The sequence below is a fragment of the Flavobacteriales bacterium genome (assembly GCA_025210295.1).
In the GTDB taxonomy this organism is placed as follows: Bacteria; Bacteroidota; Bacteroidia; order Flavobacteriales_D; family Parvicellaceae; genus S010-51.
The window spans coordinates 115,344-173,014 of record JAOASC010000046.1 but is presented as its reverse complement, the minus strand read 5'-3'; the positions used below and the strand labels follow the sequence as shown (position 1 = coordinate 173,014).

The window sequence follows — 57,671 nt, the reverse complement described above, 5'->3', positions numbered from 1 at the left end:
AAACGGGGTTGAAGAGTTGCTGTTTTGATCATTAATAGGAAGGATAGATTCCTGAGTTGATCCAGGTTTAACTTGAAAAAGATGTAGGAGGTTTTCTCCATTTTCTGAAATGTTATATTTAGCAATGTCTTTTTCTTTGTAGAGGCTATATTCACTAATGTTACCAGAGAAAATAATGTTATTGTTGGTGAAAAGAGTTGGGGTTCCTCTGTAAAAAACCTTTTTTTTGTCATCGATTATTTTTCTGTTTTCAGCTGTGTTAAAGAGGGTGTCTTCTTTACGTTTGGTAGTAAATAAGTCGTAGAATACTGTTTTTTGCTTTTCGTTGGAAATGGGAAGCGCAATAGCTATGCTATCATTGTTGATTATACTTAGTCCTAAGAAGGAGTATCCATGATCAATGTTAATACTTTTGATGTTAAAAAAAGAATCTTTGGCCGAGGTTTGGTAATGAATAGGGAAGTCTATAAAGTGTTCTTTATAGTAGGGGTCTTCAAGGTCTTGTTTGAGGTATGTTTGGGCTAGTTTGTATTCTTTAAAAAGTCTAAGGCAATCAAAATAAGCTTGTTTGGTTTCACTATTGAAGCTTTTTACTTTGGTCTCAATGTTTTGAAAATGGTAATGGGCTTCACTGTAGTTTTTTAAGTAGTAATTAGCTAATGCCAACTGTTGGCTGAGGTACGAAAAATCATCTTCATTTTCAGGAGCTTTAATTAACTTTTCATACAGTTCAATAGCTTCTTCCCAGTATCCTCTTTCGAATTCTAGGTCAGCATATTTTATTTGCTTTTGAGCTTTTCCAGTCAAAGGAAATATTAAGCAGCATAAAAGAATAAATACAATTTTCTTCGCTTCAAAAAGCATAATGAATATCGGTTATTGATTAGAAAGCTTGTTAATTATTTCTTCAAGTTGTTGAACCCTTTGCGTTAAGTTGGTTTGTTTATTTAAAGCAGCTTTGAGTTGTTCTATTTCTTGTTGTTGCTGTTCGATTAAGGCCTGTTGTTCTTGTGTAGCTTTTACAAGAGGAACAACAAATTCAGCATATCTTAATCCATAATGGTCTTTTTCGCTTTGTGGTTTAACTAATCCACTAAAATCGTAATTGGTTTGAAGCATTATCGCTTCAACATCTTGTGCTAAGAACCCACTTTGTTTTTCTTGCTCCTTTAGTTGGATAGCTATCGTTTCTTGTTTGCTTTCTTCATCAAGTTCTTCTAGGTTTAAGTGTTTGTTGAGTTTGTTGATGTCGAGGTTATAGGTAACAGGTTTTAGTTGGAGAATGAAATCAAGTCCAATAACATCTTCAGAAATATTTTTCTTGAATCGTTTATCAGAAACATTCGCCCAGTTACTATATCCTCCTATACTTGTAACAGATGCATTTCCTATTCTAACTTGGTTAGAGGCTGTAATAGCACTGTTGTTCCCGATTGCAGTTGAGTTAGAAAACCCTGTCCCTGTATAAAAAGCTCTTCTACCAATTGCGGTATTATTGTTTCCAGTGGCGCTACTGTTTAAAGCTTGGTATCCTACAGCTGTATTGTTACTCCCTGTGGTGTTTAATGGAAGAGCGAACTTTCCAGAAGCAGTATTGTTATTTCCAGTGGTGTTAGCTTCCAGTGCTTCTTTTCCTATAGCTGTATTGCTTGTCCCGACAGTTGTTCTTTGGAGTGCTAGTGCTCCTACGGCAGTGTTGTCATCTGCAGTTGTAGCTGTAAACAATGCGTTTCGTCCAAAAGCAGTGTTACTACTTCCGGTAGTGTTATTTTGAGAGCTACCAATACCAACAGCAGAATTGTGTTGACCTGTTGTTGTAAAAATTAATGAAGCATATCCTACGGCAGTATTGTTTATTCCTGTAGTGTTTGAGAATAAAGCGCCTCTACCAAGGCCAGTGTTGGCGGTTCCAACAGTGTTGCTTTGAAGAGCAGCTGTCCCAAATGCAGAGTTGTTGTTTCCAGTAGTATTGAACAATAGTGCGGCAAATCCCACAGCTGTGTTTTCGTCGGCAGTAGTATTAGAAAAAAGTGCACCTCTTCCCAAGGCTGTATTAGAGCTTCCTGTAGTATTGTTTTGTAAACTGGCAGTTCCAAAAGCAGCATTTCTTTGTCCTGTGGTGTTGGCGTTTAGTGCAGCGTATCCAGTTCCTGTATTTTCAATCCCCGTAGAATTACTATACAAAGCAGAATGTCCGTTAGCAGTATTTAGTCCTCCAGTTGTATTGGAGTATAAAGAATTGTATCCAATAGCTGTATTTTGTGTACCAGAAGTGTTGAGTACCATAGATGCTCTACCTAAACTAGTATTTTGATTTCCTATGGTGTTAAATAATAATGCGCCATGCCCTACAGCCGTGTTGTCACTTCCTGTTGAGTTGTATAATAAAGCAGAAGTTCCTAAACCTGTGTTGCTAGCTCCAGAAGTGTTTAATAATAGTGCAGTTTGTCCAATGGCAGTATTATAGTTTCCTGTTATGTTTTCGCTTAAGGCTAAAGATCCTATTCCTGTATTGTTAATCCCTGTAGTGTTGTCTTCTAGCGCTTTTGCTCCTACAGCAACATTTTGAGCTCCTGTTGTATTTGCGAATAATGTGTAATGTCCAACAGCAACATTAAAGTCACTAGCGGTACTATTAAAGAATGCACTATCACCTATTGCGGTATTGTGATACCCGGTAGTGTTTTGTTCTCCAGCTCCAGAACCAATAAAGACATTTCTGTTGTCAGATTGGTCGTCGTTTGTACCAGCTCCATCTCCAATGAAAACAGAACCACCAGTATTTAATGTGGAAATTGTTCCATTGGTTTCTATTCTAATTTTCTCAGTACTATTTAACTGTATACTTAATGGTTGGTTATCAGTAGTTCCTATAAAATCAGTTCCAGCTGTGGTTCCAGCGTTACCATTTTTATGCCAGTCACCAGTGTTGAGGTCATTCAGTGTTACAGATAATGTCCCCGAAGCATCTGTAAGGTCTAGGCTTCCGGCATTGATGGTAAACCCTGTATTGGTTTCATTAGTGGTAGACCCGTCTACTTCTGCTGTAAGGTATCCATTGTTGTTGGCATAAGCATCCACTTGAGTTTCTGTGAGTTGAGTGTCGTCGTCGGTAAACGTTCCTCCTCCATTACTTAATGTTACGGTACTACCAGTTTTAGAAATCGTTTGTATTTCATTATTAGGATCAATATCTGCTAATGTTACACTGTTTCCATTGGCAATAGATAACGTGGAACCTGTAAGCGATAGTGTTTGACTGTCGGTTCCTAAGGTTGACCCAACAACAAATGGAACCCAGTTTGTACCATTCCAGAAATAAAACCCTTCTGTAACATCGTTTGCCCCAGTAGATGTTGTTGCTGTGTTGTATACAATTAAGCTTGTTTCAGGAGATGTAATTGGTAGAGGAGAATTGGTGGCTGTCAATGCAATTCTAGGAATTAAAATACCTTTATCGTTGGATTCTATGTCTAACATCGCCGATTGGTTAGGATCACTTCCTGTGGTATTGATAGCTACTCCTTCTTGACTAAATAAGTTGATTTGAAGTAGAAAAATAATAATTATTGTATAGCTCAATTTATTAATCATAATCTAATCGTTTAAAATCGGGGTGTTCTTATTCTAATTAATTTCTTTTTGGGTTTTACTTGATAAACCAATAGTAATTCATGACTACCATTTTGGTAGTTACTCAATTCCGATAAGGAGTATTGATAAGCATAAGAAAGCTTAAATTGTTTGTGAATTTGGAAATTGGTTATGAAAACAAGACTATTGGTACTTCTGTAGGAAGCCCCTATTCCTAGTTTTTCAGAAAGAGTGCTCCAAAGAACGTTAAGGTTATAGTGTAGGTTGGCTCCCTCTGCAATTTGGATGAGTCCAGAGGTTATAATGCTATTGTTTCTATTTAAGTGGTACTGATATCCACTATGTAAAATATAGTTGATTTTTTTAGGGTCAAAACCTGTCTCTACAGCGTAGGAAGAATTGTCTTGGTAGATGTTATTGTAGAGTAGATTGGCAGTTGTAAACCCCACATAAAAGTCATTTTTAAATAAATAGGAACCAAATTTGAAGTTAGGAGCAGTTTTACTAACAGCTGTTTGGTTTAAAAAAGGGTCAACATCATTGAGTATTGTTAAGCCGAAATTATCATTTAAAAAGCGAAGTGTAGGAGATAGGGAGAAACTTACAAAAGTAGATCTGTTTAGTTGAAATCTATATCCATAATCAATACTTAAAGCATCATTTCGATGGATGCCAATTTCTTCTCTTCTCAAAGATAATCCAATGGTGCTGTTAGAATGTTTAATGCTGTTTTTTTTAGGGATTGGAATGGCTACACCAAGTCCGTAAGTAACAGGTGCTCCTTCAAAGCCAGTCCATTGATTCCTGTAAAAAAGAGCAGCGTTAACTGTTTCATAGCTAGATGCAGCAGCAAAGTTAAGGTAAGGTTGATAAACCATATACTGGTTTACTTGCGCATTTAACTGAGCATTCGTTTTTATAGAACAGCAAATTGTCAATACTATAAGAAGAGACTTCAATGCATAATGTGATATGTTTAGGTTTGGGAAGTGCATTTCAATTAATCTCGTATTAGTTCTATATATTTTTTAATTATTGGACTGTTGGGACCAAGGGTTAAGGTATAAAAATAAGTGTCCTCAGGAAGTGTGTTCCCCATTAGTTTTAGTCCTTTACTTGTAGATGTGCCGTCCCAGTCGTTGAGGTATGGTGCAGCTTTATAAACAATTTCTCCCCATCTATTGTAAATCGTAATTTCGTTCTCTGGATATTCTTCAGATAAATATTCTATTTCGAAGAGGTCATTAAACCCATCACTATTTGGAGTAAAAGAATTAGGGAATATAAGGTTGATACCATTTAAGGCGTAGATGTCATCAATATTATTGATAGGTGTATTACTGATAGCAATAGCAGTAGGAATATTATATGGTGTAATAATAGAATCTGTTGTAGAAATGGTGAAGTCGTTATTCTGCCATTCATTATCAGTGGAGTTCCAGTTGGCTAGACTTCTGTATGTAATTTCATTGTGGTCGTCTGATTGTTGGAAGTAGATTTTGGTGTTTACTTGATTGTTCCCAAAGAATTGGTGGATTCTATGGTAAAAAGAAGTGTTAATGGCTTTTACGTCAATAGCTTTATTTTCCACGGGGAATGGAGCGGTTGAACCAGCAGCAGATATTCCTGTTTCATTAGAGGGAGAGGTGATGGATAAAGCAACTCCAAATGAGCTGGAGTCAGAAGAAGTAGGGGTTAACTCTACGACTCTCATTTGATTTTCCAACATATTATTTCCAACAGGAAATGGGTAAGTATTAGTGGAATTCGTAGAACGAATAAAATAACCTTCTATACTGGATGAGGTAATAAAACTGTTTTCCCAAATTAAAGCTTCATTGTTGGGGTTAGATAAAATAATTTGATTGTCATTGGTTTCCAATATTGTATTCATCAAATTAAAAGAGTCCTTTATTTTGATTGTTTGTAAGGCCGTTTTGGTGTCATTTTCAAGTTTTAACCGGTAAAAGGATGTTGAAGAAGAGCCATCAATTGATTGGTTGAGGCCATTAAATGTAACTTTTCCATTGCTGTTGGTTGTGAAACCTTCAGTACCAGAGTTGTTGATCCAGTCATTGGTCAGTTCTATATTTCCATTGTTTTTTATAGGACTGTTAGTGTTGATTAGAAGAGTGCCTTTTACAATAAGAAAGGAGCTGTCAAGATTGATAAGAGAAGTGTTTCCTGCTATTACTGCATGTGTCTGACCTATAGCATATATAGGTAATAACATTGATGTCAAAAGTATTGTAAAGTAAATTTGCATTGTTGGTAATAGTAAAAGGCCTGAAAAGTACAAAATATGAATTTTTCTTCAAGATTTTTTGTTCTTTTTTTTTATTTATGTTATTTAATGTTTATTGGTGGATGAAATTAGTATTTTGATTGAAGAATGTTTTTTTAATTTTTCTTACAAATACTTTAATTCATTCAGTATATTTGTGGGGTGTGTTTTCTAAAAATCTAGAAACAAAATATTTAGTAATAAAATATTAGATGAGAAATATCCAAATGGTTGACTTAAAGAGTCAATATTTAAAAATAAAAGAAGAGGTAGATTCGTCAATTCAGGAGGTCATAAATTCTACGGCTTTTATAAAAGGGCCTGAGGTGGCCAAATTCCAAGAGGAACTAGAGGAGTATTTAAATGTTAATCATGTCATTGCGTGTGGAAACGGAACCGATGCATTGCAAATTGCGCTCATGGCCTTGGGGCTTGAGCCGGGAGATGAGGTTATTACAGCCGATTTTACTTTTGCAGCAACCGTAGAAGTTATTGGCTTGTTAAAGCTAAAGCCCGTTTTAGTGGATGTTGATAGCGCAACTTTTTCGATTAATTTAGAAGAGATAGAAAAAGCAATTACACCGAAAACTAAGGCAATAATACCAGTCCATTTGTTTGGTCAATGTGTAGATATGGAAGGGGTGTTGGCTATTGCTAAAAGGCACAATTTATATGTCGTAGAAGATACAGCCCAAGCAATAGGCGCTGAATATAAATTTAAAGATGGGACGGTAAAGAAAGCAGGAACTATTGGAGATATTGGTACAACCTCATTTTTTCCCTCTAAAAATTTAGGATGCTATGGTGATGGAGGTGCTTTGTTTACTAATGATGCAGCGTTAGCTAAGCGATTAAAAGCTATTGTTAATCATGGAATGTATGAGCGCTATTATCATGAAGAAGTGGGAGTGAACTCAAGGTTAGACTCCATTCAGGCAGCAATTTTAAGAAAGAAATTACCACATCTCGATACATATAATCAAGCAAGGTATAAGGCTGCGATGTATTACAATGCTGCATTTAAAGATGAAGCGAATATTGAAATACCTTTTGTAGCAGATTATTCAACCCATGTGTTTCATCAGTATACGTTAAAGTTAAAAGGAGTGAATAGGGCCGAATTACAAGCGCATCTAAAAGAAAAGGGAATCCCGTCTATGGTGTATTATCCACTAGCGCTTCACAATCAGAAAGCCTATTTACAAGAAGGAGTTACTGATGAAAAATTTCCTGTAACAATGGAGTTGTGTAGTTCTGTTATATCTCTTCCTATGCATACAGAATTGAAAACGGAAGAATTGAACTATATTATAGAATCAGTTAAAGAATTCATAAGAAAATAAAATTCAAGAGAAAATTATTCCTAAATACTTATTTTAGGAAAATTAAAATAAAAATTAAAGAATGAAAATAGCAGTTGTAGGAACAGGTTATGTGGGGTTAGTGACAGGAACATGTTTTGCAGAAACAGGAAACGATGTTGTTTGTGTAGATATTGATGAGGCAAAAGTTGCGAAAATGAGAAATGGAGAAGTTCCGATTTATGAACCGCACTTAGATGTACTTTTTGAAAGAAACATTAAGGCTAACCGCTTAAGGTTTACAACAGAATTGGCAGAAGCGATTAAAGATGCAGAGATCATCTTTTTAGCACTACCAACACCTCCTGGAGAAGATGGATCAGCTGATTTGTCCTATATTTTAGGAGTTGCTGAGCAACTGGGAGAAATGATTACAGACTATAAAGTTATTGTTGATAAAAGTACAGTTCCTGTAGGTACTGCAGAAAAAGTAACAGCTGCAATTGCTCAAAAAACAACGGTAGAGTTTGATGTTGTTTCAAACCCAGAGTTTTTAAGAGAAGGGTTTGCTGTAGATGATTTCTTAAAGCCAGATAGAGTGGTGATTGGAACTACTTCAGAAAAGGCTAGAGAAGTAATGAATCGTTTGTATAAACCGTTCGTAAGACAAGGAAATCCAATCATCTTTATGGATGAAAAATCTGCAGAATTAACAAAATATGCAGCCAATTCATTTTTAGCTACAAAAATTACATTTATGAATGAAATAGCTAATTATTGTGAATTGATAGGTGCTGATGTTGATGCTGTTAGAAGAGGGATGGGAACAGATACACGTATCGGAAACCGTTTCTTATTCCCAGGTATTGGTTATGGAGGAAGTTGTTTCCCTAAAGATGTTCAAGCATTAGTTAAGTCAGGTAAAGAAGTTAACTTTAATTTTGAAATTATTGATTCAGTAATGGATGTTAACCATCGACAAAAATTAACACTTGCTGAGAAAGTAAAAAAATATTTTGGAAACGACTTAAAAGGTAAAAAGTTAGCGTTGTGGGGATTAGCTTTTAAACCAGATACAGATGATATTAGAGAGGCTCCTGCGTTATATATGATAGATGAACTGACTAAGTCAGGAGCAGAAATTTGTGCTTTTGATCCTGAGGCAATGGATAATGTAAAAGGTGTTAAAGGCGATTTAATTACTTATGCTAGCAATTTATACGAAGCTTTAGAAGGGGCAGATGCTTTGTTGATCGCAACAGAATGGTCAGTGTTTAGAACACCTGATTTTGAGAGAATAGATAAAGCACTAAAAAATAAAGTAATATTTGATGGACGTAACCTTTATGATTTAAAGGATATGGAAAAAAGAGGATATTACTATGAAAGTATTGGACGTTTAACAGTCAAATAAAAAGGACAAGATTTTTAAATGAAAAGAGTTTTAATAACTGGAGCAGCGGGGTTTTTAGGATCCCATTTATGTGACCGTTTTATAAAAGAAGGCTATTATGTAATAGGAATGGATAACCTTATTACTGGAAGAATGGAAAATATTGAGCACCTTTTTGGGTTGAAAAATTTTGAATTTGCTCACCATGATGTTTCCAATTATGTACATGTAGCTGGTGACTTGGATTATATTTTACATTTTGCTTCTCCAGCAAGCCCGATTGATTATTTAAAGATTCCGATTCAAACCTTGAAAGTTGGGTCTTTAGGAACCCATAATTTATTAGGCTTAGCTAAAGCAAAAGGAGCGAGAATGATTATTGCCTCAACTTCTGAAGTTTATGGAGATCCTGAAGTACATCCTCAAACAGAAGAGTATTGGGGGAATGTAAACCCAATAGGGCCTAGAGGGGTATATGATGAAGCAAAACGTTTTCAAGAGGCAATTACTATGGCATACCATAGGTATCATGGAGTGGAAACAAGAATCGTTCGTATTTTTAATACTTATGGGCCGAGAATGCGATTAAATGATGGAAGAGTTTTACCAGCTTTTATAGGACAGGCTCTTAGGGGAGAGGATTTAACGGTGTTTGGAGATGGAAAACAAACAAGGTCTTTTTGTTATGTTGATGACTTAGTAGAGGGGATCTATCGTTTATTACTTTCAGATTATGCTGAGCCCGTTAATATTGGAAATCCAGATGAAATTACAATAGGTGAGTTTGCCGAAGAAATCATTAAGTTAACAGGTACAACTCAAAAAGTAATTTATAAACCATTGCCAACAGACGATCCAATGCAAAGACAGCCGAATATCGATAAGGCCAAAGCAATCTTAAATTGGGAACCAAAAGTTAGTCGATCAGAGGGGCTGAAAATAACGTATGAATATTTTAAATCCCTTTCGGAAGAGGAGCTATACAAAAAAGATCATAATAACTTTGAGGGATATATAAAAAAGTAAACTTATGGAGAAAGCATATTTTGCTCACGAATCGGCTTTTATTGATGAAGGTTGTGAAATAGGAAAAGGAACAAAAATATGGCACTTTAGCCATATTATGCCCAACTGTAAGTTAGGAGAGGGGTGCAATATTGGACAAAATGTTGTGGTTTCTCCTGATGTTACCTTAGGTAAAAATGTAAAAGTTCAAAACAATGTTTCGATCTATACAGGAGTTGTATGTGAGGATGATGTTTTTCTAGGTCCATCTATGGTTTTTACCAATGTGATTAATCCCAGAAGTGCAGTAAATCGTAGGGATTCTTATTTAAAAACAGTGGTAAAAAAAGGAGCGTCTATTGGAGCTAATGCAACTATTGTATGTGGACACGATATCGGTGAATATGCTTTTATAGGAGCAGGCGCGGTAGTTACCAAAGATATTCCTAACTTTGCACTTGTGGTAGGTAATCCATCTAAGCAAATAGGTTGGGTAAGTGAATATGGAATTCGTTTGAATTTTGATGAAGACGGGAAAGCTGTTTGTGATGAAAGTGGGCAAGAATATTTATTGGAAAATAATACTGTAACAAGAATAAAATAATGGCGGAGTATAAAGAAAATGACAAAATAAGATTTGTAGTAGTTGGTTGTGGACATATTGGTAAACGCCATGCTACAATGATAATGAATAATGCTGAATCAGAACTCGTAGGACTTTGTGATGTAAGTCCCAAAGAGAGTTTAGCATTAGAGCCATTTGGAGCAACACCTTTTTTCTCTTCTATTGAAGAGTTGTTAGCTAGTGGAATTGATTTTGATGTCGCAAATATTTGTACGCCCAATGGTTTACATTCTGACCAAGCAGTGTTGGCATTGGATAAACACAAACATATTGTAGTAGAAAAGCCAATTGGTTTATCTAAAGCAAAGTGTGAAAGTGTTATTTATAAAGCTTTGAGAAATCATAAGCATGTTTTTGCTGTAATGCAAAATAGATATTCTCCACCTTCGGTTTGGTTAAAAGAAATCGTAGAAAATAAAATTATTGGAGACACTTTTATGGTGCAGGTAAACTGTTACTGGAATCGTGATGATCGCTATTATAAAAAAGGTGGCTGGAAAGGAGTTCAAGAATTAGATGGAGGGACATTGTTTACGCAGTTTTCTCATTTCATTGATATTATGTATTGGTTGTTTGGTGATATCACAAACATCAAAGGTAAGTTTGGTGATTTCACACATAAAGAAACAACTGATTTCGAAGATTCAGGTTTTGTCTCTTTTGATTTTGTTGATGGAGGGATGGGAAGTTTGAATTATTCTACTGCGGTTTGGAATAAAAATTTAGAAAGTAGCATTACCATTATAGGAAGTAAAGGAAGCGTAAAAGTTGGGGGACAGTATATGAATGAAGTAGAGTATTGTCATATCGAGGATTATGATATGCCAGAATTGCCTCCTTCAAATCCACCAAATGATTATGGACAATATAAAGGGTCAGCTGCGAACCATCATTATGTGATAGAAAATGTAGTTGATACATTAAAAGGTAGAACAACTGCCACCACAAATGCATTGGAAGGACTGAAAGTAGTCGATATTATTGAAAGAATTTACGAAGTAAGAGATCAACAAGGGTATTAAAAAAAAGAAACGAGACTTAAAGATAAAAGACATCAAGACTTTTTTTTACTTTAAGTATTTTTTAAATTAATTTAGAAGTCTTGAATTAAAGCAATGTCTTAAAGTTTCAATCTTTAGGCGAAGTGATCTTTAAATCTAAAAAAAGATATGTATAATAAATTAGTAGATAAAGAAGCAAAATTAGCTGTAGTAGGATTAGGTTACGTAGGTTTACCTATTGCACTAGAATTTGCAAAAAAAATAAAGGTAATTGGTTTTGATATTAATGAAAAACGTGTTGAAATGATGCGTAATAATGTTGATCCAAGTAATGAATTAGAAGCTTCAGATTTTGAGGGGTGTGATATTCAGTTTACAGCAAATATAGATGATTTAAAAGAAGCTAACTTTTTTGTTGTAGCTGTGCCAACGCCAATTGATGCGAGTAAAGAACCAAACATTAGACCTTTGATTTCTGCATCTACAACAGTTGGTAAAGCGTTAAAGAAAGGGGATTATGTTGTTTATGAATCAACAGTGTATCCAGGGTGTACTGAAGAAGATTGTATTCCTGTTTTAGAAGAAGTTTCTGGATTAAAATGGAAAGAAGATTTTAATGTGGGATATTCTCCCGAGAGAATTAATCCAGGAGATAAGGTACACACTTTGGCTAGTATAGTAAAAGTGGCTTCAGGAGATACTCCAGAGTCGTTAGAAAATATAGCAAAAACCTACGAGTTAGTTGTTGATGCAGGGGTACATAGAGCGTCTTCATTAAAAGTAGCCGAAGCAGCTAAGATTATAGAAAATACACAAAGAGATGTAAACATTGCATTGATGAATGAGCTATCTATCATCTTTGGAAGAATGGGGATAAATACCTATGAAGTATTAGAGGCAGCTGGAACAAAATGGAATTTCTTAAAGTTCTTCCCTGGTTTAGTAGGAGGACACTGTATTGGGGTAGATCCTTACTATTTAACACATAAAGCAAAATCATTAGGTTATCATGCCAAAATTATTAATTCTGGTAGGTATGTAAATGATTCAATGGGCTTCTATGTTGCTAAACAATGTGTAAAACGAATTTTAGCAAAAGGTAAAAGTATTATTGATTCTCGTATCTTAATTATGGGAGCAACTTTTAAGGAAGATGTAAGTGATATTAGAAATTCTAAGGTAATTGATGTTATTAAAGAGTTTGAGTCGTTTTCTTGTGAAGTCGAGATTGTAGATCCGCACGCAGATTCTGAAGAGTTTATGGAAGAGTATGGGTATGAGCTAACAGCAGCTCCTTCAGGGAAATATGATGCCGTTGTTTTAGCTGTAAATCACAAAGAATACACACAATTAAATGAAGAATACTTTAAATCTATTCTTACGGATATAGGTGAATTTGTAGACATTAAAGGCGTGTATAAAAACCAGTTTCAAGACTTGTCTTACTGGAGTTTATAAAAATTAGTAGAAGATTAGAATAGAAAAGAGCATCGATAAGATGCTCTTTTTTTGTTATATTTGAGACAGTTTATTAGAAATAACCACAATTATGAAAAATATTTTAGTAACTGGTGGATGTGGCTTTATTGGCTCCCATGTTGTACGTTTATTTGTTACCCAATACCCTAATTATCATATTGTTAATTTAGATAAGTTGACCTATGCCGGGAATCCTGAGAATTTGTCAGATATAGAAGAGCATTCAAATTACACTTTTGTGAAAGGAGACATTAATGATGCCCCTTTCTTGTTTGAACTCTTTAAAGAGTATCAATTTGATGCTGTCATACATCTTGCTGCAGAAAGTCATGTAGACCGCTCAATAGCCAATCCAAATGAGTTTATTATGACCAATATTGTAGGGACATTAAATTTATTAAATGCAGCAAGAGCAATTTGGCAAGAGCAATTAGAGGGAAAAATATTTTATCATATCTCGACTGATGAAGTTTATGGATCATTAGGAGATACAGGATATTTCTATGAAACTACACCTTATGATCCACGCAGTCCTTACTCTGCTTCAAAAGCTAGTTCAGATCATATTGTAAGGGCTTATTATCATACTTTTAATATTCCTGTTAAACTGTCAAACTGTAGTAATAATTACGGTTCTCATCAGTTTCCTGAAAAATTGTTACCCTTAATGATTAATAACATTAAAAATAATAAGCCTCTACCTGTATATGGAGAAGGATTAAATGTTAGAGATTGGCTTTGGGTAGTCGACCATGCAAGAGCAATAGATGATATTTTTCATAAAGGAAAGTTGGGAGAGACCTATAATATTGGAGGGCATAATGAATGGAAGAACATAGATATTGTTCATTTGCTATGTGATACTATGGATGAAAAATTAGGAAGACCAAAAGGAACATCTAGAAACTTAATTACGTTTGTTAAAGATAGAGCAGGGCATGATATGCGTTATGCTATTGATGCGACAAAAATTAAGGAAGACCTAGGCTGGGAACCATCTGTGACTTTTGAACAAGGGATGAATATTACAATAGATTGGTACCTAGCTAATCAGCAATGGATGGATAATATTACTTCTGGCGATTATCAAAAGTATTACGAAGAGCAGTATAAAGAGAGATGATCAGGCTTTATTGTCTTTTTCTTTTTTTACTATTAGCATTTTATGGGTGTAAAAATGAGAATTTAGGTATTGCTCATGAAGCTTATGTGTTTGGAATTGATGTCTCCCACTACCAAGGAAATATTAATTGGAGAAAAGTTAAAACCTCACATCATCCTATTGAATTTGTCTTTATCAGAGCAACAATGGGACAGGATGGAAAAGATCAGCAGTTTGAGGTTAATTGGAAAGGAGCTAAAGCAGCGGATTTGGTTAGAGGAGTTTACCATTACTATAGACCCAATGAAAATTCTTCAAAACAATTTCAAAACTTTATCCAACATGTTAAGCTATCTAAAGGAGACTTCTTTCCTGTGTTAGACGTGGAGGAAATGAGTAAGTATGGGGTGAAAAATCTTCAAAAAGGGGTGGCCAATTGGTTAGCATTGGCTGAAGAAAAGTATGGTGTAAAGCCAATTCTTTATACAAGTAGGTCTTTTTATAACAGCTATCTAAAAAATGAGTTTAAAGCCTATCCGCTTTGGGTAGCTTCGTATTCAAGTAAAAATAAATTAAGAGGGCTAACCTGGAATTTTCATCAGTTTACAGAAAAAGTTAGGGTAAATGGTATCGTTGGTACAGTAGATGGGAATGACTTTAATGGAACAAAGGAAGAGCTATCTAGTTTTTGTTTTTAGTCCTTACAAACATTTAAAATAGTCAAAGGGTTCCTTACAATCATTACATTGGTATAAAGCTTTACATGCTGTCGAACCAAATTGACTAACCAATTTGGTATGTGTAGATTTACATTGAGGGCAGCGAACAGTAGGCTGTTCACCTAAAAGGAAGCTCTTGTCAGTAGTTTTTTCTTGAGGCGGGGCAATTCCATATTTTTCTAATTTATGTTTTGCTTCTTCAGATAACCAGTCGGTTGTCCAGGCTGGATTATAAGATGTTTTGATGATGATGTTTTGATAGCCATGTTTAGTCAAGTGCGTAGTGATATCGTCTTCAAATTGATTCATTGCAGGACAACCAGAATAGGTTGGGGTTATGGTAATCAGTGTTTGGTCGTTCTGTAGATCAATTTTTCGAATTACCCCTAGATCTATAACAGATAACACAGGTATTTCAGGATCAGGAACCGCCTCCAATAACTTCCAAATTATAGCTTCTTCAGACATCATAAAATAGCATAAATTCTATACTATAAAGTTAAAAATAAAAGTGTAAAAAAGAATTCCTATTAAGAGAAAATAGTTTAGAAAAGGCTGTAACCAGCCCATAGAGCAATTAGCCAAAGAATTCCTTTAATTAAAAAGAAAAGAAAACCAACAACTCCAATTCGCTTTAGCCAAGTCGAATGTTCTTTTTTCATAGTGTCTGCTGTAGTTTTCATACCAATACAAAGATAGTTTATATTTGATATGAAAGTTGCTAATGTCAAAAATATGACAAAACTGTTACAATTACATAAGTTAGATGCCGTTAATTAAGCTTCTTTCTGCTTGTAGTTCATTTAAGAACTGTTGCAGTACCCCTTTTTTTACATGTTGCATGACAACAATTTTCCACCATTGCGGTTGTTCATCAGAAGTGTTGGGAATTAAGTTATATTTCCGAGCAAGTTGAGTAGAAATGTATGGAGCTTTAATCGTGATCAGGTTTACTTTGGGTTCTCTAAAGTATTCAATGCCTAATTTATCTAGTTTGCTACAAACACTAGCTGTTTTATCAAGTAAATGCTCCATTTTTACGGTCCATCCCATACTTCCGTGTGTCATTAAAGTCATCCAAATACTAATGGCATTGGCTCCAGACCGACTACCACATATCGTATAGTCTTTTCCAGAAACATATTTAGCTTCATCCGTAAGTCCATATTGCATGTAGCCTTTTCTAATCAAAAAGATACCTGTTCCATAGGGGGTTTGCAACATCTTATGACCATCTAAAGTAAACGATGAAATATGTTTGTTGGTAAAATTTAAGGGGTTTTTAGGGTTGGTAAAAGGGTAAATAAACCCACCAAAAGCTCCATCAATATGAAGTTTGAAGTTGATGTTCTCTTCGACTAAATAGTTGGTTACTCGATCTATTTGATCAACTGATCCAAACATGGTCGTTGCCATATTCTGAATCACGATAAAGTATTTAACTCCTTTTGTTTGAGCGGCTTTTATCTGTTGGTCAAGGTCTGCGAGATCTATTTGTCTAGATTCAAAATCTACGGCAATCACATATTGGTTTAATCCTAGCACATTAGCTGCTTTGGGCATAGAATAGTGACTGTCTTCAGAGTAGACTAAGGCTATTTCATCAATTGTAGCATTGTATTCTTTTTGAAAGTAATTTCTATAAAGCCAAATCGCTTGAAGGTTTGCTTCCGTACCACCTGGGGCTATATAACCATCTTGTTGATCCTCTTCTCCTTTTAAGATTTCTTCAGCACAAATTTTAATGACTTCTAATTCTAATTTTTGAGTTCCCCTAAAAAAAGGTTCAGACTTCTCTTTGGTAACCGTATGACAACCAATATGGTTGGGGTTGTTTACAAAAGTGGCCAAAAATGGTGAGTCTTCAAGAAAAGGAGCTTCAGGGTAGAATTCTTCTTCATCAAGAAAAGATCCTGGAATTCCTAATAATGGAGTATCTCTATAATTAATATTTTCGCCAATAGCTTGTTGAATTCTATTGTTGATTTCGTCGTGTGTCAATTTGTCCCAATGCATATTTTATCCCTTCTTAGCGTAAATTAAAGCGTAGGTCTTAATTTGTTTGATCATTCCCAGCAAACCATTTGCTCTTGTTGGAGATAGATGGTCTTGTAGGCCAATTTCTTTTACAAAATTTAGTTTAGCATTAAGGATTTCATTAGGAGTTTGGTTACTTAAAACCCTTATCAATAAAGCAATGATACCTTTGGTGATAATAGCGTCACTGTCTGCAGTAAAACTCACATTCGTCCCATCATAGTCGGCATTTACCCATACTCTGGATTGACAGCCTTTGATTAAGTAATCGTCAGTTTTATAAGTAGTATTTATTAATGGTAGGTCCTTTCCTAATTCAATGATGTGCTCATACTTGTCCATCCAGTCATCAAAAAATGAAAACTCTTCAATGACTTCTTTTTCTCTTTCTTCGATACTCATAACAACTAAATTTAGCCACAAAAATAATTATAATATTTTTCAATTATATGAGTTATGGCAGTATTTAATGAATTATGAGTTTCTGATTGATGATCGTTTGAGTGTTAACACCTCTTGCCGAGATAATATAAGTTCCAGGGATTAATCGATTAGAAAAGATGAATTCATAAATAGCTCCATCTATAGCAGTGTTGATTTGCTGCTTAACAAGAGTTAGTCCAGAAATATCATAAACAGAAAGTTCAATTAATTCATCATCAAAACTGTTGAATTGGATTGTTGTTTTTGTTTCAGCTGGGTTAGGATAAATAATCAAAGATGGAGCAGCTTTCTTATGTTTAAAATTGACAGCAATAATTTTACTGTATACAAAACTACCATCTAAATCAACTTGTTTTAAGCGATAATAGGAAAGCCCTTTAATTGGATTGAAATCTGTTAAAGAATAATGGAGTTCTTCGCTACTATTCCCAGCGGCAGAAGTCTCCTCTAAAAAGTCGAAGACTAAATCATTACCAGCTCTTTCTATCTCAAAATGAGAAGAATTAATTTCAGAAGAAGTTGTCCAATTTAACAGAACTTCTTTTTTAGTCTTAGTAGCATAGAAATCTAAAATTTCAACAGGCAAAGGTACAATCAAGTAGTCTAACTGTTGGAAACACCTTAAGTTTATTGATGTTCCTGCCCCTCCTTTAAACATTCCAATAACATTGGCGTTGTTTTGAGTAAAACAATTAACGCTGTAACCATCAGCATTACCACCCTGAAAAAGAAATCTTCCTAAGGCTTGATCTTGAATCCTGCAATTAACATCAAAGCCATCTCCTGATCCTCCTTTGTAAAAAGAGTTGTTGACAATATCTGTTTCTTCATAACACAATACATTGCTGTTGTAGCTATCTCCACCTGTATACATACTATAAAAAGGAGTGATTCCTTCTTCATAACAATTAACATATATGTTAGAGCCATTCGCTCCCATAAACATGGTGTTACTGATTGTGTTATTTTGTTCATAGCAGTAAAAAGCTATGGCAGAGCTCGATCCTCCGTAGAACATTGTAGCGGCGTTTTGTCCAGGTTGATGATAACAAGATAAGTTCGAAAAGTTTCCATCCCCACCATAAAAAAGATCGTTATGAGTAGCTGCGTTTTCTAGAAAACAATAGCTTGGTTGAGCAGCTCCAGCACCACCATAGTATATCCTATTACCTTCGGCAGAAGTTTGTTCATGACAAGCTAAATTTGAAGTGTAGTTTCCCCAGCCTCCTGAGTACATGTTGTAAGTAGTACTGGTGTTTTCCTCATAGCAATTACTAGGATAAAAGCTGCCACCTCCTCCATAAAACATAGGAGATTGACTCCACAAAGTAGAAGCACTTATTACAATGAATAAGCTAATGAATAAGAAATGGTATAGAAGTCTAATCACAGAGCTTATTATGGCGCAGTTCTTACTAATCGAATACCTGTATAATATGAATTGGTATTAGAATATGAGGTATTCATATATCCTCTATAAGATATAGGCATTGCAGTATTCGCAACGTTAAATGATCCTCCTCTTAATCCAAAACCATAACTAGCAGTGGTATGACTTACAACACCTGAGTTTAATCCTGGCCAAGTCGTTTCATTAGCAAAACCGTTTGAACTCAATACACCATCTCCATGATTTCCAGTGTAACTTCTTCCTCCAACGCGTCCTAATGTAACACAGTATTCCATTACGTTTCCTGATAATTCCATGACTCCATAATAGCTACTTCCTGTTTCTATTCTTGTGTGGTTAGGGCTACTTGCAGCAAAAATTCCACATCTTAAAGGTCCTACAGCATTATTGTCGGTCGTTGCATATTGAGCATTACCAATACCAGTTGAAATGTTAGAAACAGAAGAGTTTGCTGCTCCATCATATAAGAATGTATAAATAGAAGTTGTTAAAGAAGTGTTTCCCCATGCATATTCACCAGTAACACTAGATTCTGTTCCTCTGGCAGCTTTTTCGAATTCTAACTCTGTCATTGGTCTAAGTCCTGCCCAATCAGCATAAGCTGCTAAATCTGGCCAATCTGTGTAGTTCATAGCTCGGTTTGGGGCACTAGCAACACGTCCACCTGGTGTACCTGATACTGTTTGTCTGTAGCTGGTAGTATTGTAAAAACGGCTAGCATCTTGAGCTGTAGTTAGTTTATTTAAAAAGCTAGCATATTGTCCTTGGCTCAATTCATGCTTCATGATATAGAACGCATTATAGCCTGTAGGAAAACTCGTATTATCTATTGTGCCGTCATCATTAGTGTCTATTCCTCCATCGCCATCAATTCCGATCCCCAATGTGGCATTACCTGTTAGTTGACTGTCATCATATCCAGCATCAGTATGGACATCAGAAACTAAAGTCGTTGAAATCGTTACGGGATTAGAAGTGTTGTATGGGCTATGAAAAGCTCCTGTACTTTCTAAAGAAATTGAATTTCCATCCCCCAAAGTAAAAGCAGCTGTTGGAATATACACCATTTCGATGGCGAATACGCAAATTTCTACACTATCATTGTCTAATAAACCATCAGTACCATATTCCCATCTTAATTGTACATTGTCAAAATCAACATTTCCAGCACCATCAGCATTTTGATAGATAAAAGTTCCCATACCATCAGGTGAAGGAGTAATGGTAGATCCAGATGGAGCAGTGTGATTTCCAGCAGTAGTGTTTAGCGTTGCATGGCTCCAAGTTGAAGAAGAAGTTGCTCTATATTTACAGAAAACCCAAACGGCATCCCAGTTACTTGGACCAGCTGATGTTCTCCAAGAATTTTCCCAACTTAAATCAAATTCAACAAATTTATAATTGCTGACAGAATTTTGTCCAGTAATACTGACGTTGTCTACGGTTACATTATTTGCAAAACATATCTGGATGAATAATGTAAAAAGCCCAAGTAAAGATAAGGTGTGTTTTTTCATAAAATTTATAAGCTATAATTTTAGCCCAAAAATATAAAAAAAACGATTAAAATATGATTTTTGTCAGAATATTATGTAGTTGACTGGGTTTAAAACAATTCCTTTATGCCAAAGCTCAAAATGTAAGTGAGGACCACTAGAGAGTTTACCTGAATTTCCAATAATGGCTATTGGTTCGCCTGTTTTTACATAATCTCCAACTTTTTTTAGTAATACAGCGTTGTGTTTATATACAGATATCAAGTTATGGGCATGCTGGACATGAATTACGTTTCCATTATCTGGCGTCCAATCAGCAAAAATAATTGTTCCATTCAATGTCGATTTCACGGGTTCATCTTTAGGAGCTATAATATCAACACCATAGTGACCAATTTTGGTATTTAAACTGTCGGAAATGGTTCCGTTAAGTGGCGGGAAAAACAACACCCCATTTAAGTCATTTTTATGATTTTGATTGGCATTATTGGCTTTGATAAGGTATTTTTCTTTTTCATCTATTTTTTGTCTCAAAATCGAGTCTCTTTTAGATATTTCAAAGTTTTGTAGTTGAATCTCGGTCGCTGTGCTATCCGCATTTTCTTTAACCGTATTTTTTACAATGCTATCAGAAAGTATGGTGTGTAAATTCTTATAATAGATGTGTTCTTGGTTAAGTTTTTTTTGTTGAGCGGCCAGCCATTCTTCATTTTTTTTATTCTTGTATGAGAGTTCTTTTTGCTGACTGATGTTAGGATAGCCAGGAATCGTTTGGCGAATAGGGGTAAGGGCAATCAAAAGCCAAGTGATAAGCACAATAATAAAAGCCAAGAAGAGGGAGTAGATGATGATGCTTAATGCAGAAAAATTGAAGTGACGAATTTCTTCATAGGTGTCTAAATCCACGACTACAAGTCGATCTTTTTTTCTGATTCGATCCAAGAAACTAATGTCTTCGTTTTTATTTTGCTTGTTTGATTTTGCCATCAATACAAATATGCTAAAAAAAAGAGCAGAAAATAATTTAAATAACAGAATTTAACATCACTTATTGAGTTGTAGGCATAAAAAAATGTACTAGAAATAAAATAAATGCTAGATAATCTAGTTATTGTTCACCGCTACTCTTATATTCGTAAACTGTTTTGAAAACAAAAACTAAATATCACCATTTTATAGCAGTTTTTATACTGTTTTTTGCTGTTGTTCAATCGTGTTCTACAGAGAAAGACGCGTGGATTAATAGAACCTATCACAATACCACAGCGCATTACAATGGCTATTTTAATGCTGGAGAGATCATTAAAGAAACAATGACCGATTTTGAGCTGAATCGTCAGGAAAATTATGCTGAAATTATACCATTGTTTATTTATGCAAATGATGAAGAGTCAAAAGCATTTTATTCTCCAATGGATACTGCTGTTAGTAAGTGCGAAACGGTTATTGCCCGTAACAGTATGCCTAAACAAAAAGTTGGGCAGTTTAAAAATGTTGAATGGTGTAAATGGATTGATGATAACTGGTTAGTAATCGGTCAGGCTCAATTTTATAAACGTGATTTTGAAGGAGCTATAGAAAAGTTTTCTTTTATTGAAAAGCAATATAAAACAGCTTCTATCTCTCATACCGCAAAGTTATGGAGAGCGAAAACATTAATCGAATTAGAGCAATTTGATGAGGCTAAGGAAGTGTTAGATGAATTACAAAATGTTAAAGAAGAACTAAAAGAGCAAAAAGAGGATGCAGAAAAGGCAGCCAAAGAAGCAAAAGAAAAAGCTAAAAAAAGAAGCTCAAGTCGTTCTAGAAAAAGAAAAAAATCAAAGTCAAAGTCAAAGAAAAAGGAAGGGCCAACGGATGAAATTCCTGCATTACCCAAAAAGTTTGAACAAGATTTATTGCCTGTTGTAGCAGATTTATATTTACGTCAAAAGCAATATAAAGAAGCAGAAGAGGCTTTACGAGCTTCAATTGAGGTCACAAAGAAAAGGAAGTTTAAAACTCGTCAACTGTTTATTTTAGCTCAGTTGCTTCAAGAAGTAGGAGGGGAAGGAGCTTCTGAACTTTATGCAGAAGTTGTAAAAAGAAATCCCGTTTATGATATGGCTTTTCAAGCTAAAATAAATAGAGCTTTGGCATACAGTGGTGGGGATAGTAAAAGCATTAAAGCTCAATTATTAAAAATGCTAAAGGATGATAAAAATATAGATTATCATGATCAAATCTATTATGCTTTAGGAGATATAGAACTAAGAGCGGGGAATAGGCCAGAGGGAATTGCTTATTTAGAACAGTCGGTAATGGTTAGTAAGGCCAATAAAGTGCAAAAGAGTAAATCTTTTTTAAGGTTAGGTAAGTTGTATTATATTGAAAAAAACTATACAAAAGCACAACAGTACTATGATAGTACAATGGCCGTTTTACCGAAAGATCATTTTGAGTACGAAAGTATTTCAGAAACCAATAAGAGTTTATCTGAGTTAGTTGAAAATCTTAATATAGTTCAAAAAGGAGATAGTTTAACGAGTTTGTGTAAGTTGTCAGACAAAGAGCTTTTGTCTAAAATAGATGATATTATTGAGCAAAAAAAGTTGGAGAAAGAAGCTGAAGATGAGCGCAGAAGACTATTGGCAATGCAAAATGCTAATGCAACAGCACCATCAAATACTGGGACACCTTCTGGAACCTTTTGGGCATTTGACGCAAATCTGAAAAAAATAGGCTTCAATGATTTTAAATCACTTTGGGGAGACCGAAAACTGGAAGACAACTGGAGAAGATCTGATAAGAGTTCTCTAGATTTTGATGGAGGGGAAGAAGAAAAGAACGAAGAGTCAGAGGAATTTACTGTCGATTATTACCTAAAAACATTGCCTTGTAATGATAATAATAAATTGGCTCAAATTGATCAAGATGTCATGAATTCGTTGTATAAGTGTGGTGAAGTTTATAAAACTAAGCTGGATAATCAAGTTGAAGCTAAAAAGAGTTTTGAAGCATTATCTCGTAGGTTTTTACCCAATGAAAAAGCAATAGCTGGATTATATCAACTTTATTTAATGACGAATGGAGAGGAAATGAAAAAGTATAAGCAAACTATACTAAATGATTATCCTAACTCTGAATACGCTAAGATTATAAAAGATCCAAATTACAAGCAGAAAGCTGAATTGGCTGGGTCAAAAAATGCTGAAGATTATAAAACGACCTATAGCTACTATACACAAAAACAATATGATAAGGTCATCGAATTAAGTAATAAGGTCATTCAGTCAGAAAAGGAGAATGTTTATAAATGTAAGTACTATTATTTAAAGGCGGTTGCAGTTGGTCAAAAGTATGCTAATTCAGATAGTTTGAGACCTTTAGAAAATGCGTTAAGTGACGTAGTTCAACATTGTAAAGGAGATGAGGTGTATGAACCAGCTAAGGCACTATTAGATAAATTAAGAAATGTTCAATCTGTTTCAGATGCTCAAGCTGGGAAAAGTACCTATGTCTATGCTACTGATGCAACTCACTTTTTTGTATTAGTGTTTCCAAACAATAAAGGAAGTATTAATAAAGCAAAAGCAAAAGTGTCTGATTTTAATAAAGCATCCTTTTCAACTAAAAACTTATCAGTTAAAAGTAGTTTCGTAGATCAAGATACACAAGTTGTTGTCACGAGATCTTTCAAAGATAAAGAAGATGCAATGGATTATTACGTAGCTTTTAAGGTGAACAAAAAACAAGTCAAAGATTATAACCAATCGTTTGACTTCTTTATCATCACTGAAACAAATTTCTCTTCATTATATGTAGAGAAAAATATTGAAGAATACGTGACATTCTTCAATAAAAACTATCTTCAATAATTATTGCTTTTAGAAAAAGTTAAGTTGGTTTATAGACTCGTTAATAGTTGTTCTCCTATAAATTTAGCAGCCTTTCCATCACCAAACAACTCAGGAAAAGAAAGGTTATTTGCTTTTTCAAAATAATCAAAACTCTCCAGAATTAGCTTTTTATCTGCACCAACGATTTTAGCAGCTCCACATTCTACTAATTCAATCCATTCAGTTTCTGGTCGAAGAATAATACATGGTTTTTTAAAGAAAAACGCTTCTTTCTGAACCCCTCCACTATCAGTGATAATCATTTTGCTGTGCATTTCAAGTGCAATCATGTCTAAAAATGATACAGGTTCAATAATTTGAATGTTTTTATTACTTAATAAGCTAGTTACAAATGCTTCACTAAATAACTGGTGCAACATCTTTTTTGTTCTAGGGTGTAATGGAAGAACTATCGTCTGATTATGCTGGGTTGCAATACTTTCAAAAGCTTCAAAAATAGCAGTTAGATGCGCTTTGTTGTCGGTGTTGTCATTTCGGTGAACAGTAGCTAAAATAAACGCTCCTTTAGTAAGTCCTAAATCATCGATTATGGTAGATTCTTTAGCACTGAGTTCAGAGAAGTATAAGCTGTTGTCATACATCACATCTCCACAATGAAAAATACCTGGATTATCGGCTGTGTATGGCAATGATGATGAAGCTTTAAAACCTTCCGCTAATAAATTTTGATAGCCAGCTTTTGTTGGCGAAAATAAAAGAGAAGAAGCATGGTCGCACATGATTCTATTGATTTCCTCAGGCATTTTTTTGTTGAATGAACGTAGTCCAGCTTCAATATGTACTATAGGGACATGAATTTTAGATGCGGCAATCGTAGCTGCTAAGGTAGAGTTGGTGTCGCCATATACAACAAGTGCATTGGGCTGTTCCTCAATGAGTATCTCTTCGATTTTTTCTATCATTAAGGCTGTTTGCTTGCCATGGGATCCAGAGCCAATATTTAAGTTGATAGTCGGCTTAGGTATTCCTAATTCATCGAAAAAAACTTCTGACATGTTTTGGTCATAATGTTGTCCAGTATGAACAATAATTTCAGAAATAGTGTCAGCGAAGTGATTAGAGATAGCTCTACTTAATGCTGCCGCTTTGATAATTTGAGGTCTTGCTCCAATAATTGTTATAATTTTCATAAATCCTTAGTAATATTCTAAATAGTATTAACGAGTAAGTTCCATACTCTTTTTCTGGGGTTGTTTATTGAGTAGCATAAAGTCTATAATCCCTTTTAGATAGCCTGAACCATAACTGATATGAAGAACCAAAAATGTAAAAAATACAGGGAATAGCTGTTTAAAGCTACTGACCTTTTTAGCAAAATAAAGTCCTAAGATAAAATAACATCCTAGTGTCAGGACAAAAAGTCCCAATAAGTAGATGTTCAGAAATGATAAAATCGATCCAAAAATTAAAAATAGGACAAAAAATAAAGGAATTAATTGCCTGATAGAGGTAACCGTTTGGTGTTTTTTATTGACAAAAACTTTCCAATATCCGTACTGATAATATTGCCTAAATAGTTTTTGATAAGAAGCCCTTACATAGTAAAGCGAAATGATTTTTGGAGATAACCATATTTTATAGCCATTTTTGATTAACCGAAAATTAAACTCATCATCTTGATTTCTTACTAATTCTTCATCAAAGTAGCCAATAGTCTCAAAGACTTCTTTTTTATAGGCTCCAAAAGCAACAGTGTCAACAAAACCTTCTTTTCCGCCAGTTCTAAAATGTGCATTTCCAACACCAAATGGAGAAGACATAGCAGCCCCAATTATTTCTGATGTTTTATTTTCGAAAACATTTTGAATTACTCCACCTGCACAGCCAATACTGGAGTCCTTTTGAATGGCTTTTACATTTTCACTAATGAACTCTTTGTCAACCTCAGCATGTGCTCCAAGTATAATCTTAAGATCGCTAGTCGCTGTTTTTAGCCCTAAATTCAATCCTTGGGGAGTGGTTTGAGCTTGATTGATTAATAAATGAACTTGAGGGTGCTTTAGGGCTATATTTTCAACTATTCGAGGGGTAGCATCAGTGCTTAACCCATCACAAACATAAATGTCTATTAAGTCTATTGGATAACTAGAGTTTAAAATAGAATAAATACATTTCTCGATGTAATTTTCTTCATTTTTACAAGGTATAACAACAGCTACTTTCAAAATTATCTTTGTTGATTGGCCTACAAATTTAATTAAATTTTATGGATCTGTTTTTGTTCTGAGGCTAAACTATAGAAGAGGGTAATGAAAAATGCGAAAAAGACCACGCCCGATTGTGTTTCTAACATAGATTCTGTAAGGAAGTTAATCAGAATTAATAGGAAAAAGAAAAGGTAAATCAGTAGGTCTACTGGCTTGCCTATACTTTTGAAAGGGTAAATAATGAGAAATAAAAAATAAAATAAACCAATAACACCAGAACCAATTAGGATCTGTATATATTGGTTGTGGCTGTTTAAATGCTTTTTAGCAAGCACAGAGAAACCACGTTCTTCATATCGTTTGGTAAGCTCATCAGTAACATCTCCAACGCCATATCCAAGAATAGGCTTCGCTTTGATAAGTTCTATCGCTTCCGACCAAACAGCAAGTCGAACAGTGCTTGATGAATTTGGCGTGCCATTATAATTGAGAATAGAATCTTTCATGGTTATTAGACGATTAACAACTTGAGGAGATTGGTAGAGTCCAACGGAGATTAAGATGGATAAGGCTCCTAAGAGGATAGCGGCTTGTTTAAATTTTCTATAGCGGATAACCCAAAAACCAATACCAATTAAATGGGTGATTAACATGGTAATAACCCCTGTTTTAGAAGCTAACAATAAGATCGTTAAGCTAAAGAAAAAAGAAAGTCCAAAGTTAAGGTAGGGAGGGATGTAATTTTTTTTAGATGGTGAGAACCAGAAAAAGTAAAGTATGGATATTGCAAAATTTAAATATAGACTAAAGTAACTTGTATGTGCAAAATAAGAAAGCTCACTGTAGAAAAAAACAGTACTTTCTCTTTCGTAATAATAGCGGATGATAGCATTGATTAGGGAAAGCATGATGGCCATTAAAGTCCCCTCAACAAAACTTTTTAAAATAGACCTGTAAATACTTTTAAAGTCGAGATTGCTGATTAAAAAGGCAACGGGAAACACAAAAAGGGAGAGTTTAATTTCATTGTTAAACCAGGTATTAGAGGTGTTTTTTCCATAGAATAGACTGAGAATTCCAAAAAAATAAAAACCAATAATAATAAAAACCCTCCAATTAATGTTGAGTCTCAGGTGAGGTCTTTTATTCCACAGGGAGCTGATAAAAAAAAGGATAATCAAAGGAGCTATCGCTTCTTTTTTTAAAGGAATAAAAAAAGCAATAAATAGAATTAGATAATAATTTGCTTTATCTTTGAGTTTGTTCCAACTAATGGGCATTTAAAATGTTTAAAGACTTAAAAATAGTAAAAATTATCATTTTTGTTGTTCTATTTATTTTTATAGTAAAAGAACAAATCTCGTCTCACAAAAGTACAGAAATAATTTTTAAGCCAATTGCTTATTTAGAGAATCAGGAAATAAACTTCCAGATTACTTCTAATGCAAGTGTTGCTCGTTTTCCGTTAAATGTCAATAATGTCGTTACGAATAATACAGTGTTGGATACAGCGGTTGATGTTCATAAAACATACGATTATTTTGATAATGTAGACTTCCTAACTCAAGGTTATAAAACAGAAACTATAGCTATACAAAATAACTTTACTTCAGGTATTTATGTCGTGAATAAGAAACATCCTTTTATCGTAAAATCAGAAGAAGCGGCTGATATTACTGTTGTAGTGCCTTTAATGAATAAACATTTTTATACCCCTAGTAATGAGCAGCGAATCTTCGAGTCTGATTCCTCTTTTATTAGTGAACAAAGAAGTGTAGTATTGGATCAATGGACAAAAGGTCTTGCTCCTTTTTTTTCCAAGATAGAGCAGACCTATACCGTTAATTATGTCTCAGATTTAGACCTTGAGCATTCTCTTGATATCTCAAAAACAAAACTGTTGGTTTTATACGGAAGGCTAATTTTTTGGTCGCCATTGATGATGAAAAATGTTAAGGAATTCCTTGAAAGAGGTGGCAAGCTATTAATCGCCTCATCAGATATTTTTTATGCTAAGTTTTGTTACGATCAAATAAAAGGTCGATTTCAGGTATCTGGTTGCTCTGAAATGGCAAGAAATGATGATAAGCTACAGAGTTGGAAAGGAAAGGTTGATAGTTGTAGTGAATTATATACAATGATTAATTCTAATTTTGGAGGAAAAAATATAGGGAAAGGTGAGGTTTATATCAATGAGTTGAGTCATCCTGTGTTTAAAGGAGGTGATATGGGGAATATTACTAAAGTTTTAGGAAGTGCAGCGTATTTAGTAGGTGGGAATCCCTACTGTTTTTATCAAAAAATAGTGAGTGTTCCCTGTGAAAAAAAGGATGGAGCAGATAAAACAGGCGGAGTGTTTGAGTTTAAACAACAAAACAATCCGCAAATATTTGTTTTTGGTTCTTCCGATTATTGTTTAAAAGACAAACAGCAAACCCTTTTGCCTTTATTTGTTAATGCTGTAAACTATTTGTTAGCATCTAAAGTGTGATAGATCTCAACAAGTTCTTTTTCTTGGTTTTCCCAGTTGTAAATTTGTTTAGTTTGAAGTAAGTTCTGATGGGTTTCAGCTCTGTCTAAAAGACTGGCTTTTTTTATCGCTTCTATCAATCCTTCAGGAGTGTTTTCTTCTGCGATTACTCCAACTTTGTATTGGTTAATAATTTTCTTCATCTCATAAAGATTTGAGATGATAACAGGTATTTCTGCCATAATGTACTCAAACATTTTATTGGGAGAACAATAATAGTGGTTAAGACAACTGTTTTCATAGAAAAGGATACCAAAATCTGCTGAAGTGGTATAATTAAGTAAGTTTTTTTGAGGAACAGCTTCGTGGAAAAAGATATTAGATTCCTCTTGGGCAGTTTGTTTAATTAGGTTTTCTAAATTCCCATAGCCCATAAAAACAATCACATTCTTTTTGTCAGAAACATTTTTAAAAGCTTCAATAGTTAACTCTATTCCCCTTCCTTTGCTTAGGTTTCCTTGAAAAAGGAAGATCGTAACGTCTTCAGGGAGATTAAAATGTTTTCGAAATAAATCTTGATTTTCTATTTTCTTGTAATTTGGACAGTTTAAAACAAGTCTAGGAGTATCAATATTAGGGTAAAGTTTTTTATACTCTTTGGCAATAGCATCACTAACAGTAATGGTAGCATCAGCATGTTTAATTAGTTGCCTTTCTTCAAATTTGATTAACTGCTGTTTGAATCCTTTTAAGTGATTGACTTCAGTTTCGTATTCATGAGCATCATACACAATTTTGACTGTTCTGCGGTATACTTTTTTTGCTAAATATCCAATCGGTAAGGTGTTTAAGTCGTTGCAGTGTAAAAAATCAGCATTTTTAGTTTGTTTTAAAGCAGCAAAAATAAATTGGATATATGCTATGATTTTAGTGAATGTGCCAGCTGTTGTTCGGTCTAAGTAACTCACACGTTTCACTGTTACTTCCCCTATTTTTTCTTCTTTTTCAAGTCCTTTATCATGGTGAGCGATAACCTCAACGTTATATCCTGCTTTGGATAATGAAAGGGCTTCTTTTAGTACTCGACTATCGTTTTTAAAATTGTTAAAAACCAATAATGCAATTGTCTTGTTTGTTGCTGCCATATTATACTGTCTTAAGGGACTGAAAACTTAAATGATGTTGGTAGGTAATGTATAAAAGAATTAAAAAGATCCAGCCACCAGATAATAAAGAGGTGGTTAAAGCTGTTGAACTTAAAATAAGAATAGGATAAAGGTTAATGGCTAATTTTAAAATAAAATGTTTCGAAAACAGTACTTCACAAAAAGCGATAATACTAGAAAGAATAAGGCCAGATAAAATTAACCCTAGTTTTCCAAAATATGCATATTCATACATAAAACTAGCTACATTTACGGTCCCAGTTAATCCTCTTTTATGAAATTTAGCACTGATAATGGGGTATAAGTCTTTTCCATAATCATGGTGCTCTTTTCCTCGGATTTTTGCAATGATTCTATAGCCATCTACCCCAAGAAAAGGGAGCGTGTTGGGGACGTGGTCAAACCAATTCGAAACCATTCTTCCCGGGACAACAAGTACCCTGTTTTTTAACCCCAATAGAATAGGGCTAAGTGTACTTTTAGGGGGAGGAGTTTTCTTTTTAATTGTTGTCGTTGGTTTAGGAGGCTGTTTGGTTGGGTTTAACTTGGGGTTACTGATATAGCCAATGCTTAATATTATCCCTACAATTAAAAATAAGTTGAAAACAGATTGAATAATTTTTTTATTGTAGATCGCGTAAATTAAAGTTGGTAAAATAAGCGTAACGATATAACTTTTTTGCATTAAAGAAAAAGCATAAAAACTAAATAGTAAACTTAGGGCGATTAATAAAGCTGTTTGTTTTCGTGTTGCAAGATAAAGCAATGTAAAAGGAAGAACGGCTCTAATTAAAATGCTGCTAGCGTAATTGAAGAAAGTATTGTTGTTGATTGTAATATTAGTCCGTACCCAGGCTATCTCGTCAATAGTGTTTAGCCCCATAGCTCGAATGACAGGGATATAACCCAAATAGAGGTAATGGGCAATAATTAGCATAACGGATAATGCAATGATATATTCAAACTTAAACAGTTTGATGTTGAACTTAAATTGCAATAAATGCGCTCGTCTCTTTATTAAGTTCAAGACTAAAAAGTAAGATGCAGAAAAGGAGAAAAAATAAATACCTAGGTTAGCCAAGTATTTACTGCCCGATGTTTCCCACATACCATAGCCCAGAATTAAAAGTATAAAGGTATATACGCTAAATAAGGTATGTCTTTTAAGAAATAGAATCATTCAAAAATTTTGGCAAAGGTAAAATTTTATTTTAAAATGCTTTGGTGGTATTTTTTTATGATATAATACGTAAGAGAGATATAGATGCTATAAGAGATAATGTTGATGATTGTGAATGTTTGAATAAACTCTAAAATGGGGAGGTGTTGGAAGAAATAGAGTGAAGCAATAGCTAAAAAATGCATGGTTTGCCAAATACTATTAATTTTAACTTCTTCAAAAGCAATGAAAATAACAGAAATAGGAGTGGCAATAAATGAAATGCTAAAATAAAAAATTAGTGTTTGAGATAACGTTGCTGCTAATTCCCATTTACCTCCGAATGCCATGTTAAATAAAGGAGAACTAAAAAAATAAATAATGATGGTACCAATAATTGATATACCTCCTAAAAAAAACAATACATTTCTCATCAACAACTTGACGTTCTCATTGTTTTGGCGCTTTTCAGCAACTTTTTGCAGTAATACTTGCGATATGGAAACAGAAATTAACGCTAATGGAATTGCTAAAACCATTCGACTTAAACCAAACTGACCTGCTATTTTATCAGAGAAAAATGAGGTAATCATAATCACAGGGAGATTGGAGCTTAATGTGTTCAAAACTGTTGGTAATAAACTATAGATAGGAAAGTCTTTATAGTTTTTAAATTCAGACTTAATTTTTTGAAATGAGAGGTTGTTGAAACTGAAAGAGGTGTTTTTTAGTTGAATTAAATTACTAAAAAGGTTAATGATGTCCCCGACGATTACTCCAATAATAAGCCCGTTTGAGCTAATGTTTTTAGCCAGTATTTGCGTCCCTGCTTCTCCTGTTCTTCTTGAAAATTTATTTAGGGCAATAGCTTTGAACTTTTTCTGTCTGGTTAACCAAAATGTAATAGAATTGTAGGAACCAATTAAAAAGATACTAAAAGGAATAAATTTCATCCAAGGTAAAAACGCAATAGGAAGATTGAAAAAAATTAAAATCGATTCACCAAATAATAAAAAAATAATCAAAATGAAGAACGACACAACAAAGCTACTGACTACCGATCCAGCTAATAAATTTGAGGCTGATTGTTCGCTTTTGGGAATCACAATCGTTTTGGCATAATTGAGGTGAACAAATGAAGCCAATATTGCTACAAAACTCATGTATAAATCTAAACGGCCAGTTTCAGCATCTGTATAAACCCTCCTGATAAATGGCTGAGCTAAAATAGGGATAAGCTGAGCCAAAACTGTTCCCATTATTAGAATGGAAGAGTTTTTAATAAAATCAGATTTAAATAGCTGCTTAAATAGTGACATGCGCCCGCAAAAATACGAATTTAAGTTTTAGAAAGTTGATAATACCAGATTAATAAATAAAGGTATAGTATAGTTTGTGGGATGGAAAAAGCCAATAAAGCAATAGTTATGGAAGAAAAAGAAGCGGCTGCAATATAAAAAGTTAAGGCGCTTAATGTCATTCCTATTAAGTTTATGACAAAGGATTTTTTTTGTTGGTTATAAATTAAGGGAATAGAAGATATTGGTGATGAAATTAATCCAAGTGCAATGGGAAGAATCAAATATTTAGCATATACCCCAACCTTACTCCAAGCTTCTCCAAGATACCACTCAAACAATTGTGGCCCTAGTAATAAAATGAATAAAACAAGAGGGAGTGCAACAATTAGAGCAATTAAGATAGATTTGCTTAAATAGGGAGTGGTGTTTTTTTGCTGTTGAAACGCAATGTTCGCTTCAGCATAAAATACTTGCCCTATAGCACTGCCTATAAATCGGGTAGGTGCTTTTAGGTATTTTACCATGATGACATAAATTCCTGTAGTAGCAATTCCAAAGTGATGAGTAATGATGATTAAGATGATAAATTCTGAAAATAGAATATCTGAAAAGGCATGTAAGCTGTTGATTAACGGAAAATCTTTATACTTTTTTATTAATGTTAAAGTACTCATTGAAGTGGTTGCCTTCCAATTAATTCCTCTTTGAATAATAAAAAATAAAACAATTGTAGAAAAAATAAAACCTAACAGATACCCGTAGATTAACCCTTCAGCTTTATAGTTGAGCCATCCATATAGAATAAACAAAACATTGGTGGATAATGAGAGCAGCACTTTTATCGTAGAAATCGTACGAAAGCGTTGAGATCTAACCAACCATTGAATAAGAAGATTGTGGGAAGAAATGGTTAAAACAGTAATGCTGATTAAAGGGAGAAATCGCTGTAAATAGTTGGTTTTATAAAAGTCTTCAACGATGCTCCCTAATAATGGCAAAGCCAACATTAAAAGGGAAACGATAATGCTAATTTTTAAGCCAACCTTTAACAGTTGAATCGCTTCCTGTGTTTTTTTGGGGAGCACTATAGCCAATTCCAACCTGCCATTGGCAACAATACTGATTAACGTTGCCAGTGCAATAAAGTTACCTTGTATTCCTAGTTCTTCGGGACTAAATAATCGAGTGATTATAGGAGCTAAGGCAAGAGGGATAAGTTGAGCAAAAACATTCCCAGAAAATAGAATACCTACATTTTTAATATAAGAATCATTGATAAATTTCATCTATGTGCAGTAAATATTCTTAATAAACGTCAAGAACTATTTTAAATTATTCCAATACCATTCTATTGCTTCTTTTAGTCCTTCACTAAATGTGTGACTAGGCTTATAACCTAGATACCTTTTGGCTTTTTCGATAGAGGCTAGAGAATACCTAACATCTCCTGTTCGTTCTGCAATGTGAGCAGGAGAAATGGTTTCAATCTCAGCATCGAAAGTTGTTAAATGGGCTTTTATCTGACTGATTAAATCGTTTAAAACTGTTTCTTCTCCACAAGCCACGTTATAGACTTGGTTTAAGGCATCAACATTAGTCGTAGTAGCTGCAAGTTCATTGGCTTGTATTACATTGTCAATGTATGTAAAGTCTCTTGTTTGCGTTCCATCTCCATGAATGGTTGGAGCAGTGTGCTTCATAAAAGCTGTTACAAATTTAGGAATGGCAGCTGCATAGGCTCCCTCTGGATTTTGTCTTCTCCCGAATACATTAAAATAACGTAAACCGATTAACTCTAGACCGTATAGCGAAGAAAATACACCAGCATATAGTTCATTTACATATTTAGTAACAGCATAAGGAGAGAGCGGTTTACCAATATTCTCCTCTATTTTGGGTAATTGCATAGAATCTCCATATGTAGAAGAACTTGCAGCATAGACAAAACGTTTGATGTTGTTTTCTTTAGCAGCAACAAGCATGTTTAGAAAACCTGTAATGTTTACATTGTTGGTCGTAACGGGATCATTAATAGACCTTGGAACTGAACCCAATGCTGCTTGATGCAATATGATGTCAACTTGCTCGCAAGCTTTTTTACACGTCTCAAAATTCTGGATATCCCCCTCTATTAGAGTAAAGTCATCGTTGTGGATAAATTGTTCGATGTTTTCTATTTTTCCAGTAGAGAAGTTGTCTAAACAAACAATCTTATTGTTTTGCTTTAATAATTTTTCAATAATATTAGAACCAATGAATCCAGCTCCTCCAGTAACAAGTACTCTTTTGTTTGTAATCATGTTTGTTAAACTAAGTTTTTCCAAAAATACATTAATCATTTGAATCAAACTAAGTTTATTGTAAATTTGGCTCGATTTAGGTGTTTTTATGTATAGGTGTAATGTGGTGATTGTTGGGACAAGTCCGATCTCATTGATTGAGGCTTGCTTTTTAAAAAAAATAGAAAACAAAACTGTTCTTAATATTGATGAAAGATCAGTCGCAGGTGGAGCATGGACTACTGTAAAGCATAAAGGTTTTCCTGAAGTAGAAGCTGGTTGTCATATTTGGAGTTACGAAAAATCAACCTATCAACTTATAAGAAAGTTGCTAAATATTAAATTAACCTCATTAGCACCACAACCAACAATAGCTTATAAAAGGTGGTTAATCCCATACGATTACAAAGCAAATGTGCTTTCAGCCCAAAAAATAATAAAAGGAGTAAAGAATATAAAAACAACAATCCAAGCTCCAGATGTACGTTTTTCCCTTGTTCCTTCAAATTATTTATATCCAATTAGAGGAGCTGCTGATTTAAAAAAGAGTGTGTATCAACTGATTGACCAAAATAAATTGGAGCTAAAATTAGATACAGTAATTAAAACGGTTAAAATAACTAAAGATGCTGTTTGTTTATTTGATCAACAGGGTAAGGCTTTATGTGAAAGTGATGAGTTGGTGTTGACTTCATTATCTAATATTGCTAGTTTTCAGTTTGAAGACGGAAAAGAAGTGTTGCCAATGACTCGAAAGGTGGCGTATATTCATGTTCATTTTATTCTTAAAGGTGTTCAAGGAAAGGCGTTTTCTTATATCAGAACAAATGGAGACCAAGTTATTCATCGTTTAAGTGATATGACTAGTCAAGTTCATGAAGAGTTGAATGAGCATGAAAAATTATTTTGTGCAGGGATATTTGCTGAAGCTTATAATAAGATGAGTTTGGAAGCTATAGAAACTTATTTGTTAGCTTATTTAAAAAAGTACAAGTTAATAGCTGATACCACAAAAATAATCAAGATCGCTTCAAGTGTTTATCCTTCCTATTATAATAATGTGGAGACCATGAAAGAAATAGAACGTTTAGCAGAAGGGAAAATAAGATTTTTACGTTCTACGGATTTTGTTTACAGTTTTTACAATCAAAGAGACCGCTATAAACAGTTACTTTCTGGCAACTCCAAATAAAATATATTTCCATTCATTAGGGGTAACAGTACAAAAAAAATGGTCTAATTTACTCAAAACTTTACGTTGTTTTTCAGACCTACCAAAAGGAGATAAAAGGCCTGTTGTTTGGTATTGAAAAGATTCAAAGTTAAATGAATACTTTTGGAGGTCTTTTATCGTTGGGTAATACCATCTATTGCCCCATGATGTAAATTTTTTTCTAGCATATTGATGGGCTTGTGTGGCTTTGATATTCTCTGCAAAAATAAGGATTCCTCCTGGTTTTAAAACTCTATAAGCTTCATCAAAAGCCTTTTTTTGATTGCTAGGGTTTTCTAAAGCCCCTATCATAGATTTAAAAACAATAATATCAAAGCTGTTGGCTTTAAAAGAAAGGTTTAGCGCATTTTCTTGCCCATATTTTATTTGATCTGTAATCGCATGTTTTTTGTGAAGGGGCAAAGGTGTTTCAGGAAATTTATGATAATCAGTACACATAACATCAATCCCTAGCAACGCTAACCATAAAGAAAGCCCTCCTTCCCGTTCTCCTAAAGCAAGGGCTTTCTTATGTTTGTTAAAATCAATTTTCTCTTCCCAAAAAGGTAGAGCTTTTGACCAATTGTCTATATCCCATTGGATAATGTCATTTACTAACGCTTGGTCCATTTAAAATCGCTTATTTCGCGTATGCTACCGCTCTTTTCTCTCTAATGACAGTTACTTTAACTTGCCCCGGATATGTCATTTCAGTTTGTATCTGATGAGATATTTCAAAAGAAAGTTCATCAGCCCTTTTATCAGATACTTTTTCACTTTCAACTAAAACTCTTAACTCTCTTCCAGCTTGAATAGCATAAGCTTTTGTAACCCCCTCTTTAGCTAAGGCTACGTTTTCTAAATCTTTAATTCGCTGAATGTAAGATTCTACAACTTCTCGTCTCGCACCTGGTCTCGCACCGGAGATAGCATCACATACTTGAACAATTGGAGAGATTAAGGTGGTCATTTCAATTTCATCATGGTGAGCACCTATAGCATTGCAAACATCTGCTTTTTCACCATATTTTTCAGCCATTTTCATACCTAAGATAGCGTGTGGCAATTCTGGTTCGTTCTCAGGAACCTTACCGATATCGTGTAATAATCCTGCACGTTTAGCAACTTTTGGATTTAGCCCCAGTTCAGAAGCCATTGTAGCACACAAATTAGCGACTTCTCTTGAGTGTTGTAATAAGTTTTGTCCGTATGAAGAACGGTATTTCATTCTTCCTACCATTTTAATTAACTCAGGATGTAAACCATGAATACCTAAATCAATACATGTCCTTTTTCCTGTTTCTATAATCTCTTCATTTAAAGATTTTCGTGTTTTAGCAACGACTTCTTCAATTCTAGCAGGGTGAATTCTTCCATCAGCAACCAATTGGTGTAGAGATAATCTTGCTATTTCTCTTCTTACTGGGTCAAAGCAAGAAAGCATAATTGCCCCTGGTGTGTCATCTACAACTACTTCAACTCCCGTAGCAGATTCAATAGCTCTAATGTTTCTTCCTTCACGTCCAATAATTCTACCTTTCATTTCATCACTGTCAATGTTGAAGACAGATACTGAGTTCTCAACAGCTTTCTCTGTTGCAACGCGTTGAATAGATTGGATAACAATTTTCTTGGCTTCTTTATTGGCGTTCAACTTTGCTTCCTCTTGGATTTCTTGAATGTAAGCCATAGCATCTGTTCTGGCTTCGTCTTTAAGTGCTTCAACTAAATGATCTTTTGCTTCATCTTTAGTATAACCACTTAGTTTTTCTAGCTCTTGAACTTGTTTGGTATGTACTTTGTCAACCTCTTCTTTTCTTTTTTCAAAAGCTTCAATTTGTCTTGTTAATTGGTCTTTTAAACGCGTCGCTTCTTTATCCTTTCGGGTATACTCATCAAGTTTTTTATTCAGGTTCTTGTCCTTTTGGTTGAATTTATTTTCTCGCTCTTGAAGTTTTCTGTTTCTATTGTTGATCGTCTTTTCATGCTCTTCTTTAAGCGATAAAAACTTTTCTTTGGCTTGCAATATTTTGTCCTTTTTTATTGACTCAGCTTCAAGTTTTGCTTCTTTTATTATAACCTCTTTTTTGGAGTTAATACCCTTACTTAAGAAAAAATAAGCAAAAGCAATTCCCGCAATAATCCCAATCACCACTCCTATAATAATACTCACTGGTTCCATATTTACTTTTTTCTATTTGTTTTTGTGTATAGCAATTGCTACACCGATTGAACATTTAAATTAATCTTGTTTACACACTAACTAAATAGCAAAACATAAAAAGGAAAGAAAATTATTGATTTAAAAACTGATCAATTTTTTGGACTAATGCTTCCACTTTTTGATCGTTTTTCTCTTGCTCAACAGTTTTATTCTGTTTCAACAAATCAGTGGAAAATTGTAAGGACGTCATTGCAATTAAATCTTGCATATCCCTTACAGCATAATTAGACTGTAAATCTTTGATGTTTTTATTAATAGCATCAGCAGCTTTTCTAATGACCTCCTCCTCACTACGATCTATCGTAAGTGGATAAGTCCTTCCGGCAATATTAACCTTTATAGAAAGCGTCGAACTCATGTTGTTAATTTCAATTATTTATTAAGTAGTGCAATGCACTTATCTATTTCTCTTACCATTTCATTAATCTTCAGTTTTACTTCCTTGTTTTCACTTGAAGCCCCCTCTAAAGATTTTGCCATTTTTAAAACCTTATACTGTTCATTAATCGTATCAATCTCATTCTGCTTTTTACTCAACTGCTCATTTAATTCAGTAACATTTTGACTCAACGTTGTGTTGATAGTCTCTAGCTGCTGATACCTGTCCATCAATTCCTGAACAGCATTTCCTAAACGATCCAAAGCATTCGCATTTTGCTCCATTGAATTAATTAAATTGTATTTGGTTCACAAACAAAGTTACAAATTGTTTTTGTATTTCGGATAAAAAATGGAGGAGTTCTTAAAAAGGGGATGTTTACAAACTTATTTTTGCTCAAAATTTGGAATAGGAGCTGTTGATTGTTTGTGGATTTAAAAGAGAAAAGAGGCTTGTTAAATAGTTTGAAAAAAGCGACTGCGTTTTATTCCTATCTTGAGAAAAAAGTATAATTTCGCTTTTAGATATATTTAAAATAATTATAGAACTGGGTATGGTTGAGATTGATGATAAATTAATTTCATTAGATGTTTTTGAAAAACGTTTTGTGTGTGATTTAAATGCTTGCAAAGGGGCTTGTTGTGTAGAGGGAGATAATGGAGCTCCATTGGAAGAGGAGGAAGTCGGAATTATAGAAGAGCATTTAGAAGCCATTCTTCCTTATATGAGAAAAGAAGGAATTGAAGCTGTCAAAAAAACAGGAGTTTTTTATATGGATCAAGATAATGAACCTGTTACAACTTTGGTCAATGGAGCTGAATGTGCTTTTGTCTTTTTTGATGAGAATAACATCACAAAGTGTGCGATTGAAGAGGCTTATAACCAAGGTGATATCACCTATAAAAAACCAATATCATGTCATCTTTATCCAATTAGGGTTGCTAAATTACGTAATTACCTAGCTGTTAATTATAACCGTTGGAATATTTGTAATGATGCTTGTAAACTTGGTGAAAAATTGAATGTTAAAACTTATCAATTCTTGAAAGAACCTATTGTCAGAAAGTTTGGAGAGTCATTTTACCAAGATTTAGAAAGAGTTGATTTAGAGTTGGAAAAGAAAAATTGATAGAATATTTAGAAAATATTGATCAAAAGTTACTATTGTTTATCAATGGTTGGCACAGTCCCTTTTGGGATCAGATTATGTGGTGGGTAAGTGACGCTAAATTTGGGATACCTTTTTACCTCTTTTTTCTTGTAATAGCAGTTCGTTTTTACGGGTGGAAAACAGGAGTGTTAATGATTGTAATGGGAGGAGTTGCTGTAGGTTTAGCAGATTTAAGTGCAAAATATTTATTTAAAGAAGTTTTTCAACGATATCGTCCTTCTCATCATTTAGAGTTGTCTAAGTCTTTGCATTTTGTCAACAATTATAAAGGGGGGCTGTATGGCTTCGTTTCTTCTCACTCGGCCAATATGTTTGCAATAGCAACAACTTTAGGGTTGTTTTATAAAGCAAAAAATAAAGTGATTATTTATTGGTTGTTGGCATGGGCCGGTTTAATAGCTTATAGTAGAATGTATTTAGGAGTGCATTACCCATCAGATGTTTTTGTTGGAGGAATATTGGGAGGCTTAATTGGATGGGGAGTTTATTTCGTGTCAAATAAAAGTTTACTAAAATGGGAATGATGTTAGCCATTTTTATTGGAGGTGGGTTAGGTAGCGTTTCTCGTTATGGGGTATCAAAATTAGTCACATTGTTTTGGAATGGTGATTTTCCTATGGGAACCTTTATCGCGAATTTATTGAGCTGTGTAGTGATGGGCTTGATCGTTGGAGTTTTTCATCATAAAATAACTTCTCCAGAATTGAGAGGGTTGATTTTAATTGGTTTTTGTGGTGGTTTTAGTACTTTTTCTACGTTCAGTAAGGAAACATTAGATTTAATGCAAAATGGGGATTATGTTTTTGCATTGCTAAATGTGATAATAAGTCTAGTGTCTTGTCTATTTGTGCTATGGCTTTTTACCCATCGTTCGATTTGAGTTGGTAGTTATAAAAGGAGATGGAAACATCCTTAAACCAAAAGTGATTTCTTTGATTGTTATAAAAGAAGATGCTAAAGTCTTTTTCATCCGCTTTTCGAGGGCCTAAGTCAAATACAACCTCTGAATTTATCCATTCTTGGGTTCTTCTAATGTAGCCGATAATACGTTGAGATTGTTGAGAAACTTGATCGGGAGTATTTAGGTTTTTATTACAGGTAAGTACAGCACATTCTCTCATGAATTCAACTTTTCCTTTAAAATTAATTTTGACATAAGTTCCTAATGTGTCAGAGAAAAGGGAGTCAGATGGAGCTTCCAATAAAGTATGGAACATTTGATGTTTTTCAACAAAGTGGATGGAATCACGTGTTGGTAGAATAGGAACCGTAATGGAGTCTATAACTTGATAGTTTTTATAATGATCTGATGGGTCATAGGTTATAAAATCAAATGCTCGGTCAGTTTTTAAAAAGATTTGCCAAAATTTATCCTTAGTCATTTGGTCCCAATGCATAATACCCCAACTGTATTGATAGGTCTGGATAATGTTGATTGGGATTGAAAGTGGAGCGAGAAGATAAAAAATGTATAGATAGATTTTCTTTAGTTGATTGAGGTAGAAAGCTAATGTAATGATGATAATTGGTAAAAAATCCATCCATGGGCGCATACCGTAACTCCCTCCGTACCACCAACACCACCAAGAGGAAATAACATAAGTGTTGATTATAAAAAAGATGATGAGCCAGCTTTTTATTTTGAATGTCAAATTTCCTAAAAAAAGGTAAATACAGGATAATGCAACCAAAGGAGTGTATATAAATAATCCCTTTTTGTAGGAAAATAATACATTCATAAATTCAGGTTGGCTAAAGTCAAACCCCTCTCCAGAATATGACCAAATAAAAAATGCCCCAGATTGTAATTTCCAATAGGTTAATTGAATGAGTAAGAGTGCTCCGCCAATTAAAAGCATATAAACATAGGCAATACGTTGTTGTTGTAGCCAGTTTAATGTTTGAGTCCAGCCATTTAATGTTAAAAAGATTGGGAGTACTAGTACAATTAGAATGTCAGTAGGTCGAATTAGAAGAAGTAACCCTAATAAGAAAACAATAATAAGAAAGTGTCGTAAGTTGGGAGCGATTGTAAATTTATTCCAAAAATAAAGGGTAAGAGCTATTGTGAAAAAAGCATAGGTATGAGAAAAAGAAGCTTCATAAGAAGAGAGTTCTAAGAGTTGAGTCCCCAAAGCAAATACGATGATGAGAAAAAACAATATGCTTTTCTTGATCCCCATAGCTATCCCAAGCTTTTTAATTAAAAATAACCCAAGAATTAAATAGAAGACTCCTGCAAAACAAATGGCAAGATGGTAAGGAAATGAGTAGCCATTAGGAGGGTAGCTTGTCTCAGGAGAAATTGAGTAACTGACCGAAGTGTACAAGTGTGCAGCTCCGAAAAATGGAAGCATCAGTATCGAAGAACCAACAAAATACTTGTTTTGATGTGTTTCTGGAGTTCCGTCAAAGATAAGGTAATGATTAGGGTCGTTGCTGGTTTGAAATTCTTTTCCAATAAATGTTGAGGGAAGGTAGGAGTAATAGCCCGTTCCATCAGATGTTATGACATTGTATTTGTCTTTGTTGTATTGAATGTCAAAAGTTTGCATTCTAAAATTGAAACCTAGACCAAAAACAATGATAAACAAGAAAAACCAGAAAATGAATTCTGGTTTTATTCTGAAATTTTTGGGTGTTGATAGCTTCATTAAAATATTTAATTTTCAACTCCAAAGCTATCATTTAATAATCAAATAGTCTAGTTGTTTTCGGAAATTAAATGGTCTATTGTTTGATTTTCTATTTCAATAGCTCGATTGATAGGAATTCTTTCGAGGTGATCAAAGGCAATAATAAAAGCATCGTCTAAACCATAGTTTTTGACAATTTTAAGAGCAGCTCTAGCATCGTTAATAGTGCTGTAAGTTCCATAAGTGTATCTTAAATTTCCTTTAGTGGTAATGCGTTCTTCATATTGTTTAGGGAAGTCAAAGAAGTTGTTGACATTTTGCTCAGTAAATAGCCCAATTTGAACAGTGTAAAAGAACTCCTCGTTTTGAACGTTTAATAGTAATTCAGATAATTCATTTTCGGTAAGCATAAAACCATTATTTTTTTTGTCTTGATGATTTCGATTGTCCATTAAAGCAAAAGCTTCATCAATTGTGATCATGGCATGGTTGAAAAAAGCTACAATTTCTAGCATGGAATAACCAAGTTTTCCCAAGTCTTGCTTAGCTTTCATTGCCTCAATATATTGGTGGTAAGGTCCGGCAATGATAAAATTTGGTGTCTGCTTTTGTATGTTAAAGGTAGATAAACTAGAAGTTGAAGTCTTTTCCTTGAGTTGTATTTTTATCGAAAAATGAAGCCCTGAAGCAAAAGAAGTAAAAGAAAAGAATATCGAAATTAAAAGAGAAATAGTTGGGGTGTAAAGTGGTTTCATGACGCTTGGTTTTTAAATAGTTAATAATATTTCTTGTTATTCTGTAGGCAGAATGCTGACAACAACCAAAGAGGTGAGCAATGGGTTGTACTGTTATGAAATTTCATTTTAGTTTTCGAAAACCAAGATAAGTCTAAGGACTTGTCTAATAAAGGTTACCGCGTAAGCCATTAAAAGGTTACAAAAAAAAAAGACAATTGGGGAAGTGCGTGTGTTCATAAAAAAAGGAGTTTTTATTTAAAACCTTGTAACTTACTGATTAGTGTTGAAAAGAATAGCTATAAGCGCTTTTAAATCAGTTGAAATCATGTTTTTTATTGTTAATAAATGCAATGAGAAAATCATGTTTTTTAACACAAAAAAGTATATTTGTCGTTATGAATGATGTTGTACCAGTTTTTGAAGCTAGGAATATTGTAAAACGATATGCCAATCATACCGCTTTAAATGATGTTAGTATTAGTGTTCCACCACAGAGTATATTTGGTTTATTAGGTCCAAATGGAGCAGGAAAGACTTCTTTAATTAGAATCATTAATCAAATTACAGCTCCAGATAGTGGAGAAGTTTTAATTAATGGAGAACCATTAAGAAGAGAACATATAGAAGTAATAGGTTATTTACCAGAAGAACGAGGCTTGTATAAGAAGATGAAAATCGGAGAGCAAGCAATGTATCTTGCTCAGTTGAAAGGAATGCCTAAAGCTGAGGCCAAAAAAGCTTTGAAAGCTTGGTTTAAAAAATTTGAGATAGAAGGCTGGTGGAATAAAAAGATCGAGGACCTATCAAAAGGTATGGCTCAAAAAATCCAGTTTATCACAACAGTTATTCATAACCCAAAGTTATTGATTTTAGATGAGCCATTTAGTGGGTTTGATCCTATAAACGCCAATTTAATTAAGAATGAGATTATGGAATTGAGAGAAAATGGAGCGACCATTATTCTATCAACACATAATATGGAGTCTGTAGAGGAAATCTGCAGCCATATGGCATTAATCAATAAGTCTCAAAAGATTTTAGGAGGAGAAGTAAAAGAAGTAAAAGAGCGTTTTTCAAAAAACCAGTATAAAATAGAATTCAAAGGTAATATGGTTGCCTTTGCAAATGCTGTTTGGGGTGGTTGGGAAATGTTAGAGAAAGAAGAGCTCAACAAAGATCACTATTTAGTACATGTGAAATTAGGAGAAAGTGTAAATGTAAATGACTTTCTAAAAGGGGTGCTGGAAGCAGTTGATGTACTCAGTTTTAATAAAGTGACTTTGAGTATGAATGAGATTTTTATAAAAACAGTAAACGAAAGTTCTACGCCACAAAAAGCTGAGGAAAATGAGTAAAATAGGATTGATTATAAAAAGAGAATACGTCAGTAGAGTTTCAAAAAGAACCTTTTTATTGATGACCATTTTAGGTCCTATTTTATTAGTAGGGTTTATGGTTGGAGCTGTAATGCTTGGAAAACAAGAAGATGGAAAACAAAAGGTTTTAATTCATGATGATACTTATGTGGTTTCTGAAGAGTTTGAACCATGGGATTCATCTAAGTATGAACTCACAACATTTGATGCTACAGGAGACAAAAGTTACGATGATGCTATAGCATATTTTAAGAGTTCCGAGGATTTTGACTTGTTGTTATACCTCCCAGAAACTGTAATAGAGATGAATTCAGGAGCAGGTAAGATCTTATATAAAGAGGCTCCAAGTTCAAAGACAAGGATGTTTTTAGAACGTTTAGTGAATGAAAGAATAGAGCAGCTAAAATTGAAAGACTTAGAAATCTCAATGACGACTTATAAGCGACTAAAGAATAAGGTGAATTTACAAACTGTTGATGTCAATACGATGGAAGAATCTAACGTCAAAATTAAAGCATTTATAGGGATGGCATTTGGCGTGTCTATTTTTATGTTCATCTTTATGTATGGTACGCAAGTGATGAAAGGGGTAATTGAAGAAAAATCCAATCGTATTGTTGAAGTGATTGTTTCTTCAGTAAAACCTTTTGAACTAATGATGGGGAAAATCATAGGAATAATGCTTGTTGGTTTAACTCAATTTGCAGTATGGATTTTGTTGTCTTCAGTACTAGGCTCTGTAGCTATGGGCGTCTTAGGAGCAGAATTTTATTCGCCAGATAGTGTCGCAGATATGATGGGTGCAGGATCTTCTGAAGCAATTGCGGGGATGAAAAGTAGTCAAGCGGCAATAATCAATGTGATTTTGACTGTTAATTGGCCGTTAATGATAGGGTTGTTTTTCTTCTACTTTATAGGAGGGTATTTGTTGTATGGATCACTTATGGCTGCGATTGGTGCTGCTGTGGATAACGAAACAGATTCTCAACAATTTATGATGCCTATTACGGCTCCATTAATGTTTGCTTATGTTATTGTATTGTTGTCAATAGATAACCCTAATAGTCCTGCAATCTTATGGTGCAGTCAAATACCATTTACTTCACCTGTTGTAATGCTGGTTAGAGCAGCTATGGATGCTGATGGCTTATGGTGGCAGATCATTATTTCGATGGTTTTATTGGTTATTACATTTATCGGAACAACATGGTTGGCAGGCAAAATATATCGTACAGGTATTTTAATGCATGGGAAGAAAATAACTTGGAAAGAGTTGGCCAAGTGGATAAAATACAAGGGCTAATATGAAAAGTTTCATAAAAGAGAAAGGGCCCTATATTTTGGCCTTTTCTATCTTGCTTGTTTACTTGTCCCCCAATATTTTTTTTTCAGATCAAGCACAATTTCTAATTCATGATAATTTAGATTCCAATGTTGTGTGGTATAAAAACATAGCAGAGAGTCCAGATTTATTTGAAGATAATTCTAAGAAACTAGATTTTACCATGAATGGCCTTGAAAGAGGTGTTTTTGTTTCGGAATATAGTTTTCTTGTGTGGCTTTATTATTTTTTTTCACCACTTATGGCCTACCAATTGAATATTATTCTTCAATGTTTAGTGGCGTTTTTTGGAATGTATTTGTTTTCTAAAAACTATATTCTTACAAAAGATAGAGGGGAATTTTCTTATGGTCAGGTTTTAATTGCATTAAGCTTTGCTTTGTTGCCATTTTGGCCTTCGGGCGGGATTGGTGTAGCAGGGATCCCATTGTTAATGTATGTTTTGTTAAATGTTTATCATTCAAAATCGAATGCATATCATTGGCTTTGGATTGTATTTTATCCTTTTTATTCAAGTTTGTTTTTTTCAGGTTTGTTTGTCGTAACGCTTCTATTTCTGTTTTTTGTTGTTAAAATGATAAGAGACAGAAAAATTAATTTTAAAATTATCTTCGCTTTTTTTCTGGTTACTGTATTGTATGTGTTCGTAGAATATAGAATGTTTATGATTATTTTAGGAGAAGGGTACGACACAGCAAAAGTGAGTCCTAAAGTTTATAACTTTAATGGGTTAATAGGCAATGGCCTACGAACCTTAGTTAAGGGGCAGTATCATTTTCATACTGTTGCTTTCCCTTTTGTAATAATGGTTGTGGCTATGGCCGCTTTTGTTGCTAACAAAGCAATGAAGCGAAAAATAATAGTTTTGTTATTGGTCAATTATGGTCTGGCAGTGATGTCGACAATAATGTATTGGGATAAGTTAGCTGTTCCCAATAGTATTAAAAGCTTTCAGTTTAGATGGATTTCTTTTAGTCCTTTTTTATGGTATTGGCTCTACTCATTAGGTATTAGGGAATGGTTGTTAAAAAAGAATGCTTGGGCTAAAGCTGGGTATGCCATGTTGGGCTTAAATGTGCTGCTGATGTTGTTTGTAGTGGGGAACCCTCATTTTTATGGAAGTTTATATGCTGAAAACGCCTTTTACAATACTTATTTTTCTAAGGAAAATAAAGAGACAGCTACATTCAAACAGTATTATAAAATTGATGAGTTTAAAAAAATTAACAAGCTCATTCCAACTAAAACAAAGGTTGTTTGTCTTGGTGTTGCTCCAGAAGTAGCTCAATACAACGGGTATTATACCTTAGGAGGATACTATCCACTGTATCTTAAGGAACATAATAATTTGATGCTTGCTATGTTGGGCGAGGAAAATGATGAGCTAAAAATCAAAAATATGGGAAGTCGTTGCTATATGACTTGTGTGGATTTGAAGAAGAAAAACCAAGAAATTATAGAGCCCAAGTTTGATTTTAAAAAAATAAAAGAAGAAGGGTATGCTTATTTCTTCTCTGACAGAGAAATAGTGTCTAGTAATTTAGAAAAGTTAGAAGAAATAGAAGGGGAAGTACTCGTGTATCGTTTGTTATAAAAATTTTTATTGGCGTAGAAAAGCAATTGAGAAATGAAAAAAGCAATAATTACTCAGTCAAATTATATCCCTTGGAAGGGGTATTTTGATGCAATTAATTCAGTAGATGTATTTGTGGTGTATGATGAAATGCAGTATACGAAGAGGGATTGGAGGAATCGTAATAAAATAAAGACCGCTAATGGTTTGAAATGGATGAGCATTCCAGTTAGTGTTAAAGGAAAATTCAACCAAAAGATTAATGAAACTTTAATTAGTGATCAAGATTGGGGAAAAAAACATTGGCAATTACTGAAGCAAGTATATGGAAAAGCTCCTTTTTTTAATGAGTATAAAGATATTTTCGAAAAAATATACTTAAATTGCAATTTTGAAATGCTAAGTGATGTAAACGTCATATTTATTGATGAAATTTGTAAGTTATTGGGGATTGAAACAGAAATCATTTTCTCCAAAGACTTGAATTTGCAGGGAGATAAAACAGAGAAGTTATTAAATGTGTGTTTAGATTTAAAAGTTACAGATTATTATTCAGGACCAGCAGCCAAAGCTTATATGGACGTTGGTTTGTTTGAAGCAAAAGGTGTTCAGGTACACTGGTTTGATTATTCAGGTTATCCAGAGTATTCACAGCAGTACGGAGCTTTTGAGCATGGAGTGACAATTTTAGACTTAATATTTAATGAGGGCGTTGAAGGGGCCAAGCAGAATATGAAAAGTTTTAAAGGTTAATAAATGCAAAAAATATCCAAAATATCTATAGTAAGTCCCGTATATGGGGCTGAAAAAATAGTGAATGAATTGGTCGCTCAAATTGAAGAAGGGGTAAAAGTTATTGGGTGTGATTATGAAATTATTTTGGTAGAAGATGCAAGTCCAGATAAATCTTGGGAGCAGATTGTTGAGGTGGCTCAACAGAGAAATAAAGTTTTTGGTTATAAGTTAAGTAGAAACTTTGGGCAGCACGCAGCGATTAAAGCAGGGCTTTCTGTTTGCACAGGAGATGTAGCCATTGTCATGGATTGTGATTTGCAAGATAACCCTAAGTATATTAAAGAGCTTGTAGAAAAGTATTACGAGGGCAACGATATTGTATATACATACAAGAAAAAAAGAAGCCATTCTAAATTTAAAAATATAACAGCAGTTTTATTTAATTTGGTTTTAAATTTTCTATTGGAAAATAAGAGTTTGGAAGCAGATAAAAATGTTGGGGCTTATAGCCTTATTTCAAAAAAAGTAGTTAAAGCCTTTAATGACTATAATGATTACCAATTTCACTATCTTTTGGTCTTAAGATGGTTAGGGTTTAGTTCTGGTTATGTAGAAATTGAGCATAATCAACGTTTTGAGGGGGAATCGTCATATACTTTTAAGAAATTGATAAAACACGCAGGAGTGGCTATATTATACCAATCTGAAAAGTTATTGCGATTAAGTATTTATTTTGGAGGCTTCGTGTCATTTTTCTCTTTTTTAGGAGGGGTTTATATTATAATATCTTATTTTATATCAAGTTATCAATCAGGATGGGCCAGTATTGTGGTGTTGCTTTCTTTTTCTTTGGGGGTAATACTCGTTTCAATAGGAGTTTTGGGGGTGTATTTAGGAAAAATGTTTGAGCAAGTAAAAGGAAGACCTCAGTTTGTATTTGATAGAAAAACGGAAAATAAGTCATGAGCGGTAGAATAGAAAGTAAAGTAGAACAATATTATTCTGAAAAAGTAAGGGAGCATGGGGCTACGAGTCAAGGGGTTGATTGGAATGGTAAAGCTTCTCATTTCTTAAGGTTTGAGCAATTGACAAAATTGATAGCGGACGATAAACATTTTTCTTTGCTTGATTATGGATGTGGTTTTGGATCTTTAATTGAGTATCTAAACTCTTCAAAATATAGTTTTGACTATACCGGATTTGATATCTCAGAAGAGATGATAAAAAAAGGAAAAGAGTTGCATACTAAAAGTAATCTCCAATTTTTTTCCAATGCAGAAGCCTTAAAAATATCCGATTATGTTATCGCCAATGGGATTTTTAATGTTAAACTAAAAGAAGAAGAAGAGGTATGGAAAAAATATATTTACGATACAGTGTTGAAGATGAGTGGATTGGCAAGAAAGGGGCTGTCGTTTAATATTTTAACCTCATATTCTGATGAAGAGTATAAAAAAGATTACCTCTATTATGCAAACCCTCTAGAAGTGTTTGATTTTTGCAAAAAGAATATATCCAAAAATGTAGCACTTTTGCATGATTACGAATTATATGAATTTACAATAATTATAAGAAAATAATGGCAAAGATAGTTTTGTTTGGAACAGGTGATATTGCTCAGTTAGCAAAGTATTATTTTGATAATGACAGCGAACATGAAGTTATTGCGTTTACTGTAGATAGAGATTACATTAATAGTGATGAGTATGAAGGTTTGCCGCTTATTCCATTTGATGAAGTGGAAAAAGTTTATCCACCCGATGCCTTTAAGATGTTTATTGCATTGAGTTATGCTAAAATGAACGAAATTAGAGAGCAAAAGTATTTTTTAGCCAAAGAAAAAGGTTATGAGCTGGTATCTTATATTAGTTCAAAATGCTCTTATTTATCTCAGTTTGAATGTGGAGATAACTGCTTTATACTAGAAGATAATACTATACAACCGTATGTTAAAATAGGAAAGAATGTAACCTTATGGAGTGGTAACCATATTGGTCATCACTCTATCATTGAAGATCATAACTTTGTTAGTTCACATGTTGTTATATCTGGACATTGTGTTGTTGAGTCAAATTGTTTCTTGGGGGTTAATGCTACGTTAGCTCATAAGGTGAGAATTGCTTCAAAAACATTATTAGGGGCTGGGGCTGTTATAGCCAAAGATACAGAAGAATTAGGGATTTATGTGCCGCCTAGAAGTACTCAGCTCTCCAAAAAAAGTGATGAAGTTTCTTTATGATGAAATGGATTAAAATAAAACACATTTTTAAAGCTGAAAATCATAGTGATTGGATGTTTTCTCATGGAGCTAATCCTGTTTTTAAAGAACTTGAAGATGGTACATGTCGTGTGTTTTTTACTTGTCGAGATAAAATGTCTAAAAGTTATATCGCTTATTTAGATTTGGATTTTGAAAATGATTTTCAAATAGTTAATATCTCTAAAGAACCAGTTTTGACACCAGGCGAATTAGGCTTGTTTGATGATTCTGGTGTAGTAATGAGCTGCTTTCAGGAAATAGAGGGAGAAGAATATTTGTATTATTTAGGCTGGAACCTAAAAGTTACTGTTCCATGGTTGAATACGATAGGATTAGCGAAATTAAATAAAGAGCAACATAAATTTGAAAAAGTAAGCAAAGCTCCAATTATGGATCGAAGTGATGAGGATCCTTTTTCAATATCTTACCCTTGTGTTTTATTTGATGAAGGAGTATATAAAATGTGGTATGGGTCTAATCTATCTTGGGGAGAGGAGCAGTCGGCGATGAATCATGTGTTTAAATATGCTGAGTCTAATGATGGTGTAAATTGGAAAAGAACCAATCAAATTGTTGTGGGGCTTGAACATAAAGGAGAGTATGCTTTATCCAAGCCTTGGGTTGTCAAAGATCAGGAGAAGTATAAAATGTGGTATTCATACAGGGCTAGTGAACGATCAGATCAATATAGAATTGGGTATGCTGAATCAGATGACGGTATAAAGTGGATTAGGAAAGATGATCAAGTAGGAATAGATGTATCACCAGATGATAGTTGGGATAGTGATATGATTAGTTATCCTTGTGTATTTGATTATAAAGGAGAGCGTTATATGCTGTACACAGGAAATGGTTATGGTAAAGAAGGGTTTGGTATTGCCATTTTAAAAACTTAAGTTTAAATTTTTATCGTTCTAAAAAAGAATAGCAATTCTCAGAAAAAAATGTTGAGCTGTAAGGTTTAGCTGGTGTATTAAGAATGAACAAATTGGATAAGGAATGAAAATGAAAATAGGGTTCAATAAACCACATTTAACAGGTAAAGAAACACATTATATCTACGAAGCAGTAAAATCGTTGCATTTGTCAGGTAATGGTGTGTTTACAAAGAAAAGTCATCAGTTCTTTCAAGAAAAATATGGGTTTAAGAATTGTCTGTTAACATCTAGTTGTACTGATGCTTTGGAAATGTCTTCAATTTTAATTGGGATAGAACCAGGGGATGAAGTGATTATACCATCTTATACTTTTGTCAGTACAGCAAATGCATTTGTTTTGAGAGGAGCAAAAATTGTTTTTGCAGATAGCTTACCCAATCATCCGAATATGGATGTTTCTAAAATAGAAGCCTTAATCACCAGTAAGACCAAAGCTATTGTCCCTGTCCACTATGCTGGTATGGCTTGCGATATGGATGAGATTATGCGATTGGCGGAAAAGTACAACTTGTTTGTGGTAGAAGATGCCGCGCAAGCAGTAGACTCTTATTATAAAGGAAAACCTTTGGGGAGTATAGGTCATTTGGCTACATTTTCTTTTCATGAAACTAAAAATATTATCAGTGGAGAAGGAGGAATGTTAGTTGTTAATGATGATCAATTATTTGAACGTGCTGAAGTAATATGGGAGAAAGGAACCAATCGTTCAGCTTTCTTTAGAGGTGAGGTAAATAAATACGGTTGGGTTGATGTAGGTTCTTCTTATTTGCCCTCCGAAGTTGTTGCAGCATTTTTGTATGCCCAATTAGAAAATATTGAAGATATTCAAAATAGGAGAAAAGAAATTTGGCAGAGTTACTATAAAGGGTTGCACGCTTTAGAGGTCCAAGGAAAGCTGAAGTTACCTATCCATTTAGAGCATTCAACGAATAATGCACACATGTTTTACGTGCTTTGCGAGAGCTTTGAAAAACGAACAGCATTAATTAATTATCTGAAAACAAAAGGTATATTGTCTGTGTTTCATTATTTGAGTTTACACAAAAGCCCTTTTTACAAAGAGAAACACGATGGACGATCTTTAGCTATGTCTGATTATTTTGAACATCATCTTTTAAGGTTGCCATTTTTTTACGATTTAACCCAAGAAGAGCAAGATTTAGTTATTCAGGAAATCCATAATTTTTACAAAATAGAAAGTTGACGACGTGCTGAATAAATTAGAGTATCAATCAATTTTATTATCGCTAATTATTGTAGTTGGTGTGTTTTTAAGACTTTATCACCTCTATGATATGCCTTTTATGCACGATGAGTTTAGTGCTCTTTTTCGGACAAGATTTGAAACATTTGATGAAGTCTTAAAAATTGGTGTACAAATTGGTGATACGCACCCAGCAGGAATCCAAGTTTTTTTATGGTGGTATGTTCAATTAGTAGGGGAAAATGAATTGTGGTTAAAGCTCCCGTTTGTACTGATGGGGAGTTTGTCAATTCCTTTGATGTATAAAGTTGGCAAATTATGGTTTAACCAAAATGTCGGGCTAATTACAGCAGCATATATTGCTACAATTCAATATACATTAACCTACAGTGTGATTATTCGACCGTATATTAGTGGGTTGTTTTTAGGCTTGTTGATGGTTTATTTTTGGACGTTGTTAATTAAGGGGAAACAAACGTTTTGGGTTTATTTAGGATATGTGTCATTCTCAGCTTTATGTGCATATAACCACCATTTTAGCCTGTTATTTGTAGCTGTAGTTGGTTTTACTGGATTGTTTATGCTCAAAGGTAAACAGTTGCTTGGATATGTATTGGCCGGCTTGTTGGTGTTTATCTTATATTTACCACATTTATCAATTTTCTTTTATCAGTTAGGTCAAGGAGGTTTGGACGGTTGGTTGAGTAAACCATCTCCTTTGTTCCCGCTAAATTATATTAAATATATATTCCATTTTTCTATAGAAAGTTATTGTTTGGCTTTGGTTGTTTTTGGAGTGGGAGCGCTTTATAAGTGGAAAGAAAAATGGGGGGTGTTTTATAAAATAAGTTGGTTGTGGTTTTTAACCCCTCTAAGTGTTGGTCTGCTTTATTCAATCTATGTTAATCCTGTCATACAGTATTCCATGTTGATTTTTACTGTTCCTTATTTTTTCTTTTTAGCTTTTGGTTGGTTTCCCCAAAAAATAAGTTCAAAAGTAATTGGGGCGCTAGTAATCGCAGTACTGTTGGTAAATAGTGTTACACTGATAAAAAATAGACAGCATTATCGAGTGTTATATCAGACACGTCATTTACAGTTTTTAAAAGACATAGAATCCTTGTCAGAGAGAAACCAAAGTACAGTGTTAATTGCTAATCATCCAAGAATAAACCAATTTTACAAAGACAAATATCAATGGAGTTTCTCTTTTGTGAATTATTTGCAAGGAGTATCTAGTAACATTGGTTTAGATCAAGTACAAGAAATGGTTGGAAATAGTAAAACGCCATATTTTGTATATGGAGGTGTTGCTTATGCTGCTCCAGAAATTGTTCAGATGATCAAAGAGTATTACCCTTATTGTATTGAGAAAAAAGATTATTACGCAAGTAACCTATATGTGTTTAGTAAGGAGAAAAACGAAGATGACTTAATGCCATATTTTGAATTGAAAAACAATTTTAAAGCTAGCCAAAAAGGTTGGAATAATGTCGATTTACTATATGATGCCAAAGGAGGTTTGTTGAAGAAAGAAAAAGAATGGGGACCTCAAATAGCCTTTAATTTAGATGCTGCATTAAAGCATAGAAATGATGTGCTTGATATTAAAGTTACTTATAGTCATTTGGAAGAAAAAGCATTGTATTTAGTAACAGCATTAAAGTATAAGGATTCTGTAATTAACTATTCAGTAGTTAGTTCAGCCGATTTTATAAAGAGTAGTGATAAAAAGACCATTTATAAAACTATTGAGCTCTCAGGAGTTCATTTACCAACTAAAAATGTGGAGGTTACTACTTACTTGTGGAATAAAGATAAAGGTGATTTTTGGCTTCAGGAATATCAGGTTCAGCTGAGGCAAGGAAACCCTATTCAATATAGTTTGTATGAGCCTATTTTAGATGATTATGAATAAAATTATAGAAGCATATAATAAAACGAATGAGTTTGGTCGGCTGTTTAATATGACATACACAATCGTTAAGCCAGGGGAGGTGGTTTATAAGCTATTGGTTACCCAAAAACTGTTAGCAACTTCAAAAGCCATGCATGGAGGAGCATTAGCTGGAATGATGGATGCTGTTGTAGGAGTCACAGCTTTATCAGTATCATCCTTGAAAAATAAAGTGGTTTCAACAGTTGAGTTTAAAATTAATTACCTAAAACCTGTGTTTGAGGGCGATGAGTTAAGAGGTGTAGGAGAAGTGATTAGTGAGGGGAATAGAATAATTGTTTGTAAAGGTGAAATTTTTAATCAAAATCAGGAGTTGGTAGCAATAGCAACAGCTACGTTAAACGCTTATCCAGCTAATAAGTTATAAGAATCATTTTAAGAATGTTAGCATAAAAAAGGAGAAGTGTTATCTTTGATCCAATAAAACACACATACACATATCATGAAAAACTGGACAAAAGAAGAAATTAAAGCAGTATATAATAAACCATTACTTGAGCTTTTATATGAAGCAGCAACAGTGCATCGTCAATTCCATGACCCGAGAGAGGTACAAGTAAGTACCTTGTTGTCTATCAAAACAGATGGTTGTCCAGAAGACTGTGGTTATTGCCCCCAAGCAGCAAGGTATCATACCAATATTGAGGGGAATGATTTAATGTCATTAAAAGAGGTCGTAGATTTGGCTGAAGAGGCTAAAAATAATGGTTCCTCTAGGGTTTGTATGGGAGCAGCCTGGCGTAATGTAAAAGATGATGAAGATTTTGATCAAGTACTAGAAATGGTGAGTAGCGTCAATAAAATGGACATGGAAGTTTGCTGTACATTGGGAATGCTAACGGAAAATCAGGCACAAAGATTAGCAGATGCTGGTTTATATGCTTATAATCACAATATAGATTCTTCGGAAGAATATTATAAAGAAGTCATTTCAACAAGAGGTTATGAAGATCGTTTAAAAACGATTGACAATGCTAGAAAAGCTAGTTTAACAGTTTGTTCTGGAGGTATTATTGGAATGGGAGAAACAGATGAGGATAGAATTGGAATGCTCTATACATTGGCTTTGATGAAGCCTCAACCAGAATCTATTCCGATCAATGCTTTAGTCGCAGTTGAAGGTACTCCCTTAGAAGATCAAAAAACAGTTCCTATTTGGGATATGGTACGTATGATTGCTACAACAAGAATTGTAGTACCTCAATCGGCTGTAAGATTGTCTGCTGGAAGAACTGAGATGAGTGAAGAAGGACAAGCCCTTTGTTTTATGGCAGGAGCAAATTCTATTTTTGCAGGTGAAAAACTGTTAACAACACCTAATCCAGAATTTACTTCAGATATGGAATTGTTTAATATCTTAGGGTTGAAACCAATGAAAGCTTATAAAAAAGGAGATAAACCTGAGGTTAAGACTTCTTTTAGAGATAAACCTGAGGAAAAAACTCAAATTAAATGGTCTCGTCCTGGACACACGATTGAACGAAATGAAAAAGCTAAAGCACAAGGTAAAATTTCAAGACAAGAAAATTTTGAGCCAAGAAAAGTGACTTCAGTAGATAAGCTTTAGTGAAGAAAATACTTTTTGTTGGGGCAGGAACTAAGTAACGAGCTATCAACTGTTTTTAATTGTTTTTTTGGATTTTAAATTAGAATTATTGTAAATTGCGTAGCAATAATAAGGTGTGTTTTGATTTTATCTTCTTCCCATGTACATAAGTAAAAGCTTTCTAGTTACAATAAGTTTGTTGATAGTTATATCTGCTACAAGTCAGTATGTGAGGTCTTTTTACTACCCGAATATGACGGGAGGGTTGGGACTTGCACCTACAGCTAGTGGAGGTTTTGTTGGTACAGGTCAACATAACGGCGCTGCTGGTGGAGGCTGTGATTCTTACGTATATAAACTCAATACTTGTGGAGAATTATTGTGGTACAAAACCTATGGTACCGCTGGAAGTGATGGAGGAAGAAAAGTGGTAGAATCTATCGATGGAGGGTTGTTGGTCGCAGGGTTGTTTGATTCTGATGGAGGGAATGGATATGATTATTTTTTACAAAAATTAGACGCTAACGGAAATCAAACTTGGTTAACGGTATGGAATAATACTGCTGCTAATAGCGGAGATTACGCACATTGGGTGGAAGAAACACCATCAAATATTTTTGTCAGTGGTTCCACTAATGCACACCCTTGGGGTGGATGGAATGCTGTAATTTCTAGTTACACCCTAGGAGGTGTACATCAATGGACTAAAGCCTTTGGAGGTGGAGGAGAAGACAACTTCTGTTCAATCCATGCAGTGCAAGATGGAGTAATTGCAGGAGGAATTACAGCATCTTTTGGTTCTGGAAATAGAGACCTATTCGTTACAAAGGTAGGATTTGGAGGAAATGTGATGTGGATGAATGCCTATGGTACTACAGGTAATGAGGGAGGGTATTGGGATACCGAAGGGTTGCCAACACCAGATGGAGGTTACTTAATGACAGGTTCAACGAATACAGCAGGATTAACAGCCGGAGGAATGGATATTCTACTGATTAAGTTAGATTCTACAGGAGTAGTTGAATGGGCAAAAACCTACGGAGGACCCAATAATGATTGGTCTGAAGGTCTAGTATTATCCCCTGATGGAGGTTATGCCGTTGTTGCAACAAGTCATAGCTATACAAATGGAGGAAGAGATGCATCTTTACTAAAAGTGGATAGTGTTGGAAATTTTCAATGGGCTAATTCATACGGACAAGCTGGCTGTGATAGAGGGGTAGATGTAATGGCAAAAGATGGAGGTTATGTTTTGTCTATGAATTATAATAATTCATTAGCAGGGTGTGGAGTAAATAATGAATATGATCCAATGTTTATTAAAACAGATAGCCTTGGGAACTGTGGATGCTCATTCATTAATGCTCCTTATGCTTCTATGGATGTTACAGCTAGTATCGTTACAACAGCAATAGATACGGTGGTAGCAACCCAATACATTACACCAAACTTACATATAGAGTCCCCGCCAATTATTGTTGATAACCCTAATATTACGGAGAATACAATATGTACCGTTTGTAGTAATGTAACCCCACAATGGGGCTATAACGATACGATAGGTTGTCATGGAGATACGTTAAAATTTTACAATACTACAGCCAGTTCTGTTGGTTGCTTTTATTGGGATAATACAGTCAACTACTCTTCAAATGGAGATACAATATTATTCGTTTTAGACTCTACTCAGGGATTAACCCAAGATGTAGCATTGATTTCTGTGTGTGGAAATACTGTTGATACACTGAAACAACGCGTAACAATTGTACAGCCTCAAGCAAATTTTCTTATTCCCAATACCTGTTTAAGTGATACAACATTATTTGTTGATAATTCTTCAGTAAATATTGAAAATATCGTTTCATGGCAATGGGATTATGGAGATGGAACTAGCAGTACTAATGCAAATGACAATCATCTCTATGCTTCTGAAGGGGATTATTTAGTTGAATTAATCGTGGCAACTAATCACGGTTGTGCGGATACCATGACAAGTACCATAACAAAGTTTCCAATGCCACAAGCCATGGCAAATTTATCGAATGAATGTTTAATTGATTCTTTGTTT

Annotated in this window: 52 protein-coding genes (2 of these 52 cut by a window edge); 27 read left to right on the top strand and 25 right to left on the bottom strand. The window is 34.2% G+C overall.

Annotation, left to right across the window (positions count from 1 at the left end; all coding sequences use genetic code 11):
• The 4 genes in view from N4A35_14625 to N4A35_14610 are tightly spaced (at most 12 nt apart) and all read right to left on the bottom strand, a layout consistent with a single transcriptional unit that may run on beyond the window.
• Nucleotides 1–864, bottom strand: the start of a protein-coding gene (locus tag N4A35_14625; GenBank protein ID MCT4582649.1) for an OmpA family protein. 2,697 nt of this gene lie to the left of the window's left edge; 864 of the gene's 3,561 nt are visible here — the first part of the coding sequence; its start codon is at nt 862–864; its stop codon lies off the left edge, out of view.
• 12 nt (nt 865–876) lie between these two features.
• On the bottom strand, nt 877–3,594 hold the full coding sequence (locus N4A35_14620; GenBank protein ID MCT4582648.1) for a tail fiber domain-containing protein: 2,718 nt from the start codon (nt 3,592–3,594) through the stop codon (nt 877–879).
• A gap of 11 nt (nt 3,595–3,605) precedes the next feature.
• Nucleotides 3,606–4,589: a PorP/SprF family type IX secretion system membrane protein gene (locus N4A35_14615; protein ID MCT4582647.1), complete on the bottom strand. Its 984-nt coding sequence runs from the start codon at nt 4,587–4,589 to the stop codon at nt 3,606–3,608.
• 5 nt (nt 4,590–4,594) lie between these two features.
• Nucleotides 4,595–5,827 (bottom strand): gliding motility-associated C-terminal domain-containing protein, encoded by a 1,233-nt coding sequence (locus N4A35_14610; protein MCT4582646.1) that lies wholly within the window; start codon nt 5,825–5,827, stop codon nt 4,595–4,597.
• Nucleotides 5,828–6,090: 263 nt separating this feature from the next.
• On the opposite strand from N4A35_14610, the gene N4A35_14605 reads away from it, so the two are divergent.
• The 8 genes from N4A35_14605 (at nt 6,091) to N4A35_14570 (ending at nt 14,482) form a co-directional block, all read left to right on the top strand.
• Nucleotides 6,091–7,221, top strand: a complete 1,131-nt coding sequence (locus N4A35_14605) for a DegT/DnrJ/EryC1/StrS family aminotransferase (GenBank protein ID MCT4582645.1) — start codon at nt 6,091–6,093, stop codon at nt 7,219–7,221.
• Between the two features lie 61 nt (nt 7,222–7,282).
• On the top strand, nt 7,283–8,593 hold the full coding sequence (locus N4A35_14600) for a UDP-glucose/GDP-mannose dehydrogenase family protein (GenBank protein ID MCT4582644.1): 1,311 nt from the start codon (nt 7,283–7,285) through the stop codon (nt 8,591–8,593).
• Between the two features lie 18 nt (nt 8,594–8,611).
• A complete protein-coding gene (locus tag N4A35_14595; protein MCT4582643.1) occupies nt 8,612–9,598 on the top strand; it encodes an SDR family oxidoreductase in 987 nt (328 codons plus the stop codon).
• A 4-nt stretch (nt 9,599–9,602) separates the two neighbouring features.
• Entirely contained in the window at nt 9,603–10,181 is a 579-nt protein-coding gene (locus N4A35_14590) for an N-acetyltransferase (protein ID MCT4582642.1), read from the top strand.
• Nucleotides 10,181–11,224: a Gfo/Idh/MocA family oxidoreductase gene (locus N4A35_14585; protein ID MCT4582641.1), complete on the top strand. Its 1,044-nt coding sequence runs from the start codon at nt 10,181–10,183 to the stop codon at nt 11,222–11,224. The genes N4A35_14590 and N4A35_14585 overlap by 1 nt, the downstream gene beginning before the upstream one ends.
• 147 nt (nt 11,225–11,371) lie before the next feature.
• Nucleotides 11,372–12,661: a nucleotide sugar dehydrogenase gene (locus N4A35_14580; GenBank protein MCT4582640.1), complete on the top strand. Its 1,290-nt coding sequence runs from the start codon at nt 11,372–11,374 to the stop codon at nt 12,659–12,661.
• A 91-nt stretch (nt 12,662–12,752) separates the two neighbouring features.
• On the top strand, nt 12,753–13,805 hold the full coding sequence (gene rfbB / locus N4A35_14575; protein MCT4582639.1) for a dTDP-glucose 4,6-dehydratase: 1,053 nt from the start codon (nt 12,753–12,755) through the stop codon (nt 13,803–13,805).
• A complete protein-coding gene (locus tag N4A35_14570) occupies nt 13,802–14,482 on the top strand; it encodes a GH25 family lysozyme (protein MCT4582638.1) in 681 nt (226 codons plus the stop codon). The genes rfbB and N4A35_14570 overlap by 4 nt, the downstream gene beginning before the upstream one ends.
• A 3-nt stretch (nt 14,483–14,485) precedes the next feature.
• Here the strand turns inward: N4A35_14570 and paaJ are convergent, their stop codons facing one another.
• The 7 genes from paaJ to N4A35_14535 all read right to left on the bottom strand — a co-directional run bounded on the left by paaJ (nt 14,486) and on the right by N4A35_14535 (nt 20,878).
• Nucleotides 14,486–14,971 (bottom strand): phenylacetate-CoA oxygenase subunit PaaJ, encoded by a 486-nt coding sequence (gene paaJ, locus N4A35_14565; protein MCT4582637.1) that lies wholly within the window; start codon nt 14,969–14,971, stop codon nt 14,486–14,488.
• A gap of 77 nt (nt 14,972–15,048) precedes the next feature.
• Nucleotides 15,049–15,186, bottom strand: a complete 138-nt coding sequence (locus N4A35_14560) for a hypothetical protein (GenBank protein ID MCT4582636.1) — start codon at nt 15,184–15,186, stop codon at nt 15,049–15,051.
• 79 nt (nt 15,187–15,265) lie between these two features.
• Complete coding sequence (locus tag N4A35_14555; GenBank protein MCT4582635.1) at nt 15,266–16,519, bottom strand: pyridoxal-dependent decarboxylase; 1,254 nt, start codon at nt 16,517–16,519, stop codon at nt 15,266–15,268.
• Between the two features lie 3 nt (nt 16,520–16,522).
• Nucleotides 16,523–16,942, bottom strand: a complete 420-nt coding sequence (locus tag N4A35_14550; GenBank protein ID MCT4582634.1) for a SufE family protein — start codon at nt 16,940–16,942, stop codon at nt 16,523–16,525.
• A gap of 64 nt (nt 16,943–17,006) precedes the next feature.
• Nucleotides 17,007–18,374, bottom strand: a complete 1,368-nt coding sequence (locus tag N4A35_14545; GenBank protein MCT4582633.1) for a T9SS type A sorting domain-containing protein — start codon at nt 18,372–18,374, stop codon at nt 17,007–17,009.
• A gap of 8 nt (nt 18,375–18,382) precedes the next feature.
• Complete coding sequence (locus N4A35_14540; GenBank protein MCT4582632.1) at nt 18,383–19,912, bottom strand: formylglycine-generating enzyme family protein; 1,530 nt, start codon at nt 19,910–19,912, stop codon at nt 18,383–18,385.
• Nucleotides 19,913–19,975: 63 nt separating this feature from the next.
• Entirely contained in the window at nt 19,976–20,878 is a 903-nt protein-coding gene (locus N4A35_14535; protein MCT4582631.1) for a M23 family metallopeptidase, read from the bottom strand.
• Nucleotides 20,879–21,036: 158 nt separating this feature from the next.
• On the opposite strand from N4A35_14535, the gene N4A35_14530 reads away from it, so the two are divergent.
• Complete coding sequence (locus N4A35_14530) at nt 21,037–23,748, top strand: tetratricopeptide repeat protein (protein MCT4582630.1); 2,712 nt, start codon at nt 21,037–21,039, stop codon at nt 23,746–23,748.
• A 29-nt stretch (nt 23,749–23,777) separates the two neighbouring features.
• Here the strand turns inward: N4A35_14530 and wecB are convergent, their stop codons facing one another.
• From wecB to N4A35_14515, 3 genes are read right to left on the bottom strand one after another with little or no spacing between them, the layout of a single operon-like run.
• Nucleotides 23,778–24,920 (bottom strand): UDP-N-acetylglucosamine 2-epimerase (non-hydrolyzing), encoded by a 1,143-nt coding sequence (gene wecB / locus N4A35_14525; GenBank protein MCT4582629.1) that lies wholly within the window; start codon nt 24,918–24,920, stop codon nt 23,778–23,780.
• Between the two features lie 27 nt (nt 24,921–24,947).
• On the bottom strand, nt 24,948–25,955 hold the full coding sequence (locus tag N4A35_14520) for a glycosyltransferase family 2 protein (GenBank protein MCT4582628.1): 1,008 nt from the start codon (nt 25,953–25,955) through the stop codon (nt 24,948–24,950).
• 32 nt (nt 25,956–25,987) lie between these two features.
• Nucleotides 25,988–27,217 (bottom strand): O-antigen ligase family protein, encoded by a 1,230-nt coding sequence (locus tag N4A35_14515; protein ID MCT4582627.1) that lies wholly within the window; start codon nt 27,215–27,217, stop codon nt 25,988–25,990.
• A 5-nt stretch (nt 27,218–27,222) separates the two neighbouring features.
• Here N4A35_14515 and N4A35_14510 point away from each other — a divergent pair, with 5 nt between their 5' ends.
• Nucleotides 27,223–28,428: a hypothetical protein gene (locus N4A35_14510; GenBank protein ID MCT4582626.1), complete on the top strand. Its 1,206-nt coding sequence runs from the start codon at nt 27,223–27,225 to the stop codon at nt 28,426–28,428.
• Here the strand turns inward: N4A35_14510 and N4A35_14505 are convergent.
• The 5 genes from N4A35_14505 to N4A35_14485 form a co-directional block, all read right to left on the bottom strand.
• Nucleotides 28,404–29,552, bottom strand: coding sequence for a glycosyltransferase family 4 protein (locus tag N4A35_14505; GenBank protein ID MCT4582625.1), 1,149 nt, complete (start codon nt 29,550–29,552; stop codon nt 28,404–28,406). The genes N4A35_14510 and N4A35_14505 overlap by 25 nt on opposite strands.
• 1 nt (nt 29,553) lies before the next feature.
• The gene (locus N4A35_14500) at nt 29,554–30,600 is read right to left on the bottom strand and encodes a hypothetical protein (GenBank protein ID MCT4582624.1); all 1,047 of its coding nucleotides are present in this window, start codon (nt 30,598–30,600) and stop codon (nt 29,554–29,556) included.
• 179 nt (nt 30,601–30,779) lie between these two features.
• Nucleotides 30,780–32,051 carry an oligosaccharide flippase family protein gene (locus N4A35_14495; protein ID MCT4582623.1) on the bottom strand — a complete coding sequence of 424 codons (1,272 nt, stop codon included), beginning with the start codon at nt 32,049–32,051 and terminating at the stop codon, nt 30,780–30,782.
• 20 nt (nt 32,052–32,071) lie between these two features.
• Nucleotides 32,072–33,319, bottom strand: a complete 1,248-nt coding sequence (locus N4A35_14490) for an oligosaccharide flippase family protein (GenBank protein MCT4582622.1) — start codon at nt 33,317–33,319, stop codon at nt 32,072–32,074.
• A 36-nt stretch (nt 33,320–33,355) separates the two neighbouring features.
• A complete protein-coding gene (locus tag N4A35_14485; GenBank protein ID MCT4582621.1) occupies nt 33,356–34,333 on the bottom strand; it encodes an SDR family oxidoreductase in 978 nt (325 codons plus the stop codon).
• 88 nt (nt 34,334–34,421) lie between these two features.
• On the opposite strand from N4A35_14485, the gene N4A35_14480 reads away from it, so the two are divergent.
• Entirely contained in the window at nt 34,422–35,504 is a 1,083-nt protein-coding gene (locus N4A35_14480; GenBank protein ID MCT4582620.1) for a hypothetical protein, read from the top strand.
• Here N4A35_14480 and N4A35_14475 read toward each other — a convergent pair.
• The 4 genes from N4A35_14475 to N4A35_14460 all read right to left on the bottom strand — a co-directional run bounded on the left by N4A35_14475 (nt 35,481) and on the right by N4A35_14460 (nt 38,412).
• On the bottom strand, nt 35,481–36,155 hold the full coding sequence (locus N4A35_14475) for a class I SAM-dependent methyltransferase (GenBank protein ID MCT4582619.1): 675 nt from the start codon (nt 36,153–36,155) through the stop codon (nt 35,481–35,483). The genes N4A35_14480 and N4A35_14475 overlap by 24 nt on opposite strands.
• 10 nt (nt 36,156–36,165) lie before the next feature.
• Entirely contained in the window at nt 36,166–37,707 is a 1,542-nt protein-coding gene (rny, locus tag N4A35_14470) for a ribonuclease Y (protein MCT4582618.1), read from the bottom strand.
• Between the two features lie 112 nt (nt 37,708–37,819).
• Entirely contained in the window at nt 37,820–38,107 is a 288-nt protein-coding gene (locus N4A35_14465; protein MCT4582617.1) for a cell division protein ZapA, read from the bottom strand.
• Between the two features lie 14 nt (nt 38,108–38,121).
• Complete coding sequence (locus tag N4A35_14460) at nt 38,122–38,412, bottom strand: hypothetical protein (protein MCT4582616.1); 291 nt, start codon at nt 38,410–38,412, stop codon at nt 38,122–38,124.
• A gap of 269 nt (nt 38,413–38,681) precedes the next feature.
• Between N4A35_14460 and N4A35_14455 the strand changes: the two genes are divergently transcribed.
• The 3 genes from N4A35_14455 to crcB are packed head-to-tail and all read left to right on the top strand — an operon-like array spanning nt 38,682 to nt 40,179.
• On the top strand, nt 38,682–39,257 hold the full coding sequence (locus N4A35_14455; protein ID MCT4582615.1) for a DUF3109 family protein: 576 nt from the start codon (nt 38,682–38,684) through the stop codon (nt 39,255–39,257).
• On the top strand, nt 39,254–39,823 hold the full coding sequence (locus N4A35_14450; GenBank protein MCT4582614.1) for a phosphatase PAP2 family protein: 570 nt from the start codon (nt 39,254–39,256) through the stop codon (nt 39,821–39,823). The genes N4A35_14455 and N4A35_14450 overlap by 4 nt, the downstream gene beginning before the upstream one ends.
• Complete coding sequence (crcB, locus tag N4A35_14445) at nt 39,814–40,179, top strand: fluoride efflux transporter CrcB (protein MCT4582613.1); 366 nt, start codon at nt 39,814–39,816, stop codon at nt 40,177–40,179. The genes N4A35_14450 and crcB overlap by 10 nt, the downstream gene beginning before the upstream one ends.
• Here crcB and N4A35_14440 read toward each other — a convergent pair.
• Nucleotides 40,160–41,953, bottom strand: a complete 1,794-nt coding sequence (locus N4A35_14440; GenBank protein ID MCT4582612.1) for a hypothetical protein — start codon at nt 41,951–41,953, stop codon at nt 40,160–40,162. The two genes, crcB and N4A35_14440, sit on opposite strands and share 20 nt — an antisense overlap.
• A gap of 50 nt (nt 41,954–42,003) precedes the next feature.
• Nucleotides 42,004–42,690: an SPOR domain-containing protein gene (locus tag N4A35_14435; GenBank protein ID MCT4582611.1), complete on the bottom strand. Its 687-nt coding sequence runs from the start codon at nt 42,688–42,690 to the stop codon at nt 42,004–42,006.
• 377 nt (nt 42,691–43,067) lie between these two features.
• Between N4A35_14435 and N4A35_14430 the strand changes: the two genes are divergently transcribed.
• The 13 genes from N4A35_14430 to N4A35_14370 form a co-directional block, all read left to right on the top strand.
• A complete protein-coding gene (locus N4A35_14430; GenBank protein MCT4582610.1) occupies nt 43,068–44,027 on the top strand; it encodes an ATP-binding cassette domain-containing protein in 960 nt (319 codons plus the stop codon).
• A complete protein-coding gene (locus N4A35_14425) occupies nt 44,020–45,351 on the top strand; it encodes an ABC transporter permease (protein MCT4582609.1) in 1,332 nt (443 codons plus the stop codon). The genes N4A35_14430 and N4A35_14425 overlap by 8 nt, the downstream gene beginning before the upstream one ends.
• Nucleotide 45,352: 1 nt before the next feature.
• On the top strand, nt 45,353–46,984 hold the full coding sequence (locus N4A35_14420; protein MCT4582608.1) for a DUF6044 family protein: 1,632 nt from the start codon (nt 45,353–45,355) through the stop codon (nt 46,982–46,984).
• A 33-nt stretch (nt 46,985–47,017) separates the two neighbouring features.
• On the top strand, nt 47,018–47,716 hold the full coding sequence (locus N4A35_14415) for a WbqC family protein (protein ID MCT4582607.1): 699 nt from the start codon (nt 47,018–47,020) through the stop codon (nt 47,714–47,716).
• 3 nt (nt 47,717–47,719) lie between these two features.
• On the top strand, nt 47,720–48,664 hold the full coding sequence (locus N4A35_14410) for a glycosyltransferase family 2 protein (protein MCT4582606.1): 945 nt from the start codon (nt 47,720–47,722) through the stop codon (nt 48,662–48,664).
• On the top strand, nt 48,661–49,278 hold the full coding sequence (locus N4A35_14405) for a class I SAM-dependent methyltransferase (GenBank protein ID MCT4582605.1): 618 nt from the start codon (nt 48,661–48,663) through the stop codon (nt 49,276–49,278). The genes N4A35_14410 and N4A35_14405 overlap by 4 nt, the downstream gene beginning before the upstream one ends.
• Nucleotides 49,278–49,937, top strand: coding sequence for an acetyltransferase (locus N4A35_14400; protein MCT4582604.1), 660 nt, complete (start codon nt 49,278–49,280; stop codon nt 49,935–49,937). Before N4A35_14405 ends, N4A35_14400 begins: the two co-directional genes overlap by 1 nt.
• Complete coding sequence (locus N4A35_14395; protein MCT4582603.1) at nt 49,934–50,854, top strand: hypothetical protein; 921 nt, start codon at nt 49,934–49,936, stop codon at nt 50,852–50,854. Before N4A35_14400 ends, N4A35_14395 begins: the two co-directional genes overlap by 4 nt.
• Nucleotides 50,855–50,957: 103 nt before the next feature.
• The gene (gene rffA / locus N4A35_14390; protein MCT4582602.1) at nt 50,958–52,100 is read left to right on the top strand and encodes a dTDP-4-amino-4,6-dideoxygalactose transaminase; all 1,143 of its coding nucleotides are present in this window, start codon (nt 50,958–50,960) and stop codon (nt 52,098–52,100) included.
• Between the two features lie 4 nt (nt 52,101–52,104).
• Nucleotides 52,105–54,018 (top strand): glycosyltransferase family 39 protein, encoded by a 1,914-nt coding sequence (locus N4A35_14385; protein MCT4582601.1) that lies wholly within the window; start codon nt 52,105–52,107, stop codon nt 54,016–54,018.
• Nucleotides 54,011–54,424, top strand: a complete 414-nt coding sequence (locus N4A35_14380) for a PaaI family thioesterase (GenBank protein MCT4582600.1) — start codon at nt 54,011–54,013, stop codon at nt 54,422–54,424. The genes N4A35_14385 and N4A35_14380 overlap by 8 nt, the downstream gene beginning before the upstream one ends.
• A 75-nt stretch (nt 54,425–54,499) precedes the next feature.
• Nucleotides 54,500–55,624 (top strand): biotin synthase BioB, encoded by a 1,125-nt coding sequence (gene bioB, locus N4A35_14375; GenBank protein MCT4582599.1) that lies wholly within the window; start codon nt 54,500–54,502, stop codon nt 55,622–55,624.
• A gap of 178 nt (nt 55,625–55,802) precedes the next feature.
• Nucleotides 55,803–57,671: the 5' portion of a PKD domain-containing protein gene (locus N4A35_14370; protein MCT4582598.1), read on the top strand. Its footprint extends 2,223 nt past the window's final position; 1,869 of the gene's 4,092 nt are visible here — the first part of the coding sequence; its start codon is at nt 55,803–55,805; its stop codon lies beyond the right edge, outside the window.

Bases quoted from the DNA above. Each gene is read 5' to 3' on its own strand.
- N4A35_14620 (MCT4582648.1), bottom strand. From the start codon at position 3,594: ATGATTAATAAATTGAGCTATACAATAATTATTATTTTTCTACTTCAA.
- N4A35_14615 (MCT4582647.1), bottom strand. From the start codon at position 4,589: ATGCACTTCCCAAACCTAAACATATCACATTATGCATTGAAGTCTCTT.
- N4A35_14610 (MCT4582646.1), bottom strand. From the start codon at position 5,827: ATGTTATTACCTATATATGCTATAGGTCAGACACATGCAGTAATAGCA.
- N4A35_14605 (MCT4582645.1), top strand. From the start codon at position 6,091: ATGAGAAATATCCAAATGGTTGACTTAAAGAGTCAATATTTAAAAATA.
- N4A35_14600 (MCT4582644.1), top strand. From the start codon at position 7,283: ATGAAAATAGCAGTTGTAGGAACAGGTTATGTGGGGTTAGTGACAGGA.
- N4A35_14595 (MCT4582643.1), top strand. From the start codon at position 8,612: ATGAAAAGAGTTTTAATAACTGGAGCAGCGGGGTTTTTAGGATCCCAT.
- N4A35_14590 (MCT4582642.1), top strand. From the start codon at position 9,603: ATGGAGAAAGCATATTTTGCTCACGAATCGGCTTTTATTGATGAAGGT.
- N4A35_14585 (MCT4582641.1), top strand. From the start codon at position 10,181: ATGGCGGAGTATAAAGAAAATGACAAAATAAGATTTGTAGTAGTTGGT.
- N4A35_14580 (MCT4582640.1), top strand. From the start codon at position 11,372: ATGTATAATAAATTAGTAGATAAAGAAGCAAAATTAGCTGTAGTAGGA.
- rfbB (MCT4582639.1), top strand. From the start codon at position 12,753: ATGAAAAATATTTTAGTAACTGGTGGATGTGGCTTTATTGGCTCCCAT.
- N4A35_14570 (MCT4582638.1), top strand. From the start codon at position 13,802: ATGATCAGGCTTTATTGTCTTTTTCTTTTTTTACTATTAGCATTTTAT.
- paaJ (MCT4582637.1), bottom strand. From the start codon at position 14,971: ATGTCTGAAGAAGCTATAATTTGGAAGTTATTGGAGGCGGTTCCTGAT.
- N4A35_14560 (MCT4582636.1), bottom strand. From the start codon at position 15,186: ATGAAAACTACAGCAGACACTATGAAAAAAGAACATTCGACTTGGCTA.
- N4A35_14555 (MCT4582635.1), bottom strand. From the start codon at position 16,519: ATGCATTGGGACAAATTGACACACGACGAAATCAACAATAGAATTCAA.
- N4A35_14550 (MCT4582634.1), bottom strand. From the start codon at position 16,942: ATGAGTATCGAAGAAAGAGAAAAAGAAGTCATTGAAGAGTTTTCATTT.
- N4A35_14540 (MCT4582632.1), bottom strand. From the start codon at position 19,912: ATGAAAAAACACACCTTATCTTTACTTGGGCTTTTTACATTATTCATC.
- N4A35_14535 (MCT4582631.1), bottom strand. From the start codon at position 20,878: ATGGCAAAATCAAACAAGCAAAATAAAAACGAAGACATTAGTTTCTTG.
- wecB (MCT4582629.1), bottom strand. From the start codon at position 24,920: ATGAAAATTATAACAATTATTGGAGCAAGACCTCAAATTATCAAAGCG.
- N4A35_14515 (MCT4582627.1), bottom strand. From the start codon at position 27,217: ATGCCCATTAGTTGGAACAAACTCAAAGATAAAGCAAATTATTATCTA.
- N4A35_14510 (MCT4582626.1), top strand. From the start codon at position 27,223: ATGTTTAAAGACTTAAAAATAGTAAAAATTATCATTTTTGTTGTTCTA.
- N4A35_14505 (MCT4582625.1), bottom strand. From the start codon at position 29,552: ATGGCAGCAACAAACAAGACAATTGCATTATTGGTTTTTAACAATTTT.
- N4A35_14495 (MCT4582623.1), bottom strand. From the start codon at position 32,051: ATGTCACTATTTAAGCAGCTATTTAAATCTGATTTTATTAAAAACTCT.
- N4A35_14490 (MCT4582622.1), bottom strand. From the start codon at position 33,319: ATGAAATTTATCAATGATTCTTATATTAAAAATGTAGGTATTCTATTT.
- N4A35_14485 (MCT4582621.1), bottom strand. From the start codon at position 34,333: ATGATTACAAACAAAAGAGTACTTGTTACTGGAGGAGCTGGATTCATT.
- N4A35_14480 (MCT4582620.1), top strand. From the start codon at position 34,422: ATGTATAGGTGTAATGTGGTGATTGTTGGGACAAGTCCGATCTCATTG.
- N4A35_14475 (MCT4582619.1), bottom strand. From the start codon at position 36,155: ATGGACCAAGCGTTAGTAAATGACATTATCCAATGGGATATAGACAAT.
- rny (MCT4582618.1), bottom strand. From the start codon at position 37,707: ATGGAACCAGTGAGTATTATTATAGGAGTGGTGATTGGGATTATTGCG.
- N4A35_14465 (MCT4582617.1), bottom strand. From the start codon at position 38,107: ATGAGTTCGACGCTTTCTATAAAGGTTAATATTGCCGGAAGGACTTAT.
- N4A35_14460 (MCT4582616.1), bottom strand. From the start codon at position 38,412: ATGGAGCAAAATGCGAATGCTTTGGATCGTTTAGGAAATGCTGTTCAG.
- N4A35_14455 (MCT4582615.1), top strand. From the start codon at position 38,682: ATGGTTGAGATTGATGATAAATTAATTTCATTAGATGTTTTTGAAAAA.
- crcB (MCT4582613.1), top strand. From the start codon at position 39,814: ATGGGAATGATGTTAGCCATTTTTATTGGAGGTGGGTTAGGTAGCGTT.
- N4A35_14440 (MCT4582612.1), bottom strand. From the start codon at position 41,953: ATGAAGCTATCAACACCCAAAAATTTCAGAATAAAACCAGAATTCATT.
- N4A35_14435 (MCT4582611.1), bottom strand. From the start codon at position 42,690: ATGAAACCACTTTACACCCCAACTATTTCTCTTTTAATTTCGATATTC.
- N4A35_14430 (MCT4582610.1), top strand. From the start codon at position 43,068: ATGAATGATGTTGTACCAGTTTTTGAAGCTAGGAATATTGTAAAACGA.
- N4A35_14425 (MCT4582609.1), top strand. From the start codon at position 44,020: ATGAGTAAAATAGGATTGATTATAAAAAGAGAATACGTCAGTAGAGTT.
- N4A35_14420 (MCT4582608.1), top strand. From the start codon at position 45,353: ATGAAAAGTTTCATAAAAGAGAAAGGGCCCTATATTTTGGCCTTTTCT.
- N4A35_14415 (MCT4582607.1), top strand. From the start codon at position 47,018: ATGAAAAAAGCAATAATTACTCAGTCAAATTATATCCCTTGGAAGGGG.
- N4A35_14410 (MCT4582606.1), top strand. From the start codon at position 47,720: ATGCAAAAAATATCCAAAATATCTATAGTAAGTCCCGTATATGGGGCT.
- N4A35_14405 (MCT4582605.1), top strand. From the start codon at position 48,661: ATGAGCGGTAGAATAGAAAGTAAAGTAGAACAATATTATTCTGAAAAA.
- N4A35_14400 (MCT4582604.1), top strand. From the start codon at position 49,278: ATGGCAAAGATAGTTTTGTTTGGAACAGGTGATATTGCTCAGTTAGCA.
- N4A35_14395 (MCT4582603.1), top strand. From the start codon at position 49,934: ATGATGAAATGGATTAAAATAAAACACATTTTTAAAGCTGAAAATCAT.
- rffA (MCT4582602.1), top strand. From the start codon at position 50,958: ATGAAAATGAAAATAGGGTTCAATAAACCACATTTAACAGGTAAAGAA.
- N4A35_14380 (MCT4582600.1), top strand. From the start codon at position 54,011: ATGAATAAAATTATAGAAGCATATAATAAAACGAATGAGTTTGGTCGG.
- bioB (MCT4582599.1), top strand. From the start codon at position 54,500: ATGAAAAACTGGACAAAAGAAGAAATTAAAGCAGTATATAATAAACCA.